Annotated in this window: 55 protein-coding genes and 3 pseudogenes (2 of these 58 cut by a window edge); 31 read left to right on the top strand and 27 right to left on the bottom strand. The window is 46.0% G+C overall.

The genetic code is table 11. The features are described from left to right. The 4 genes from MVI27_RS08290 to MVI27_RS08275 form a co-directional block, all read left to right on the top strand. Positions 1-361 carry the 3' portion of a nucleoid-associated protein gene (locus MVI27_RS08290; protein WP_246960668.1) on the top strand. 653 nt of this gene lie to the left of the window's left edge, so the window shows 361 of its 1,014 coding nt (coding positions 654-1,014); its start codon lies off the left edge, out of view; the stop codon is at positions 359-361. Between the two features lie 85 nt (positions 362-446). Further along, positions 447-2,693 (top strand): ATP-binding protein, encoded by a 2,247-nt coding sequence (locus tag MVI27_RS08285; RefSeq protein ID WP_246960666.1) that lies wholly within the window; start codon positions 447-449, stop codon positions 2,691-2,693. Between the two features lie 2 nt (positions 2,694-2,695). Beyond that, entirely contained in the window at positions 2,696-3,265 is a 570-nt protein-coding gene (locus tag MVI27_RS08280) for a biliverdin-producing heme oxygenase (protein WP_246960664.1), read from the top strand. A 114-nt stretch (positions 3,266-3,379) separates the two neighbouring features. Continuing rightward, on the top strand, positions 3,380-4,306 hold the full coding sequence (locus tag MVI27_RS08275) for a malate dehydrogenase (protein ID WP_246960662.1): 927 nt from the start codon (positions 3,380-3,382) through the stop codon (positions 4,304-4,306). Between the two features lie 69 nt (positions 4,307-4,375). On the opposite strand, the gene MVI27_RS08270 is transcribed toward MVI27_RS08275, so the two are convergent. The 3 genes and pseudogenes from MVI27_RS08270 to MVI27_RS08260 all read right to left on the bottom strand — a co-directional run. Further along, a complete protein-coding gene (locus MVI27_RS08270) occupies positions 4,376-4,918 on the bottom strand; it encodes a hypothetical protein (protein ID WP_246960660.1) in 543 nt (180 codons plus the stop codon). A gap of 172 nt (positions 4,919-5,090) precedes the next feature. Next, complete coding sequence (locus tag MVI27_RS08265) at positions 5,091-5,363, bottom strand: hypothetical protein (RefSeq protein WP_246960658.1); 273 nt, start codon at positions 5,361-5,363, stop codon at positions 5,091-5,093. A gap of 139 nt (positions 5,364-5,502) precedes the next feature. Beyond that, positions 5,503-5,709, bottom strand: a pseudogene (locus tag MVI27_RS08260) (YetF domain-containing protein); the annotation flags it as partial. Between the two features lie 160 nt (positions 5,710-5,869). On the opposite strand from MVI27_RS08260, the pseudogene MVI27_RS08255 reads away from it, so the two are divergent. Then, a pseudogene (locus tag MVI27_RS08255) lies at positions 5,870-6,942 on the top strand (DUF2891 domain-containing protein). A gap of 81 nt (positions 6,943-7,023) precedes the next feature. On the opposite strand, the gene MVI27_RS08245 reads toward MVI27_RS08255, so the two are convergent. The 6 genes from MVI27_RS08245 to MVI27_RS08220 form a co-directional block, all read right to left on the bottom strand. After that, positions 7,024-7,737: a hypothetical protein gene (locus MVI27_RS08245; protein WP_246960647.1), complete on the bottom strand. Its 714-nt coding sequence runs from the start codon at positions 7,735-7,737 to the stop codon at positions 7,024-7,026. 39 nt (positions 7,738-7,776) lie between these two features. Then, on the bottom strand, positions 7,777-8,598 hold the full coding sequence (locus MVI27_RS08240) for a hypothetical protein (RefSeq protein WP_246960644.1): 822 nt from the start codon (positions 8,596-8,598) through the stop codon (positions 7,777-7,779). Between the two features lie 22 nt (positions 8,599-8,620). Next, the gene (locus tag MVI27_RS08235; RefSeq protein ID WP_246960640.1) at positions 8,621-9,649 is read right to left on the bottom strand and encodes a hypothetical protein; all 1,029 of its coding nucleotides are present in this window, start codon (positions 9,647-9,649) and stop codon (positions 8,621-8,623) included. A gap of 69 nt (positions 9,650-9,718) precedes the next feature. Then, entirely contained in the window at positions 9,719-10,417 is a 699-nt protein-coding gene (locus MVI27_RS08230) for a Dph6-related ATP pyrophosphatase (RefSeq protein ID WP_246960637.1), read from the bottom strand. 367 nt (positions 10,418-10,784) lie between these two features. Next, positions 10,785-12,239: a sigma 54-interacting transcriptional regulator gene (locus MVI27_RS08225; protein WP_246960634.1), complete on the bottom strand. Its 1,455-nt coding sequence runs from the start codon at positions 12,237-12,239 to the stop codon at positions 10,785-10,787. Between the two features lie 38 nt (positions 12,240-12,277). After that, complete coding sequence (locus tag MVI27_RS08220) at positions 12,278-13,420, bottom strand: vWA domain-containing protein (protein ID WP_246960631.1); 1,143 nt, start codon at positions 13,418-13,420, stop codon at positions 12,278-12,280. A 253-nt stretch (positions 13,421-13,673) separates the two neighbouring features. Between MVI27_RS08220 and pafA the strand changes: the two genes are divergently transcribed. Next, positions 13,674-15,317: an alkaline phosphatase PafA gene (gene pafA / locus MVI27_RS08215; RefSeq protein ID WP_246960629.1), complete on the top strand. Its 1,644-nt coding sequence runs from the start codon at positions 13,674-13,676 to the stop codon at positions 15,315-15,317. Between the two features lie 145 nt (positions 15,318-15,462). Here the strand turns inward: pafA and MVI27_RS08210 are convergent, their stop codons facing one another. Further along, on the bottom strand, positions 15,463-15,996 hold the full coding sequence (locus MVI27_RS08210; RefSeq protein WP_246960626.1) for a DUF4136 domain-containing protein: 534 nt from the start codon (positions 15,994-15,996) through the stop codon (positions 15,463-15,465). Positions 15,997-16,041: 45 nt separating this feature from the next. Beyond that, complete coding sequence (locus MVI27_RS08205) at positions 16,042-16,236, bottom strand: C1orf53 family protein (protein ID WP_246960623.1); 195 nt, start codon at positions 16,234-16,236, stop codon at positions 16,042-16,044. Between the two features lie 31 nt (positions 16,237-16,267). Here MVI27_RS08205 and MVI27_RS08200 point away from each other — a divergent pair, with 31 nt between their 5' ends. Then, positions 16,268-16,594, top strand: coding sequence for a hypothetical protein (locus MVI27_RS08200; protein WP_246960621.1), 327 nt, complete (start codon positions 16,268-16,270; stop codon positions 16,592-16,594). A gap of 83 nt (positions 16,595-16,677) precedes the next feature. On the opposite strand, the gene MVI27_RS08195 is transcribed toward MVI27_RS08200, so the two are convergent. From MVI27_RS08195 to MVI27_RS08155, 9 genes are all read right to left on the bottom strand, one after another. Next, positions 16,678-16,875, bottom strand: coding sequence for a hypothetical protein (locus MVI27_RS08195; RefSeq protein ID WP_246960619.1), 198 nt, complete (start codon positions 16,873-16,875; stop codon positions 16,678-16,680). A 10-nt stretch (positions 16,876-16,885) separates the two neighbouring features. Next, positions 16,886-17,482: a MarC family protein gene (locus tag MVI27_RS08190; protein ID WP_246960617.1), complete on the bottom strand. Its 597-nt coding sequence runs from the start codon at positions 17,480-17,482 to the stop codon at positions 16,886-16,888. Positions 17,483-17,524: 42 nt separating this feature from the next. After that, positions 17,525-19,264, bottom strand: a complete 1,740-nt coding sequence (locus tag MVI27_RS08185) for a BatD family protein (RefSeq protein WP_246960616.1) — start codon at positions 19,262-19,264, stop codon at positions 17,525-17,527. Beyond that, positions 19,264-19,995 (bottom strand): tetratricopeptide repeat protein, encoded by a 732-nt coding sequence (locus MVI27_RS08180; protein WP_246960921.1) that lies wholly within the window; start codon positions 19,993-19,995, stop codon positions 19,264-19,266. Before MVI27_RS08180 ends, MVI27_RS08185 begins: the two co-directional genes overlap by 1 nt. A gap of 88 nt (positions 19,996-20,083) precedes the next feature. Continuing rightward, a complete protein-coding gene (locus MVI27_RS08175) occupies positions 20,084-21,091 on the bottom strand; it encodes a vWA domain-containing protein (RefSeq protein ID WP_246960614.1) in 1,008 nt (335 codons plus the stop codon). A gap of 175 nt (positions 21,092-21,266) precedes the next feature. After that, complete coding sequence (locus tag MVI27_RS08170; protein WP_246960613.1) at positions 21,267-22,271, bottom strand: VWA domain-containing protein; 1,005 nt, start codon at positions 22,269-22,271, stop codon at positions 21,267-21,269. 9 nt (positions 22,272-22,280) lie between these two features. Continuing rightward, positions 22,281-23,177, bottom strand: coding sequence for a BatD family protein (locus MVI27_RS08165; RefSeq protein ID WP_246960918.1), 897 nt, complete (start codon positions 23,175-23,177; stop codon positions 22,281-22,283). 1 nt (position 23,178) lies between these two features. Then, entirely contained in the window at positions 23,179-24,042 is an 864-nt protein-coding gene (locus MVI27_RS08160) for a DUF58 domain-containing protein (RefSeq protein ID WP_246960612.1), read from the bottom strand. Between the two features lie 18 nt (positions 24,043-24,060). After that, the gene (locus MVI27_RS08155) at positions 24,061-25,065 is read right to left on the bottom strand and encodes an AAA family ATPase (RefSeq protein ID WP_246960611.1); all 1,005 of its coding nucleotides are present in this window, start codon (positions 25,063-25,065) and stop codon (positions 24,061-24,063) included. 223 nt (positions 25,066-25,288) lie between these two features. Here MVI27_RS08155 and MVI27_RS08150 point away from each other — a divergent pair, with 223 nt between their 5' ends. The 4 genes from MVI27_RS08150 (at position 25,289) to MVI27_RS08135 (ending at position 27,594) form a co-directional block, all read left to right on the top strand. Beyond that, the gene (locus MVI27_RS08150; RefSeq protein ID WP_246960610.1) at positions 25,289-25,759 is read left to right on the top strand and encodes a DinB family protein; all 471 of its coding nucleotides are present in this window, start codon (positions 25,289-25,291) and stop codon (positions 25,757-25,759) included. Between the two features lie 53 nt (positions 25,760-25,812). Then, entirely contained in the window at positions 25,813-26,550 is a 738-nt protein-coding gene (rlmB, locus tag MVI27_RS08145) for a 23S rRNA (guanosine(2251)-2'-O)-methyltransferase RlmB (protein ID WP_246960608.1), read from the top strand. A 61-nt stretch (positions 26,551-26,611) separates the two neighbouring features. After that, the gene (locus MVI27_RS08140) at positions 26,612-27,061 is read left to right on the top strand and encodes a hypothetical protein (protein WP_246960607.1); all 450 of its coding nucleotides are present in this window, start codon (positions 26,612-26,614) and stop codon (positions 27,059-27,061) included. 20 nt (positions 27,062-27,081) lie between these two features. After that, positions 27,082-27,594: a nitroreductase family protein gene (locus MVI27_RS08135; RefSeq protein ID WP_246960605.1), complete on the top strand. Its 513-nt coding sequence runs from the start codon at positions 27,082-27,084 to the stop codon at positions 27,592-27,594. Between the two features lie 54 nt (positions 27,595-27,648). Here the strand turns inward: MVI27_RS08135 and hemB are convergent, their stop codons facing one another. Next, complete coding sequence (gene hemB / locus MVI27_RS08130; RefSeq protein ID WP_246960603.1) at positions 27,649-28,641, bottom strand: porphobilinogen synthase; 993 nt, start codon at positions 28,639-28,641, stop codon at positions 27,649-27,651. Positions 28,642-28,766: 125 nt separating this feature from the next. Between hemB and MVI27_RS08125 the strand changes: the two genes are divergently transcribed. From MVI27_RS08125 to MVI27_RS08090, 8 genes are all read left to right on the top strand, one after another. Further along, positions 28,767-29,114: a T9SS type A sorting domain-containing protein gene (locus tag MVI27_RS08125; RefSeq protein ID WP_246960601.1), complete on the top strand. Its 348-nt coding sequence runs from the start codon at positions 28,767-28,769 to the stop codon at positions 29,112-29,114. A gap of 81 nt (positions 29,115-29,195) precedes the next feature. Continuing rightward, positions 29,196-30,458: an NAD(P)/FAD-dependent oxidoreductase gene (locus MVI27_RS08120; RefSeq protein ID WP_246960599.1), complete on the top strand. Its 1,263-nt coding sequence runs from the start codon at positions 29,196-29,198 to the stop codon at positions 30,456-30,458. After that, the gene (trmD, locus tag MVI27_RS08115) at positions 30,455-31,132 is read left to right on the top strand and encodes a tRNA (guanosine(37)-N1)-methyltransferase TrmD (RefSeq protein ID WP_246960590.1); all 678 of its coding nucleotides are present in this window, start codon (positions 30,455-30,457) and stop codon (positions 31,130-31,132) included. Before MVI27_RS08120 ends, trmD begins: the two co-directional genes overlap by 4 nt. 12 nt (positions 31,133-31,144) lie before the next feature. Then, a complete protein-coding gene (locus MVI27_RS08110) occupies positions 31,145-32,050 on the top strand; it encodes an endonuclease/exonuclease/phosphatase family protein (protein WP_246960587.1) in 906 nt (301 codons plus the stop codon). Positions 32,051-32,066: 16 nt separating this feature from the next. Further along, on the top strand, positions 32,067-32,537 hold the full coding sequence (locus tag MVI27_RS08105; RefSeq protein WP_246960585.1) for an Lrp/AsnC ligand binding domain-containing protein: 471 nt from the start codon (positions 32,067-32,069) through the stop codon (positions 32,535-32,537). A 99-nt stretch (positions 32,538-32,636) separates the two neighbouring features. Beyond that, positions 32,637-33,635, top strand: coding sequence for a deoxyribose-phosphate aldolase (deoC, locus tag MVI27_RS08100; protein ID WP_246960583.1), 999 nt, complete (start codon positions 32,637-32,639; stop codon positions 33,633-33,635). Positions 33,636-33,828: 193 nt separating this feature from the next. Then, positions 33,829-36,222: an aldehyde dehydrogenase family protein gene (locus MVI27_RS08095; protein WP_246960582.1), complete on the top strand. Its 2,394-nt coding sequence runs from the start codon at positions 33,829-33,831 to the stop codon at positions 36,220-36,222. An 80-nt stretch (positions 36,223-36,302) separates the two neighbouring features. After that, on the top strand, positions 36,303-37,166 hold the full coding sequence (locus MVI27_RS08090; protein ID WP_246960580.1) for a glycoside hydrolase family 25 protein: 864 nt from the start codon (positions 36,303-36,305) through the stop codon (positions 37,164-37,166). Positions 37,167-37,221: 55 nt separating this feature from the next. Here the strand turns inward: MVI27_RS08090 and MVI27_RS08085 are convergent, their stop codons facing one another. Then, a complete protein-coding gene (locus tag MVI27_RS08085; protein WP_246960578.1) occupies positions 37,222-37,668 on the bottom strand; it encodes a ferritin-like domain-containing protein in 447 nt (148 codons plus the stop codon). Positions 37,669-37,936: 268 nt separating this feature from the next. On the opposite strand from MVI27_RS08085, the gene MVI27_RS08080 reads away from it, so the two are divergent. The 8 genes from MVI27_RS08080 to rpoN all read left to right on the top strand — a co-directional run bounded on the left by MVI27_RS08080 (position 37,937) and on the right by rpoN (position 48,925). Next, positions 37,937-39,811 (top strand): ABC-F family ATP-binding cassette domain-containing protein, encoded by a 1,875-nt coding sequence (locus tag MVI27_RS08080; protein ID WP_246960576.1) that lies wholly within the window; start codon positions 37,937-37,939, stop codon positions 39,809-39,811. 3 nt (positions 39,812-39,814) lie between these two features. Then, positions 39,815-41,185, top strand: coding sequence for an APC family permease (locus tag MVI27_RS08075; RefSeq protein ID WP_246960574.1), 1,371 nt, complete (start codon positions 39,815-39,817; stop codon positions 41,183-41,185). A 145-nt stretch (positions 41,186-41,330) separates the two neighbouring features. Further along, positions 41,331-43,553 (top strand): TonB-dependent siderophore receptor, encoded by a 2,223-nt coding sequence (locus MVI27_RS08070; RefSeq protein WP_246960572.1) that lies wholly within the window; start codon positions 41,331-41,333, stop codon positions 43,551-43,553. A 110-nt stretch (positions 43,554-43,663) separates the two neighbouring features. Beyond that, on the top strand, positions 43,664-44,182 hold the full coding sequence (locus tag MVI27_RS08065; protein ID WP_246960569.1) for a hypothetical protein: 519 nt from the start codon (positions 43,664-43,666) through the stop codon (positions 44,180-44,182). 139 nt (positions 44,183-44,321) lie between these two features. Beyond that, the gene (locus MVI27_RS08060) at positions 44,322-44,984 is read left to right on the top strand and encodes a 30S ribosomal protein S16 (protein WP_246960566.1); all 663 of its coding nucleotides are present in this window, start codon (positions 44,322-44,324) and stop codon (positions 44,982-44,984) included. Positions 44,985-45,001: 17 nt separating this feature from the next. Continuing rightward, complete coding sequence (rimM, locus tag MVI27_RS08055) at positions 45,002-45,544, top strand: ribosome maturation factor RimM (protein ID WP_246960563.1); 543 nt, start codon at positions 45,002-45,004, stop codon at positions 45,542-45,544. Between the two features lie 381 nt (positions 45,545-45,925). Beyond that, the gene (gene asnS / locus MVI27_RS08050) at positions 45,926-47,371 is read left to right on the top strand and encodes an asparagine--tRNA ligase (RefSeq protein ID WP_246960560.1); all 1,446 of its coding nucleotides are present in this window, start codon (positions 45,926-45,928) and stop codon (positions 47,369-47,371) included. Between the two features lie 78 nt (positions 47,372-47,449). Continuing rightward, positions 47,450-48,925, top strand: coding sequence for an RNA polymerase factor sigma-54 (gene rpoN / locus MVI27_RS08045; protein WP_246960557.1), 1,476 nt, complete (start codon positions 47,450-47,452; stop codon positions 48,923-48,925). 38 nt (positions 48,926-48,963) lie between these two features. On the opposite strand, the gene MVI27_RS08040 is transcribed toward rpoN, so the two are convergent. After that, entirely contained in the window at positions 48,964-49,635 is a 672-nt protein-coding gene (locus MVI27_RS08040; protein ID WP_246960554.1) for a beta-carotene 15,15'-monooxygenase, read from the bottom strand. Then, complete coding sequence (locus MVI27_RS08035) at positions 49,628-50,122, bottom strand: RNA polymerase sigma factor (RefSeq protein ID WP_246960551.1); 495 nt, start codon at positions 50,120-50,122, stop codon at positions 49,628-49,630. Before MVI27_RS08035 ends, MVI27_RS08040 begins: the two co-directional genes overlap by 8 nt. Before the next feature lie 138 nt (positions 50,123-50,260). On the opposite strand from MVI27_RS08035, the pseudogene lptB reads away from it, so the two are divergent. The 4 genes and pseudogenes from lptB to MVI27_RS08015 all read left to right on the top strand — a co-directional run. After that, a pseudogene (lptB, locus tag MVI27_RS08030) lies at positions 50,261-50,986 on the top strand (LPS export ABC transporter ATP-binding protein); the annotation flags it as partial. Between the two features lie 486 nt (positions 50,987-51,472). Continuing rightward, on the top strand, positions 51,473-53,200 hold the full coding sequence (locus MVI27_RS08025; RefSeq protein WP_416346220.1) for an ABC transporter ATP-binding protein: 1,728 nt from the start codon (positions 51,473-51,475) through the stop codon (positions 53,198-53,200). A gap of 122 nt (positions 53,201-53,322) precedes the next feature. Continuing rightward, positions 53,323-54,000, top strand: coding sequence for an HD domain-containing protein (locus tag MVI27_RS08020; RefSeq protein ID WP_246960543.1), 678 nt, complete (start codon positions 53,323-53,325; stop codon positions 53,998-54,000). An 18-nt stretch (positions 54,001-54,018) separates the two neighbouring features. Then, positions 54,019-54,621, top strand: a complete 603-nt coding sequence (locus MVI27_RS08015; protein WP_246960540.1) for a hypothetical protein — start codon at positions 54,019-54,021, stop codon at positions 54,619-54,621. 41 nt (positions 54,622-54,662) lie between these two features. Here the strand turns inward: MVI27_RS08015 and MVI27_RS08010 are convergent, their stop codons facing one another. The 3 genes from MVI27_RS08010 to MVI27_RS08000 form a co-directional block, all read right to left on the bottom strand. After that, entirely contained in the window at positions 54,663-55,856 is a 1,194-nt protein-coding gene (locus MVI27_RS08010) for an efflux RND transporter periplasmic adaptor subunit (protein ID WP_246960537.1), read from the bottom strand. Positions 55,857-56,005: 149 nt separating this feature from the next. Beyond that, a complete protein-coding gene (locus tag MVI27_RS08005; protein ID WP_246960534.1) occupies positions 56,006-57,274 on the bottom strand; it encodes an ABC transporter permease in 1,269 nt (422 codons plus the stop codon). Between the two features lie 21 nt (positions 57,275-57,295). Beyond that, positions 57,296-57,671 carry the final stretch of an ABC transporter permease gene (locus MVI27_RS08000; protein WP_246960531.1) on the bottom strand. Its footprint extends 854 nt past the window's final position, so the window shows 376 of its 1,230 coding nt (coding positions 855-1,230); its start codon lies off the right edge, out of view — the gene reads right to left on this strand; the stop codon is at positions 57,296-57,298.

Here is a 57,671-nt window from a genome sequence, read left to right as displayed (position 1 = left end):
GCAGGAATTTGAGGTAACAAAAGCTGATCAGGCAGATTTTCTGAATAAATCCATCAACTTCTTCAAGGAAAAAGAGCAGTTTGATTATGACAGTTTTACCAAAGAAGTGCTGCAGGATGAAGAGGTGATCGAAAGCTTTGGCAATTTTAAATCCGATTATGAACAGGATATGCAGGTTTCCATTTCCGAAGATTTTGCCATTTCCGAAGCTGCCGTTAAGAAACAAAGCCGCGGTTTCAAGAGCGTTATTAAGCTGGATAAAAACTTTCATATCTACGTCCACGGTGACCGCAAAATGCTCGAGCAGGGCGCCGACGAGAAAGGCAAATATTACAGGTTATACTTTGATGAAGAAAATTAACCGTATTTTAAAATTATATTAAAATATTTAATTTCTTTTTGATTATGTTAATTAAAAAACTACCTTTGAGTTAATAAGTCTTTTTATGAAGGAATATATAGAGTGTCACGAAGAAGAAATTCATATTCCCGGACACATCCAGGATTATGGATACTTAATCGGACTGAATGAGCGCACCAAAACCATCCGCTTTTACAGCCAGAATGTTCCCGAATTATTTCAGGTGCAACAGCCTCTTTTGGGTAAATCCGTGGCAGAGCTTCCGGGCCTGTTCAATCGTCTTCTTCACAGCGAACTGTATAGTAACCTTGATAATTTCGTTGAAAAAGAAAGCGAATATTTTGTTGATAAAATTCGCCTCAGTGGCAACTTGTATCATTTTCTGCTTTATCGCTATGATGGCCACATCTTTCTGGAGTTTGAGAAGATGGTGAAATCCAATTCTCAGAAAGTATATATTTCAAATAAATACGCCACACCCAATACGTTGCAAACGACCGCCGAAATCTGGGATAACCTGGTCTCTTCTATTTCCAATATGATCGGATATGACCGCGTGATGGTCTACCGTTTCCTGGATGATGGGACCGGTAAAGTCATTGCAGAATCTAACCATTCCGGCCTCGAAAACTTTTTGGGACTGCACTATCCCGAGAGCGATATTCCGCGTCAGGCCAGAGCCCTGTATCTAAAAAAAAGAGAACGTATATTCAGCAATGCACACGCCGAACCGGTACCGATTCTCAGTCAGACAGCGGATGCCATTGACCTTACCTACAGCTCCGTGCGCGCCATGTCGCCGGTTCATGCGCAGTACATCAGAAACTCGGGTGCTTCTTCCAGTTTCAGCACCTCTATTATCGTGGAGAACCGCCTGTGGGGCCTGCTTACCTGCCAGAACGCTGAACCAAAACATATTGATTTGGCCAACCGGATCCGTGCGGAAGTGTTTACTACTTTGGCGGCGAACGCTTATATGTCTTTAAAGGCACAGCAAAAGCTGGATGATTTAACCGAGTTTAACGAAAAAACACGATACCTTCGGAATCGCTTCCAAGAGCAAAGTACGCTGACCGATGCACTTTTCAATAATATTTCTGTGCTGAAAAGTATTGTGGACTGCGACGGCATGGCCATCATCGTTCAGGATAAAATTAAAACGGTGGGCGCTGTACCCAATGCTGATTCTCTGCGGCAGATTGCCGCCTGGCATCAGGGAAATCAGGAGAAAATTTATTACAGTGACTCGTTTCTGCGCGATCATGGCGAACAATTTAACCTCGACACCAGCGGCGCCGGTGTTTTCATTGCTGACCTCGAGGGTACGAAGCAGCAGATTCTGATGTGGTTCCGCCGCGAATACCGTGATTATATTAAATGGGCCGGTTATGCCAAAAAAACACCCGGAAATATTAATCATTACGGCGTCGAAAAAATGATGGTTTCGCCGCGAAAGTCATTTGCTATCTACCTGGAAGATATCCAGGGAAAATCCCGCCATTGGCAAAATAAAAATATCATCGCCGTAGAGAAACTGATTCCACTGATTCTGGAAACTTCTGTTTCGCACAGCAAGAAAATCCTGCATCTGAATGAAGAGTTAAAATCACTTAACGAAGAACTGGACAGTTTCTCCTATACCATTTCTCACGATTTGGGAACGCCGCTGACGGTGATGAAACTAAATGCACAACTGCTTCAAAATTCACAGCGCAGCAATCCGGAAGTGCAACGGAAGTTGCAGAGCATCCTCCATGAAATCGAAGGAATGGAACAAATGATGCGCAATGTGCTGCAGCTCAGCCGTGCAAAATCATCGGAATTGAAAACAGAAGTAATTTCCACACGGCCTTTAATTGAAAAAGTGGTAGCCGATGTGCGCCTGACTTTCGGCAGCGATCACACGATTATTCATATCGACAATTGCCCGGATGTGCTGGCTGACCATACCATGCTGACGCAGATTTTCCAAAACGTTATTGGCAATGCTGTTAAATACAGCTCCAAAGCAGATATTCCGACCATCTACATCAGCGGCCAGCAGGATGGCGACCGGATTTTGTACCGAATTCGCGACAATGGCATTGGAATTCCTCCACATGAATACGCGAACCTGTTCAAAATCTTCACCCGTCTGGATAATGCGCGCGGTTTCCAGGGGAACGGTGTCGGGCTGTCTATTGTACACCGCCTGATGGAAAGGCTCGGAGGTTCCATTATCTGCAATGCCGAAGTGGAACAGGGTACGGAATTTGTGCTGGCTTTCCCATCTCCGGATAAAGCAGTGTTACCTGTTCCTGCTACCCAGTCCGCAGATGCTGATACCGAATAAATATGCAAACACAAATGCAGGCACTTTCTACCTTTCTGAAAGAAAAAACACAAGATTCACACGATGCTGCCGAACAGCTGATGCAGGCAGAGAAAATTTTCAAAGGAACTTTTACCTTCACTGATTATCTGGCGATGCTTCAGATTAATGCGAAACTGCTTCAACAATTTGAACCCGCAGTCATGGCCGCGATTCCCGACGAATTATCAAAGGAATTGCACCTATCCGCAAGAGAGAAACTGCCGCTGCTGCGCCAGGATTTTGCAGAGCTCGATCTTCCTTTTCCGGGTCCGGTCCTCAATGCGGGCATTCCGGATGTGCACGAAGCGCTGGGAATACTCTACGTGATGGAAGGCGCGACACTGGGCGGGCAGGTTATTGCTAAACATTTGTCAAAGCTCCCTGAGTTTGCGGATCATCATTTTTATTTCCTTAAAAGTTACGGGAAGGATACCGGCCCCATGTGGCTTCAGTTTAAAAAAGTGCTGGACGAAAAAGTGCAGCCTGCTGATTTCGATAAGGTAATCGCCGGTGCGGAAAAAGCCTATTCTTTTATGCTTTTGCATTCTTAAAGCCGTCCTTTTTCAGCGTAAAACTATTGCTGCCGGTATGTTGCTCCTGCAGCCGATATTTTGTAAATTTACAGCGCATACGCAGAAAATATTTTTTAATAAAAATTACTTTATATGAAAGTTACGGTAGTAGGAGCGGGCGCAGTAGGTGCCAGCTGTGCTGAATACATCGCGATGAAAAACTTCGCGTCAGAAGTGGTGTTGGTAGACATCAAGGAAGGTTTTGCCGAAGGGAAAGCCATGGACCTGATGCAAACTGCTTCGCTGAACGGTTTTGATACCCGCATTTCCGGAACCACCGGTGATTACACCAAAACAGCCGGGTCACAGGTTGCGGTAATTACCTCCGGAATCCCAAGAAAGCCGGGCATGACCCGCGAAGAACTCATCGGCATCAACGCCGGGATCGTGAAAGAAGTAACTGAAAATCTGGTAAAGCACTCACCGGACGTCATTATCATCGTAGTTTCTAATCCAATGGATACGATGACGTATCTGGTGCACAAAACATCAGGTCTGCCAAAAGAAAGAATAATCGGTATGGGCGGCGCGCTGGATTCGGCTCGTTTCAAATATCGTTTGGCCGAAGCGTTGGAATGTCCGATTTCAGATGTGGATGGTATGGTGATCGCGGCACACAGCGATACCGGAATGGTTCCCTTACTCAGCAAAGCAACGCGCAACGGCGTTCCTGTAACTGAATTTTTATCTGAAGACAAGCAAAACTACGTGACTGAAGAAACAAAAGTTGGCGGTGCTACCTTAACCAAGCTGTTGGGAACTTCTGCCTGGTATGCACCGGGTGCTGCGGTATCCGTTTTGGTGCAGTCCATCGTATGTGACCAGAAAAAAATGATTCCTTGTTCGCTGATGCTCGACGGCGAATACGGCGAGTCTGATATCTGCCTGGGCGTTCCGGCGATCATCGGCGCGAAAGGTGTAGAAAAGATTGTGGAAATCGAACTGACAGACAAGGAGAAAGAAAAATTTGCAACCGCTGCCAAAGCAGTTCGCGAAGTAAACGGTGATTTGAAATTTTAATTTCACCTTTTTTCAATAACAAATCCGGCTTGTGCACACAAGCCGGATTTTTTATGAATACCAATTTTCTTAATGCTGAGCCGAAATTTCATCAAACTCGCGTTGTAATGCGGAAACAAGCTTTTTTCGGGCTTGATAGGTCATATATTCCAGCGGATGATTATGAACCCGCACGTGTGCAAAAACCCCTGAGGCAGCAAAGTAAAATTCCACCACAGATACAATGCCAAAGACACCCGGCTTTTCATAGCGGATCACCGGCCCAAAGCCCTGAAAAGATTGCCTGCGCAAACCGGCTTTGTAAGCTGCCTGTTCAATCATTCTTTTCGATCCGGATTCCGCAGTATAAGATCCTATCTTATAAATTTGCGTCAGCACCGGAATATAAGCGAATCCGCGTGCGCCTGTGACGATCAGATAAATAGCCACCGTTGCGCTAAATACAAACAGCCCGAGGCCCATTCCGTAGGTAAAGTTATTGATGAAAATAATTTCGTAGAGAATCAGGTTGCCTATCAAAAGAAATAATGCAGCCGTCCCATAGGCCAGGAATTTATTTTTGGCGTAATCACGCTCAATTCGTGCCTCAAATTCTTGCAGGCTTATCACCATTACTTTTGATTATCTAAACGCCAAGGTACGTATAAATGATAAAGATTGTCAGTTTATTTTCTTAGTTCCAAAATCTGAATATGATTGGTGCCGTCGGTGGATTTCCATTTCGGGTGGTTACGTTTATTTTCAATAATAATCCACGTTTTGGAAAATACAGAATCATCGCCCGTTATCGAAACATATTTACCATCGTTCCATGTCCATTTAAAGGTACGTGCTCCGCTCTGGTGATGTCCAGTACGGTATAATCCAGATCTTTTTCGCCGGTGCCGTTGTTTTTAAATTTCATGGTTCCAATGTTTTGCAGAGGCACACCCGGCTGTCCGGGTGTCACCGTCTCGTAGAGCTGAACAGTCCAGGTGCCGGTAAGCCGCTGCGCGCAGGAGGTGACTAAGGTAGAAACAAGGGCAACAGCCGTTATTTTAAGAGTAGTGAATTTCATTAAGTCCTGTTATTTAGGTAATATTAAGAAGTTTTACGGTAGTTAATATGCAAGAAGCAAACCTTTGCAAATAAAAGTAAAATAAATAGTATTAAAATATTCCAATCAGCCGAAAGTGGTATTTTATCGTAAAGTAAAATTACTTTTTAACCTCTTTTAAAATCACACTGATCTCACCGCTGCGTTCCAGCGTGGCCGTTTTTACTTTACTGATGTCTTCCGTTTGGGCGTTCTGCCTTAAAGACTGCATCACTTCCTGACAGCTCAGGCTGCTCTTCTTCATGGCTTCGCGCAGCAGTTCGCCGTCCTTCAGCAGAACGCGTTCGTGGCCTTTAATCCGGTCTCCAACACGATCGGAGTAGGCTGCAACAAAGGAAAAAGCCGGTGCAGCAAAATAAAAATGAAAGTAGCGCCCAGGATTTCGAGAAAGTAATGGGTATTAGTTGACAACTTTCCGATATTAAATTGTTCTTCATTCCTAATACTAGTTTACGTACTTTTAAAAAATGAAAAAACTTTGTCTGGCCGTCCTTATTTTGCCATCCTTTGTCCTGGCTCAAAATTCCCTAGCATTTACTGATAACATGGCAGCCCAGTTGGCTGAAAAACCGCTTCACTGCATTAACGAGGAGTATCCTAATAAAACGGCGCACACCATTAATAAGGCCGGCGAAGTTACGCTAAGCCCGAAAGATTTGCATCCTTCTTTTTATGGCTGTTTCGACTGGCATAGTTCTGTACACGGTCACTGGATGCTCGTGCGCCTGCTGAAGACCAAACCCCATCTGTCTTCCGCGAAAGAGATTGAGGCATTATTGGAGAATTCCTTTGCCAAAGAAAAACTGCAGGCCGAAGCTGATTACTTCACAAAATATCAGCTCACCGGCACCTTCGAGCGCACCTACGGCTGGGCCTGGATTATGAAACTGGATGAAGAGCTAATCACCTGGGACGACCCGCGTTCGAGATGCTGGCACCAACATCTGAAACCGCTTACCGACAAAATCCTGACAAAATGGAAAGATTATTTGCCGAAGCAAACCTATCCAAACCGAACCGGAGTTCACGGGAATACTGCCTTCGCATTGGTTTTTGCACTTGATTGGGCGCGGGCTGCCGGCGATGCTTCTTTTGAAAAGCAACTGACCGAAAAGGCGAAAACCTTTTATCTTGACAATACCAAAACACCTGCTTACCTGGAACCGGATGGTGCAGATTTCTTTTCACCCAGCCTGGAAATTGCAGACCTGATGCGTCGTGTGTTGCCTCAGCGGGAATTTGTAAAATGGCTGAATAAATTTTATGAACGCCGCAGTATTCATCGAATTGAGCAAATGCCGGTTGTCAGTGATCTGAACGATTCCAGACGGTGCATCTGGTCGGGCTGTCTTTTTCGCGCGCCTGGACGATGAAAGGAATTGCCAAATCACTGCCGCACAATCACCGGCTGAAAAAACAGTTTGAAACAACAGCAGACCGCTTTCTGCAAAACGCACTGCCGCTTTTGTTTAAAGGAAATTATGGCGGCGACCATTGGCTGGCCAGCTTTGCTGTGTACGCGCTGGAGGAACCGAAGTAGCAATTTATAAGCTTTCCGGGTTTATTGATACATTACCGGAAAGGTGCTTTTCAACTAAAAAGGTGATTAAAACAATATAGCTTATTCACTGCTCTTTAAAAGTTCCTTCATCTCTTTAACCAGATTGGTGAGGTACTGAAAGGTGCGCAGGTTATCCAGGAAAATATTTTCATTCAGGGTAATGTATCTCAGCTTTTTACCGGACCGTACGCGAAGCAGCGGTTCCAGCGAGGGATATGTAAAAAAGAGAATACCGTGCGTGTAGCGGTCGCGGTCCGTAATGTAGTTTTGGTACACCTTGGTGAAATTACTTCTGTGCTCCGGCATTTGCAGGCCGGCAAGGTCATGAAAGCGTTCATCGGTTTTCACAATGCAGCTCAGAATATTCCGCAGGTTGGCAAAAGTAAGCTGCAGTGTTCCTTCCTTCATTTTGTTGGGGTTTAATTTGCGGCAGTCTGCATTTCGGTCCGCTACTTCGCAGGGATCGTGCTGCTGAAAATACCGGTGAATAAATCTGCCCAAATGGTCCCGGTTCAGCTCCGCTAGCCGCACCATTTTGCCCACGCTGTAAGTCATCTGATTGAATGCCTGATAGCAGTGGTGTGCGGTTTCCTCATCAAAACCTGTAATCTGTGAAGCATCTGCATTTTCTCCCGTCAGCAAAAACGGCGAGATAAGCAAATCAATCAGCGCGTCATCTTCGGTCTGTCTGGCTTCCAGATACGGCGCTTCTATTTCGGTAAATTGTTCTTTGGTACTTAGCTTAAGGGGTCGCTGGATTTCCTCATGTTTCATAAAGCGACTCTATGCGAAATCCGAGCCGTGTCGTCAGTTTTAATTAATAATCACCTGCCCGTTACTGTCATAATTAAAGGTCCAGCTTTGCGTTTTGCTGCTTTGCAATTCATTAAACCAAAATTCTTCTTCTGAATAGTTTCGGTAATTGTTGGCCGAAAGTGAACGGTACATCAGGTCTTCCAGTAGAAATAATGATTTGCATACATTCTTTGCGGTATCATAATTTCCAAAAGTGCGCACGATCCGTATTCCCGCCGGCTTGCTATTGTGGAGCTGCACGTTCTCGGTTTTGATCAGGTTATTTCCGTCGTCATAAGTGAATTTCTCCAGCCATGTTTCGATATAATCATCCGGGTCATTGGGGTCATAAGGCATATTGGGATAAGTCGTCTTTATTTCGATCAATCTATCACCATCGTACACAAAAGTTTGCTTTGCAACGAGATAAGAATTGGTATGCGGAATTTCCTTTTCGACGATGCGATTGTTTTGATCGAGCAGGTACATCCGTTTTTCGGGTTGAACTGTAAAATCAGCAGAAGAACTTTTATTTTCTGCAGTAATCTGAATGCCGTTGTAACTAAAGGAGGTATATATTTTATCTGAAAAGTACCTGAGACCGCCGGTTGAACCAGAGGCCGGAAGAAATCCTCCCGCTTTGCGTGTTAACTGTTGCTTCGAATTATATTCAAACTTAAAAAACAGTGCAGAATTATCATAGGGCACCGCACCCGGATAAAACACATCAGCTTTCATCTGTGAAAGGGTTTGTTCATCAGTAACAACGGGATCATCTTCGGCGCGGCAGGAAAGTACAAGCATAAAAGTGGACAGAAGCAGAAGGTAAAAATTTTTCATAAAATAATATTAGGTATTTATATTAATGTCGGTTATCACAATTAGTGCTGATGTCACTTTTCTTTTTAGTTAAAAAAATAATCGGTTCACAACCGAAGCTGTAATCCTGCAGTCCGAAGATGACCTCGGGCTGATTCGGAAAAAGCTTTCCCGTAAATTGATTTCGGGCGCCGTCGTAGTTTTGTTCGCCTTTTTTCATGCTGAGCGGTGCCATATAAATCCCGTCCTGCTGTTCGAAAAGTCTCTCGAAGACTACTTTTCCTTGTTTGTCAGAAACTATTAAAATACGAAAGTCGGCTTCCTGCGGGAATTCTTTATTTGCATAATCACGCAAAAAATATTCATGGGCCGAAGTACTGAATGTATAATTTTTATAGGTAGTGTGATTATTAACCTTTTCCTGATAAGGTTTACTGATCTGCGGAAACGCCTCATCGTTCAACGCTGTCCACTGGATCGCCTGTATCTGAGCCTTGTCAAATGGATTCTCATCCGCAATGGCGATGAAAGTATTATAATATTCTTTTACAGCGCTGAGTTTACGGTCGGGGATTTCGAAACCAATTTGGTAATCGTATTGGGATACATCCTCATACTCAGGTGAACTGTAAGCACTTAAGTAAGCAACGGTGGTCAGGTTTTCAACCGGAAAAGAGGTCGTAGTATTCGAGGTGTAATCATAAACGAAAAGCGTTTGATTTTCCGTAATGCCTACATTTTTTAATAATCTTTGGCGGTACGTGTTGTCCAGAACGATTCGTTGCGGTACGGGTGTTCCTTTGCTGTGATTCAGTTTGGGGATGGCAAGCGAGTCCGGATGTTCACTCAGGCGGTAAGAATCCGACAGCGAAATAAAGCCTACATTATAATTGTCATACCCATACATTTTATAGACAGCCGGTAGGGAGGTCTTGACTTGAGCGCTATCACTTGCTGTAGATACAGAATCAACAGTCGCTGTTTTTCCCTCTTTTACTTCCACTGAATTTTTGGAGCAGCTGGAAGTAATCAGAAACAAGCCGATCAACACAACTATATAAAGTCCTTTCATTAATTATCTTTAATTTAAAATTAAAAATATTAAAAGTTTCGAGATAAAGGTTATGATTTAATTAAAATATTATAAAAGCACGGCCTGCCAATATTCAAATTTTTTAGTTTCGCCCGTGTTCAGTTTAAATTCGTGTGTAATTAATTTTACTTCCTCTGTTTGAAAAGGAACTTCCTTACTGAACGGGCCACCGGCGAAAGCGAAAGTGTGATATTCTCCATTTTCACCGCAGCAATCTATATCTGAAGGAAAATCTGCTGTCAGTTCCCCGTCCAGGATCCGGCCGATATATTCACGCCCCAATATATCTGCCTGGGTGACCATAAGTGTTGCCTGAATATCTGACTGCAGGAACTGCTCCATTACCTCGGCTGACGTTTTACCCCACAGCGGTGCGTGCACAGCCAAACCCAAAGGCGCAAGTAAGTTTTCGCGGTATTGCCGGACTTCTTCCAGGAAAATATCACCGAAAATAAAATGAGTTACCTTCTCTTGTTTGAAATGGGTGGCTGCCTTGCGCATAGCTTCGTCGTACAGCAGTTCCTTAGATAAAAACAGCGGATAGAGCGGAATTCCAAGGGAAGCTGCCTGCTTTTCGAGCAGAGGCAATGGAATGTTATGAATGGAAGAAGTTTCTGTGCCGGCATCCAGCGTGGTGAGCAGTGCAATGACTTCGAAGGTATCATCCTGTACTATCTGATGCAGCGCCAACGCTGAGTCCTTGCCGCCGCTCCAGCTGAAGACGGCTTTTTGTTTTTCCTTTTTCATTTGATAATTTCCGGACGATTTAATGTATTGCAAAGATATCCCTGACAATCATAACTAAAAATATGCGCATTTATAGAAAAAGTGAAAGTTGGTTTGCCTCACATGACTTTTTCGACCGCTTTGTTATCCTCACATCTATTGTCTAAAAATCTAACATCTAACAATCTAATATCTAACTTTCCAATTTCCACCTCTCGCGTGAGGGATGTGAAGGGCGGCGCGGCAGCGCCGGTCATGTTTGAAAAACAGGACGGAACCCCGCAGCAGCCCGACCCTTTGCCGAAGCGCCGGGTCGGGAAGGGCCGGCATTGGGGCACGCCCAAATAATCATCGGCCAAGTATGGATTTTTATATGCAGTTACGGATGCTAATTGCGGAAGTAGGGACTGATTCCTGCCGCATCGAAGGTAAAATCCGACTGACTTTCTGAGCGGTCCAGCTTTTCGCTGATGGTCAGCGCCCAGAGAACAACTTCCTTCAGGAACAACTGGTCATCCGCAGGCAGTTCCGGTGCGTTTTGCTGAATAACGTTTTCCAACGGCTGCACGCGGTTCAGTTTGTCACGGAATTCCTGATCACTGTCGCTGTGGTTAAGTGTCAGTTGATGATCATTAAAATACTGGATCACATCGGTATAGGCGGTTTTCAATCCTTCCTTTTCCAGCTTGGAAATTCTGGGAAAATATGTCTCGAACAGTCGCATCACGGCGCGGTCAATCAGAATTCGGGCGACGTGGTCAGCGCCTTCCTGTTCGCCTTCGTACACCAGTTCCACTTTTCCGGTGATCGACGGAATCACCGACAGGAAATCCAGCAGCCTGATGGTGGTGGTTTCCTCGCCGCTTTCCAGAAGCCGCAGCCGGGCCGCTGCTACCAGGTTTTCCATACCGCTGATGGTGAGCCGCGCGCTCACGCCGCTTTTGGCATCCACATATTCGCTTTCGCGGGCTGCAAATGCAATTTCCTCCAGTAAATCACGGGCAGTATCGGGAATGGTGATCGCTGCACGGTCTTCGTCGGAAACGCGGGCTTCCTGCGCCGTAATGGCCTTGGCCAGGTCCACCGTTTTAGGATAGTGGGTGAAAATCTGGGAACCGATACGGTCTTTCAGCGGCGTGACGATGCTGCCGCGGTTGGTGTAATCTTCGGGGTTGGCCGTGAACACAAACTGAATATCGAGCGGCATCCGCAGCTGGAAGCCACGAATCTGGATATCGCCTTCCTGCAAAATATTGAACAGTGAAACCTGAATCCGCGCCTGCAGATCCGGGAGTTCGTTCAGCACAAAGATGCAGCGGTTGGCGCGGGGAATCATGCCGTAATGCAGCACGCGCTCATCGGAATACGGAAGCTTGAGTGTAGCAGCTTTGATGGGATCCAGATCGCCAATGAGGTCGGCTACGTTTACATCCGGTGTGGCGAGCTTTTCATAAAAACGGTCGTTGCGGTGTACCCACGAGATCGGAGTTTCGTCACCGTGTTCAGCTACCAGTTCACGCGCATATTGCGAAATAGGATGGTAAGGACTGTCGTTTATTTCAGAACCTTTCACAATCGGCATATACTCATCCAGCAAATTCACCATGCTGCGTGCAATGCGTGTTTTAGCCTGGCCGCGCAATCCCAGGAGATTAATGTGGTGGCCGGCCAGCAGCGCCTTTTTAAGTTGCGGGATCACGGTATCTTCATAGCCCCATAATCCTTCGAAGATGGGCTGTTTATTCTTGATTCGTTCTGTCAGGTTCTGTCGGATTTCCTCGCTGATGGTGCGGTCGCGGTAACCGGACTCTTTTAATTCTTTAAAGGTGATATCGTTTTTCATTGGTATTGTATAATGGTCTTTTTTACTAAAATTAAATTTTAAATGCGGCGGATGCGGTTTCGTTCGTAGTCCTCGAAAATCATCTCGCCGAGATCGCCCAGGCCGGTCAGGAAAGCTTTCCCCTGATTTTGCTGGGTAAATATTTCAACAAACTTCCGAAGGTACGGATCCTGTGCAATCATAAAGGTGGTTATCGGAATCTTGAGTTTGCGTGCCTGCGCCGCGCGTTGCAGACATTTGGTCACGATTCGCTCGTCCAGACCGACACTGTTCATGTAATATTCGCCGTTGGGCAATTTCAGGCAGCTGGGTTTTCCGTCGGTAATCATGAAAATCTGCTTGTTGGTATTTCGTTTCCGCCGCAGGATGTCCATGGCCAGTTCCAGACCGGCAACGGTGTTGGTGTGGAAAGGGCCGACTTTCAGGTAGGGCAAATCTTTAATTTTAATAGGCCAGGCCTCGTTTCCGAATACAATAATATCGATGGAATCTTTTGGATATTTTCTTTTGATGAGTTCCACGAGTGCCATGGCCACTTTCTTTGCCGGTGTGATCCGGTCTTCGCCATACAAAATCATCGAGTGGCTGATGTCAATCATCAGAACGGTGCTCATCTGCGCTTTGTGGCGCGTTTCTTCCACCACCAGATCGTCTTCCGTCATCCGGAAATCACCGATGCCGCTGGCTACCTGCGCATTTTTGAGACTTTCCGTCATGTTCACATCTGAATATTCATCGCCGTACTGGTATTGTCTGGTGGCACCATCGTGTTCGTCACCGGTACCGCTTTTGGTGGTGCGGTGATTCCCCAAACCGCTTTTCTTCAGTTTTCCAAAAATCTGATCGAGCGCATGCTCGCGCAGAGCGGCTTCCAGCTTGGCAGTCAGAATATTTTTTCCCTGACCGGGACCGGTATTGCCTTCGTCATTTTCAGAATCTCTTTTAATATAGCCTCGCTTGCGCAGGTCTTCTTCGAAATCCTCAAGCGTATAGTTTTCATTAAAGATATTGTATTCCTGATCCAACATGTTCAACCAGTCAAAAGCTTCTTCGACATCACCCGATGTGTGGGTCAGCAGTTCTTTAAAAATACCAAAAACGCGATCAAAATCTGAAATTTCTTCCGGGGTATATTGGCTGAAAGTGAGGCCCTTCAAACCGGACACATCTTTTTCTTTCATTGTTTAAATTTTAGGAAGACACAATTTACGGATTTGTAAATGCATTGAAAAATTAAATAGTATTAAAGTTTTCTAAAATAAAATAAAGAGAATAGAAGTGGCCGAACTATTCAGTGAAAATGTCTTTTATTTTAATATAAGATTACCTGGCTACTGTTTTCAGCCAACATCATTATGTACGAAGGCAACCAGATGAATTATAATCTCTAAATTTGTGAAACAGCAAATAATCTGTATAACAATAAAAAATAATATGCTGAAGAAACTCACTCTTGTCGCGCTGGTCATCGCGTCCGGCAGCTTTACGGCGCAAACAAAAAAAACAAATACGCTGGAGCGGCCGAAACTGGTCGTAGGTCTGGTGGTAGACCAGATGCGCTGGGATTACCTGTATCGTTTTTATGACAAATATGAAGAAGGCGGATTTAAGCGCTTGCTGAACGAGGGTTATTCCCTGAACAATGTTCACATCAACTATCTGCCGACCTACACAGCCATTGGGCATACTACCATTTACACCGGTTCGGTGCCGGCCATCCACGGGATCTCCGGAAATAACTGGTATGATAAAGCAACCGGTAAAGATGTGTACTGCACCGGCGACGATACAGTGAAGCCGGTCGGAACTTCGAATGTGGAGAATGGCAGCCATTCGCCGCGCAATATGTGGTCTACCACCATTGGGGATGAACTGAGGCTGGCGACCAATTTCCAGGCTAAAGTAGTCGGAGTTTCACTGAAGGACCGTGCCTCTATCCTGCCGGCGGGCCATAATCCTACCGGTGCCTACTGGTATGATGACAGCACCGGGAACTTTGTTACCAGTACCTATTACCGAAACGAGTTACCGGCTTGGGTTGATAATTTTAACAAAGCCAAAGTAGGTGATCAGCTTGTCAAAAACGGCTGGAATACCCTGCTCCCAGTCGCGCAGTATACCGAAAGTTCACCGGATAATTCCCCGTGGGAGGGATTATTGGGAAGTGCTAAAGCACCAACCTTTCCTTATAAAAACTTAGCAGCAGATTATCATAAGAAAAAAGGAATTATCCGCACGACACCCTTTGGAAATACCCTCACACTGAAGCTGGCGGAAGCTGCCGTGCAGGGTGAGCAGTTGGGTGCGGATGCCATTACCGATTTGCTGGCGGTTAACCTGGCTTCCACTGATTATGCCGGCCATGAGTTCGGCCCGAACGCCATTGAAGTACAGGATGTTTATTTGCGCCTGGACCGTGATTTAGCGGAATTTTTTAACTATCTGGATTCCAAGGTTGGCAAAGATCAGTACACCGTATTTTTGTCGGCAGACCATGGCGGCGCGCATTCACAAGGATTTTTGGCAGAGCATAAAATGCCCACCGGATTTTACGGAGAAGGTTCCATCAAACAGTTTAATGGCTGGCTGAAAGATAAATTTGGCGCGGATCAGCTTGTGTCGAAGGTGACCAATAATCAGATTTATATGGATGAAAAAGCGCATACCGGCAGCAAACTGAATATGGAAGAAACAAAACAATATCTGATTGATATGCTGAATAAAGACCAGTCGGTGCTGTTCGCCGTTGATATGAAGAAAGCCGGTGCTGCTTCCATTCCCGAGCCAATTCGCGCCCGTATTGTCAATGGGTATAACTGGCAGCGCAGCGGCGATATTCAGCTCGTTTATCATGATTCCTGGTTGCCGAGCTATTCCAAAACCGGTACTACCCACGGTTCCTGGAATTCGTACGATTCCCATATTCCGCTTATTTTTATGGGCTGGGGCGTGAAACCCGGCGAGAGCCATCAGGCCTACCACATGACGGATATTGCACCGACACTGGCGGCTTTACTGCGTGTTCAGTTCCCAAGCGGCACCATCGGAAATCCGATTTCGGAAGCGATTGCGAAATAAGCAATACTTAATTAATTGATGAGAATACTCGCGCGCCGCAGGCGCGCGGATATTCGTTTGTAAGGAAACGTTAACCTTATTCTTTATGATAATAGCATAAAAAAAGACTGTTTTACCACAGTCTTTTTCGTTATTAATCAGGGGATTACCGTCCACTTTGTGGCGGATAATTGGCCATAATTTCTGCAACGATATCCGGAATCTGTTTTTGTTTCGCGCGCGGTGAATCCACAGAAATTCCACTGCCGATTCCCTGCCATACCAATTTTTGGGTGCGGGCATCAATCAGGTCCAGGATCAGCGCACCCTGGTTGTAATTGGAAGTCCAGGTACGGCTCATCCCAACGCCCCAGCCAAACGGACCGCCCCAACCATACATTCCGTACGGACGGTAGCCTTGCACATCCTGTACTTTTTTATGATTGGCTTTCACGTTCACAATCAAGTCCGGATTTTCAGCCACGACCAACCCTTTGCTTTGAAGCTGCCGGGAAACTTCATTCAACACGCGGTCCTTATCAATGTCATTGAGTTTTAAATCATCGATGCGCAGCCGGTACGTCTTGTATGTGCTAAAATTAGCTGTCTCGGCATAGTCCGACCGCACCTGAAAAGGGCTGCAGGAAGCCAGCGCCAGCGAAGCTGAAGCCAGCAAAGTCATAATATAAGTTTTGCTCATGATGTCTGTAATTTGTTGTATTTATTTTGATCAGGGGCAGCATTTCTATTTTGAAATGTTTCCTGTTTCTTTCTTTGCTTTTACGAAAGTGTCCGTTTTTTTATCATAACCGTAGGGACAGTGCCGGCAGCCACTTTTGCAGCAGTAACCGCGTTTTAAATGGAAATTCTCGGTAAACACCTTATATCCCTGCTCATTATAATAAAAGTCTTCGCCCTCTTTGATGCTTTTTCCGCTCATTTGTTAAATGGATATCCTTTATATTTGCTGTATGGTTATTGCAGCGCCTTCTTTACTCAAAAATACAAAAATTTCGGCGATCACTTTATTCCCTTTTATTCTGCTGCAGAACCCAGCGGACCGTGCCAATATTATCCTGCTGAACCACGAAAAAATCCATCTTCGTCAGCAGGCTGAACTGCTCGTTATTTTCTTTTATATCTGGTATGTCACGGAATACGGAATCCGGCTGCTGAAAACCCGAAACCGTTATCTGGCCTATAAATCAATTTCCTTCGAGCGGGAAGCGTATGCGAATGAGCACAATCTGTCTTATCGTACCGACCGTTCTTTTTGGGCTTTTTTACAATATGTGTAAAATAAAAACCATCCGCCCTGGCGAATGGTTTACTTTATAAAACAGTAAGTTATGTATAAAAACAGACTGTTCTGTATTTATGATTAATGTTTTCTTTCCTGCAGCTTACTCATGGTGTGCATGATGAAAAGAACCAAAATACCTACCAAAGCCGCAGAAGTTGACAGAATGAACTTGCTGTTTTCTTCATGCCAGAAACCCAGATCCCATTCAATAGAATAAATATTAAATCCCAGAAATACGATGAACAGAACCAGGAATATTTTATAAAAGCGCTGCATTTATTTTATTTTAAAATTTAACGTACGTGGTAAAAAGCTGTGCGAAATTCGCGGTAAATAATTTAATTGAAATCGCCAGCAGGATGATCCCGAAAACCTTCTGCAAAACCTGCAGCGTTCCGTCACCCAGTTTTTGCTCCAGCCAATTCGCTGATTTCAGCACCAAATATACGAAAATTGTATTCACCAAAATACCGCAGATAATGTTGATATCATGATATTCGGCACGAAGCGATAGAGTAGTCGTCAGTGTTCCGGCGCCGGCTATCAACGGGAAAGCGATCGGTACAATCGAGGCAGATTTTGATTCTGCATTTTTCTGAATTTCAATCCCCAAAATCATTTCGATGGCAATAATGAAGATGACAAAAGCACCGGCAATGGCGAAAGAGTTCACATCCACTCCGATCAGTTTCAGGATGTTATTTCCGATAAATAGAAAGGCAATCATCAGTACACCGGCTACAATCGAGGCCCGCTCCGCTTCGATGCGGCCGAACTTCTTTTTAAGGCCAACAATAATCGGTACAGAACCCATGATGTCGATAACGGCAAATAAAATCATGGTGGCGGTAAGGGTTTCTTTTACCGAAAAGTGTTCGAACATAGTAGTGATTATTGATTTCGCAAAAATATGAAAAATAAATGATTATTTTTTAACAATCGGATATAATTCATTCATCGTTGCCTTGATTTTTTGCAAAGCTTCCAGTGAGGCTTCGGGTGCGTATTTTTCAATCTGGATGGCATACAGCATCTGGCCGTATTTTTCAGCAAGGCTGCTGCCAAAGTTTTTCCGAAGTGACTGCATCAGCTCTTCCTGCGAATGAATGCCTAATCTATCGCACATTGCCTGATGCAATTCCTGCTGTACAGAGAAAAAACCGGCGATGTCCTGGCGATCCAACAAAACGCCGGCATACGCCAGGTTTTCTTTCACGGGATCACCCAATTGATCACGCAGCTGAACTTCAGTCTCGGCAATGGTCGTAACGGTGGGTTGTGGCACCACGGAAGCAGCCATCACCTTGCGACGTCCGCGTCTGCGGAAACCGAGGAAAAGCAAAGCCGCGAAGCCGGTTACCAAGGTCATATTCCCCAAAATAACGGACCAGTTAATGCCTGCTTTATCAGCGACTTTCAGATGTCTGGTTTGCAGGACAGGGGTATTGACGGTTTCCAGGACCGTATTGGTGTAATCGTTTACCTTTTCAATGGCGGTTTTCTCTTCAGCAATTTGTTCCTGTGTTTTTACACTCAGCAAAACTTCCTGGATTCCCAGGTCTGCATATTTCGCCGTTGCCGGGTCAAAATAAGAAAACGGTTCAAACTGAACGGCGAAGTTTCCGGGCTTCTTGGGAACAACCACATATTCTGCCGTAATGGTTCCGCTCATGGTTTTATGGCCGGTCGTAATATTGGTAATGATTTTCGGAGGATAAGATGTATAATTTTCTGATGCGGCAATTTTTGGCAAGGAAACTTCGTCCATGTTTCCCGAGCCCGAAAGAGAAAGCGCCACGGTGAGTGGTTTTTCTGTTTCGGCATGTTCTGTTTCGCCTTTGCTTTTTGCGGAAATTTTAAATTTTCCCACGGCATTCTTAAAACCGGCTGGCATTCCCGCCGGCAATTTCTTCACCGCCAGTTTGGCAGGTGCAGATAGTACCTTTTCTGCGGCACCGCCCATATCGACTGCGGCAGAAAGCGGTTTTATTTCGATGGTGCCAGCTTCCGAAGGAAATACCACAAACACGCCGATCACCTGTGAACCCATCCCGGAGTTTACATCAATTTCGGACTTTTCCAGCGTAACCGGTTTCATCCGTACCGATTTCTGGCTGCCGACATGAACAGATCCAACTTTCCGGAAGTTATTGTAATTCCGGCTGTAGGCACGCAAAACGGCGACCGCCGGCTGGTTTTTGTAAACTTCTTTCGGTGTTACTTCCAGATCGAGGAAGACATCATTTTTATCTGCAAACTCCGATCCTGTGCTTCTTTCAGCATCCCGTACCACAATATCAAACGGTTCGGTTTTGTAAATTTTGTTGTTAACGGTTACCAGCACGGAGCCGAATTTAATTTTTCCGGCTTGCTTCGGCACCAGCACGACCTGATACAACAGCTGGTTAATCACGTTATTACGGCTGGCATCAATCACCACAGTATTCTGCTCGGAAGCACTGCCCACGTAATCAAATTTGGAGATGTCCGGTAAGCGGAGCCGCGATTGTTGCTCCATATTTTCCCCGGCGATTTCCAGCATCACCGTCAGCGTAAATCGCTGATTGACCCGCTGCTCCTTCACCTCAGAAACGGCCAGGGTCACCTGTCCGTATGAGTAAATCGTCGAAATTAAAAATAATATGTAACCGAGTTGCTTCTTCATCACCAATCCTTCTCATTGCTTTCCGGCATCGAGTAGGAGTTTTTATTCAGGATCCGCCGTGCGGTTTCCCGTTCTTTGTTTTCCACGCGGTTCAGGATGGCATCTTCCAGTTCCTTCGGCATTTTATTCGCGTCGCTTTTTCCCTGGTTTTTGTCATTGCCTTCTCCTTCGCCTTTATTCTGATTTCCTTTTCCTTCCTGCTGCTGCGGATTGTCGCCGGGTTCGCTGCCCTGTTTCTGATCTTTGTTCTGGTCCTTTCCGCCTTCACCGGACTGATCTTGCTGCTGTTGTTGTTTTTCCTTTTCTTTCAGCATCGCGATCTCATAGTTCCGGCGGATGTTTTCGTTGTAAGGATCCTGTTTCAGCGCCTGCTTGTAGAGTTCTGCCGCTTTTTTTGAATCTTCGCGCTGCATGTAGGTATTTCCGAGATTATAAAGCGCAGCGCTTTTGTCGCTCAACGTGCCGGCAAGTTGTTCTGCCTTTTCGTACTCAGCCTGCGCTTCCTCGTACATTTTTCGTTTGTACAAAGCGTTGCCCAAGTTATAATGCGCCGTAAAATCTTTCTGATTGTGTTCAAGAGCCGCAATGTATTGTGAGGAGGCAGACTCGTAATTTTTTCGGTCGAACTCCTTATTTCCTTTGTGCACAAGGGTATTGTACCGTTCCTGACCGGAAACGGACAACAGTCCGCAGAATATGCAGAGAAAGGAAAAAAGTAAATTCTGTTTCATCATTGCAAAAATATTCCTTTATATGTTAAGGCACAGCACAGCAATTGTTAAAGTTCGGTTAAAATAGCGCAAATCAGTGACTTTCGTTTTAAAGATTAAAATCGCGACGCGGATTTAAAAGCAAAATAATCAGGAAGAAAAATAGTGAAACGGCCAGGAAATACTGATAATAATGAATTGCGTTATTGGATTTTATGACACTGGACGATGAGGTAGCAATTTTCTGCAGATCAGTGGTGATCCCGGTAACGGCATTGTCCATATTATTTCCGTCGATATAGCTACCGCCGGTTTCCTGGGCGATATGTTGCAGTGCCTTTGCTTCGCGGCGGGAAATGACGGTTTGTCCGCTGCGGTCTGATTTGTACCCCATCAGCTGGCCGAAGACATATTCCGGAATCGGCGCGCCCTCATCTGTTCCCACGCCTACGGTGATGACAGATAATCCATTCTTTTTCGCAAGACTCAGTGCGGCCCGTTCATTTTTTTCGTTGTCTTCGCCATCGCTGATCATGACGACTTTTCGGGCGCCCATCGGGATGTTTTTAAACTTATCGGCAGCAGTCGCCATTGCTTTGAGGAAGTCGGTTCCCTGTGTTTTTACGATGTTGGTTTCGATTCCGGAAAGGTAGGTATCTGCAGCTGTGTAATCAGACGTCAGCGGCATGATGGAAGAAGCTTCTCCGGCAAAGACGACTATGCCCACTTTGTCATTACGCAACTGCGCCATTGTATTGACGATGATGTTTTTCGCCTGATCCAGCCGGTTGGGTTCGATATCCTGTGCGTTCATGGAATTGGAAACATCGAGCAGGAAAATAATGTTGTTCATCTTCTGATTGGTCTTGATTTCCTCGGAGCCGCTGAGCAGGTCAACAATTGATAAAATCAAAAATAAGGTAGCGAGCAGATACAGCAGCGGAAAATATCGGGAGAAGGCTGTTTTAGGTGAAAACAATTCCTCCTGAAACCTGGCAGAAGCAAAACGTTCCCGCCGTTCGTTCTTCCAGCGCAGGAAACGCACCAGCAACACACCCAGCAGCGGCAGCAGCAACAGCAATAAAAGATACCAGTAATTCCCTAAAGACCAGTTCATTGTTTTAATTATTCATTTATATATTTTCCGCGTGGCGGTTTTCTCTTCCAGAAAAGAACCAACCTGCCTGTGTAGCCCGGATTGAAGCGGCATCCTGCGGACCAGCGGGACGCAGATACAGCGGAAAGCCGGACGGTTATTCCATGGGATTTCAACCTTTCCTGCTCCTGAAAAATCAGCTCAGAAACCGGAAAAACACCCAGCGCAGCAGTGCATCCAGCACCAGAACCACGAGCGCGATCCACAGGAATACGCGGAAATATTCCTGATAGTTATACAGTTTCTTTATCTTCAGTTCAGACTTTTCCAGTTGGTTAATTTCATCATAAATATGCTGCAGACTCTCATTGGAGGTCGCACGGAAATAGCGGCCGCCGGTAGTTTGGGCAATATCCCGCAGTAACGGTTCATCAATTTGTACTTCGGTTTCAGTAAAGACCAGATCACCAAAAATATCGGTTTGGGTTGGCATGAGTGCATAACCGTTAGTTCCGATGCCGATACAATATACCCTGATTCCGCTGCTGCGGGCAAGTTCGGCGCCGGTTTGCGTGGGCATGGCGTTCTCGATGGTGTTAACGCCGTCTGTCATCAGAATAATAATTTTTGACTTTGCAGGGCTGTTTCGCAGATGGGTAACGGCTACCGAAAGACCTTCGCCGATGGCGGTTCCGGGCAGCAGTTCCAGCGGATTAAGTTCATCCAGTTCATCCTGCACCACTTGATGGTCTGAAGTCACGGGAACTTTTGTGAAGGCCTCGCCCGAATACGTGACGAGCCCGATGCGGTCGCCAGGCCGCTGACGGACAAAATTTTTGGCAATTTTCCGAAGCGCGGTAAGGCGGTCGGGTTCCAGATCCCGGGCGAGCATCGAAAGCGAAACGTCTACCGAGAGCATGATGTCAATCCCTTTGCTGTCATCCTGATTCTGCGAAATGGTAAAAGTGCGCGGCCGCGCCAGCGCGATAATCAGCGCTGCCAGAATAATATATTTTGAGATGCGCAGCAGAAGCAGGACGGCATTGATGCCGCGGCTGGGTTCCATCGCCGCAGTGGTCGGTACGGTAATGCCGGTGGCTTTCTTCCGGCGCAGATCGCGGACGATCAGCGGAATAAAAACCAGCAGCAATACCAAATACCACGGGCTGTACAGTTCAAAATTCAGGTAATCCAGCATCATTACTCTTTTTTACACACCATTTCTAAGTTGTTCCGCCTCCAGTTCCTGCGCAGAACCTTTCACAAAAGACACCAGATCATCGAGGTCGCGCTGCATCAGTTTCCGGTTCGGGATGACTTTGGCGAATTTCACCTGGTCGCCGCGCAGGAAAAGTTCCTCCAGCATTTGCTCATTTTCGGGTGAGATCGTATTACTGGTTTTCATTTTATCAATGAGGTCATCGGTCAGCAGCACATCTGCCGGAATCCGGTATTGCCTTGCGATGAAATTTCGGGTAATATCCAGCAATTCCACATAGAACAATCTGTATTTTTCTGTTTTTATGTAATCTTTTTTGCGCAGTGATTCCAGCTGTTTCAGCGTTTGGTTTGTCATCACTACCGGTGAATCCTTGCGCCGCTTTCCATATTTAAGAAGCTGATAAATCACGATAATTAAAGCAATGAGCGCCAGCACTGCCAGCAGATACCATTTGTAGAGTTCCCAATAATCAGCGATATCCAGGGAAATCTCCTTGTTCTTCATAATGTCATTAATCACATCACCGCGCTGTGCTGTGTTAATCACTTCCACTTCGTAGGGTACCGTACGCATAACTTCGCCACCCACTTTAAACTCCAGTGCCGGAATGGTAAACTTGCCTTCTTCAAAAATGGCAAACTCAATAATGCGCTCGTAGAGCTGTGGTTCCGTGTGAATACTGTCTTTTATTTCCTCAAAATGAAAAGGGAGGAGCTCGTTTTTGGGTGCAGACTGCACATCTTTTGCCTGCAGATTTTCAATTCGGAGACGAAATGTTCCCGCTTCACCCAGGGCCAGAGTCTGCTTATCCAGCTGCGAAGTCAGGGTCTGCGCGGATAGGAGAAAACCGCTTAAAAAGAAAAATAAAATGTGGAGCTGTTTCAACTTATCTTTTTCTAAAATATTGGTACAGGTGTTTGCTGTAATCTTCACCCGTCTGAATGTTTATAAAACCTGCAGAGGCATTTTCGAAATCATTGGTAATCTGCCTTACTTTTTGTTTTTGATTTTCCGCAAACTGATAGCGCCATCGCGCCAGCGAGGTGTTGGCCCAGACTTGCCGGCCGGTTTCGGCATCGCGGAACAGTGCATAGCCTACATCCGGGATTTCATTGTCCTTATCATCCGTGATCCGCAACCCCAGCAACTGATGTTTTCGGGCAGCGACGCGCAGCATTTTGTTATCATAGATGTCTTCGAAATCTGAAAACATAAAAATAAGCGATTTCTTTTTAAAGACGGTCATCATGTATTCCAGCGCGGCTTCCATGCTGGCCTGTGCAGCTACATATTCTGTGGAAAGCAAGGTGCTGATAATCGCCAGAATGTGCTTGCGGCCTTTGCGCGGCGGGATTACTTTATAGACTTTATCAGCGTACAGAATTAAGCCCACCTTGTCATTATTACCTGTGGCAGAAAAGCCGATACTGGCTGCAATTTCCGCCACGAATTCGCGTTTGAGCTGGGCCCGGGTGCCATAATCCATCGAGGCCGAGATATCGACCAGCAGCATCAGCGTGAGTTCGCGTTCCTCTTCCATTACCTTCACAAAAGGTTCGCGGAAGCGTGCAGTTTTGTTCCAGTCAATGCGGCGGATTTCGTCACCAAACTGGTAGGGTCGTACTTCAGAAAACGTCATTCCCTGGCCTTTGAAAGCAGAGTGGTATTGTCCCATAAGCGTAGCCTCCGATTTCTTCTTGGTTCGGATTTCTATCTGCTTAACCTTTCTGATGATTTCTTTGATATCCACGGCGCTGATAAACTATAATTAAGGTGCCTGGATTTTGCTTAGGATGGTATCTACGATGGAGTCGGCGGTTACTTCCTCGGCTTCGGCTTCGAAACTTAAACCGATACGGTGTCTGAGCACATCTTTCGCGATTTCCTTCACATCTTCCGGGATCACGAAGGCGCGGTTTCGCAGGAAGGCCATGGCGCGTGCGGCAATTGAAAGGTTGATGGACGCCCGCGGGGAGGCACCGAAACCGATGTAGGATTTTAAATCCGACAATCCGTATTTCTCCGGATATCGGGTCGCAAACACCATATCGAGAATGTACTTTTCAATTTTTTCGTCGAGGTAAATTTTGTTGATCAGTTCTTTTGCTTCGGAGACATCCTGAAGGCTGATCACCGGCCGTATTTCCGGCTGGTGCGAAGTGGCTACCATTTTCATAATCTGCCGTTCATCCTCGAGCGTAGGATAAGTAATGGTACACTTCAGCATGAAGCGGTCGCTCTGCGCTTCCGGCAATAAATAAGTTCCTTCCTGATCGATTGGGTTCTGTGTGGCAAGTACCAGAAACGGGCGCGGCAAAGCCATGGTTTCATCTCCGATGGTTACCTGCTTTTCCTGCATCGCTTCCAGCAGGGCAGACTGCACTTTAGATGGCGCCCGGTTGATCTCATCTGCCAGCACGAAGTTGGCGAAAATGGGCCCGCGTTTTACCGAGAAGTCATTGTCTCTAATACTATAAATCATAGTTCCTACCACATCGGCCGGCAGCAGATCAGGTGTAAACTGAATTCTGGAAAATTCGCCCTGTACTGCTTCCGCCAGAGTTTTGATGGCGAGTGTTTTTGCCAGACCCGGTACTCCTTCCAGCAGAACGTGGCCGTTGCCGAGCAGGCCAATCAGCAGCCGGTCGATCATGTAGTTCTGTCCGATAATCGCTTTATTGACTTCCTGGCGCAGCAGGGTAAAAAGATAGTTCTGCTCTTTCACACGTTCCGTGAGCAACCGGATATCTTCAGCCTGATGGAGTTCTGACATATAAAATTGTATTTAACTTGTAAATTTCTATTAAAAACTCACACCAATCAACACAATTAATGCCAATTGAGCGTTAAAGTTTTGTTAAACCCTTCCTGTTTATGGGCTTTTACGTTTAATGCTCACTTGAGCGGAGGACGCTGCACAAAGAACAACTTACAGTGCAATTTTGAAGTTATCGCTTTAATCGTGTACTTTTACACAGCTGAAAACTAAAGGCCTTATGAATTACCATTTTCAGGCACACCGCCAGGTTCGGGAGAATCTGCTGCAGCTGTTAAAAGAAACTTCATCGGAAGACTTGCTGTACATTCCGGATGGTTTTAATAATAATATCTACTGGAACATCGCCCACACCGTCGCGACGCAGCAGTTGCTATGTTATTATTTGAGCGGCAATGATCTGCGGATTGATCAGTACTGGATCGAAACCTATAAGAAAGGCACGCTGCCCAATCTTTCTGTGCAACCTTCAGAAATGGAAGACCTCGCTTTTTTGCTCACGGAAACCTCTAAAATACTGGTAAAAGATTACGATGCAGATTTTTTCTCGGATTATACGCCGTACACTACCAGTTTCGGCCTGGACCTGAAGAATATTCAGGATGCCATTATTTTTAACAATATGCACGAGGCACAGCATCTGGGATATATTCTCGCACAGAAACGTGCTTTACTCGGAGAGCAGTCCTGAGCCGTACCTTGCGACCGGGAGCAATCCGTTTTTTATTAAATTTAAAATAATACATGAAAGAAGACTTTATATTTGGAATACGCCCGGTGATGGAAGCGCTGGAAGCAGGAAAAACAATTGACAAGATTTTTCTGCAGAATGCGTTGCAGGGTCCGCTTTATGCGGAACTTAAAAAATTGCTCAGCACCCACGGCATCCGCGCGAATTACGTACCGGTGGAAAAACTGAACCGCTTCACGCGAAAAAATCATCAGGGTGTGGTGGCTTTTATTTCAGATATTCCTTTTTATAGTATTGAAGAAGTACTGCCCGGTATTTTCGAAGCAGGAAAAACGCCGTTTTTGCTCATTCTGGACCGTTTAACGGATGTGCGGAACTTCGGCGCCATTTGCCGAACCGCTGAATGTGTGGGTGTGGATGCTATTATTATTCCGGAGAAAGGTGCTGCGCCTGTGAATTCGGATGCCATAAAAACATCCGCCGGCGCTTTGTATAATGTTAAAATATGTAAAGAAAAACATCTGGCACATACAGTAGATTTTCTGCAGCAGTCCGGTGTACAGGTCTATGCGGCCACCGAAAAAGCGCAAAAGCTGGTGTACGATGTTGATTTCACGCAGCCCTGCGCCTTGGTCATGGGGAATGAAGAGACCGGAATTTCCAAAGAAGTGCTGCACCACGCCGATGAAAAAATCAAGCTGCCGATTACCGGTAAAACACAGTCGCTGAATGTATCAGTTGCCTGCGGGGCACTGCTCTATGAAGCGGTACGTCAGCAATTGCAACCTTAATAATAAGCGGTTGGCGCTGTTTTGCATACAGTTTGATTTTATATTAATAAATGGAGAGGGTATGCGAAATATAACCGTTCATAAAAGTGAACTGCGACAACATATAAAAGACGTCATCAGCCAGAAGATTGAAAAGCTGTCGAACTTCATGCAGTTTACGCTGGAAGCAAGCCGCGAGGTTAAAAAGTCATCGAAGTATGACACGATTCGCGAGGAGATGCAAGAGGAAATTTATCAGATGCAAAAACAGCTGGCGGCCCTGCAGCATATGCGCGGTAAACTGGTGCGGGTAACCGACAGTGCCACGCAACGGGTTCAGCATGGCTCACTGGTCTTTACAAATAAAGCGCGGTTTTATATCTCTGTTTCTCTGGGTGAATTCTTTTATGAAGGCGACCGGTTCTATGCGATCTCCGAGGAAAGCCCCATGGCGAAAACAATGTTCGGCCGCCAGCCCGGCGATGCTTTTGTGCTCAACAACATCAGCCAGGTGATTGAGCAGGTGCTTTGAAATAGCGTATCTTTAGGGCTATGAACGCAACTGAACAATTAAAGGCAATTCTGCAGCAAAGAAAAAGTACTTTCCCGAAATCCTATACCCAACAACCGGTTTCTGCCCAGGTGATTGAAGACATCGTGCAGGCAGCGCATCTAACTCCTAATCATAAACGTACCAGGCCCTGGCGTTTTAAAGTTTTCAGAAATGAGGAGAAGGAGCAGCTGGCGCTTGAAATGGCACGAATCTATAAAGCTTCCACACCGCCGGAGCGTTTCCTGCAGAAAAAATACGATGACATTATTTTAAAAATAAATGCCTCTGCCGCCATTATTACGGTATCGACCGCTTTCAGTGTTTTGGTGCCGGAATGGGAAGAGATTGCAGCGACTTCCATGGGCGTGCAGAATATGTATTTAATGGCAACTACGTATGGCCTGGGCTGTTATTGGAGTACACCGGCATACGCAGCGCAGTTGCATTCGTATTTAGAATTGGGAGAAGACGAGCGCTGTCTTGGTCTTTTCTATATCGGCAGCATCGAATAAAAAAAGCTGTCTGTGAAAAAACAGACAGCTTCATTTGCTTCCTACAACTCTTCTTTATTTATTTAATAAGATGGCAGCATCTTTTGCAGCATAGGTGAAAATCATGTCCGCACCGGCACGCTTAATACAGGTAAGAGCTTCCATCATGGCTTTATCATAATCCAGCCAGCCGTTTTGTGCGGCGGCTTTGAGCATGGCGTATTCACCGCTCACGTTGAAAACTGCGATGGGCTGATCGATCTGTTCGCGCACTTTCGCCACAATATCGAGATAAGGAAGGCCCGGTTTAATCATGATGATATCGGCTCCTTCGGCAATGTCTTTCTGTACTTCATCCAGGGCTTCGCGGGAATTGTGGAAATCCATCTGGTACGTTTTTTTATCGGATGGAATGTTTTCATCTTCTCTTGGCGCGCTGTCCAGCGCAGTACGGAAAGGACCATAGAAAGAACTGGCATATTTGGCAGCATAACTCAGGATGGCTACATCAGTATGGCCGTTTTCTTCCAGCGCCAGGCGAATGGCGGCCACGCGGGCATCCATCATATCACTCGGAGCAATCACATCTGCACCGGCATCTGCCAGTGACACAGACATTCTGGCAAGCGCGTCATTGGTCGCGTCATTGTCAACTTTTCCGTTGGTGATAATGCCATCATGGCCGTAAATAGAGTAGGGATCCAGCGCAACATCAGGCATTACGACCATGCCTGGCACAGCGTCTTTAATCGCCTTAATGGTCGTTTGCATCAGGCCGTTTTCATTCCAGGATTCTTGTCCGGTATTATCTTTCAGCTCATCTGGAACTTTCATGTATAAATTGATTCCGCGGATTCCAAGGTTGTACAGTTCCTTACATTCTTTTACCGTCAGATCTACCGTACGCCGAAAAACACCCGGCATGGCCGCAACCGGTTCCTGCATATTGGTTCCCGGCATAACGAACATGGGAATTACAAAATCATTCGGGGTAAGAACTGTTTGCTGTACCAAAGCGCGGATTCCGGCGGAAGCGCGGAGGCGTCGGTTTCTTGAATATATAATCATGGGGTTGGAATAGTATTTGATTTATCGTCTGCAAATTTACTTATAGTTTAGCAAAAAAGCTATGGCATTCTCAATTGGATTCCGTACTTTTGTTAGCTAAGATTATTAAAATATCCTGTTTATACGTGAAAAAACTATTCTTTATATTACTGTTTGCCGGAGTATCTCTATGGAGTTTGCCGCTGAACGCACAGACGTCAGACCGGACCCAAGTTCCGGGTAAAACCGAAGACGCGGTGCTGGTGGTGTATCCTAATCCTGCTCGTGATCAGATTATGGTGAAGGCAAGAGATCCGCAACTGCAGGTTCGGATGGTGACCTTTTATTCCATCCTGGGAATGCAGGTAGCGGAATATCAAATCAACAAAAATACAGCAGAAATCAGGCTGGACCGGTTGCGGCCTGGCAAATATCTGATGCGGTACGTACTAAGTGACAATACCCAGAAAGTAACTCAGATTGTAAAACAATAAAGATATTTCAAATCCCTGAACTTTCGGGGATTTCTTATGTTTGGCGGGCAGGGTCCGTTATTAATTCTTAATTTTGCACATATGGAAGCACGGGAGAAAATTGTAATTATCGGTGGCGGTTTTGCCGGACTTCAGCTGGCCAGAAAACTCAATAACCGCCGGAAAAAAGTAATGGTGATTGACAAAGTGAACCACCATATGTTTCAGCCTTTGTTCTATCAGGTGGCTTGTGGCCGTATTGAGCCCAGCAATATCTCTTTTCCTTTCCGCAAGATATTTCAGCGCTCGCACAATGTGCAGTTCCGCCTGGCAGAAGTGCAGCGAATCGTGCCGGAACAAAATAAAATTATCATCGAGGATGCGGAATACACATATGATAAACTGGTAATTGCTACCGGATGCCGCACCAATTTCTTCGGAAATGAAAAGATGGAAGCGCTGACTTTCGGGATGAAAAATACCCAGGAAGCCATCGCCATCCGGAATCACGTATTGCTGACGTTTGAAAAACTTATTATAGAACGCCGCCGCAGCGACGACGGAAACTGGAACATTGTCATCGTGGGCAGCGGACCGACGGGCGTGGAACTGGCCGGTGCTTTCGCCGAGATGAAAAAAGATATTCTGCCGCGCGATTATCCGCACATGAATTTTGATGATCTGCGCATTATTTTAATTAGTTCTACCGATACACCGCTGGGCACGATGAGTGAACAGGCACAGAAAAAATCAGATGAATATCTGGCCGAACTGGGCGTGGAATTTTTGCGTGGTGAGATGGTAAGCGATTACGACGGCGATAAGGTGTACATGAAAAGCGGCAAAACCATTCCGAGTAATAATGTGATCTGGGCAGCAGGCGTTACCGGTAATATCATCGAAGGTATCGCTTCAGAAAGCGTTCTGCGCAATCGCTATATTACCGACCGCTTTAACCGTGTGGCAGGTTATGATAATATTTTCGCAATCGGAGACATTGCCTATATGGAGACGCCGCTGTACCCGGCCGGCCATCCCCAGGTAGCCAACGTCGCCATTAATCAGGGCAAAAACCTGGGCCGCAATATCCTTAGAAAATCAGAAGCTGACTGGACGCCTTATGAATACGATGATCTGGGCAGCATGGCAACGATTGGAAAATACCGCGCTGTGGTAGATTTGCCGAATCTTAAATTCCAGGGAATCCTGGCCTGGTTTGTCTGGATGTTCCTGCATTTAATGCTCATTCTGAGTGTGCGGAATAAAATCGCCATCTTCTTTAACTGGATGTGGAGTTACTTTAATAAAGATTCCTCTTTGCGCCTCATCATTATACCCAACAATAAGAACAATACTGAACAATGAGGATTGATATCGTGAGTGTCCTGCCGGAATTAATGCAGAGTCCCTTTGAAACATCTATTTTAAAAAGAGCTGTGCAGAAAGGGCTGGCAGAAGTTCACTTTCACCACCTGCGCGACTGGAGCATCGGGAAGCATCGCCAGCTGGATGATGAGCCGTACGGTGGCGGCGCCGGCATGGTGATGATGGTTGAACCGCTGGACAACTGCCTGAGCGAACTGAAAGCGCAGCGAACCTATGATGAGGTAATTTATCTTACGCCCGACGGTGAAACATTAACCCAAAGAATTGCCAATACCCTTTCTACCACAGAAAATCTTCTCTTCCTGTGCGGACATTACAAAGGAATTGACCAGCGCGTTCGCGAACTTCATATTACACGCGAGATTTCCATCGGCGATTATGTACTTACCGGCGGTGAACTGGCAGCCTGCGTTCTTGCTGATTCTGTGATACGCCTGCTGCCCGGTGTCTTAAATGATGAACAGTCTGCACTTACGGATAGCTTTCAGGATGACCTCTTATCTCCGCCTATTTACACGCGGCCGGCTGAGTATAAAGGTTTGCGCGTACCGGACATTTTGCTGAGCGGCAATGCAGCCAAAATCGAAGACTGGCGCCATGATGAAGCCGTGCGCATCACCCGTGAACGCCGGCCCGATTTACTCGGCGAATAACTGCAAAGCTTCATGCAGCAATTTCAGGCAGTTTTTTATAATGTAGAAAATTTATTTCCGCCGGATGTTCCCGGCCGCCATCGTACAGATCCCGGTGTCTCAGGTCTTCGCGGCTGGAACGACTACCGCTATAAAAGAAAAATCAGGCAGCTGGGTGATGTATTTGGGGAGTTGTTTTCAATGGCGGATCCGCTCCTCATTGGTTTGTGTGAAGTACACAGGATAAGTCCTTTGCAAGATCTGTTGAACACAGAAGCCTTCGGTGAAGAGTGGTCCTATCTGTATTTTGACTCTGCCGATCCGCGGGGAATTGCCGTTGCACTTTTATATAATTCTGATCTTCTGCAGTTGCAGCATACTGAGACAATAGGCATTGAATACCCAGAGCCTGTGCGCGATATTTTACACGCTGCGTTTATTTTTGATGACCATCCTTTGCATGTATTTGTGCTTCATCTTTCGTCGCAACGGCAGCAAAACCGCAAACGCCACCAGCGGATCGCTACGCTGGAAGCACTGGCAAACAGAATTAAAAGCCTGAACAGCACTCCGGTTTTGGTTTTGGGCGACTTCAATGTAAATCCCGATTCGGATGAATTGCAGAAATTCAGGATCAGCGCGGGGCCCGCGCATTCGCTGTGTAATCCGTTTGAATCCCTCTTTCAGGAAAAGCGATTTTCCACCTGGCATTACGGCGAAGGTTTGCTGTTTGATCAGTTTGTTTTTTCATCTCATTTTATTAATTCCCAATTTCCTTTACAATTTCACAAGGCTGGCATATTTAATGCTGCGACTTTGCAGCAGCGCCACGGCGCGTTTTCGGTACGTCCGCTTCGGACCTATGCCGGTACGCGTTACCTCGGCGGATGCAGCGATCATTTTCCGGTAACGGTTACTTTTAAGTCAAGTACAGAATAATTTTAATAATTTCACGATGAAACAAGCAGCGAATGCCGAGTATCATTTAGACAGTATAGATAAAGAGATAATTTACCTGCTGATGGATAATGCCAAAACATCGCTCGCCCAGATTTCCCGACACGTAGGAATTTCTACCACTGCGGTCCATCAACGCATCAAAAAGCTGGAGTCAGCCGGCGTGATTGAAAGTTCTGTCTCCTATCTTAATCCCCGAAAAGTCGGTTATAAAGTAGTTTGCTATATCGGCGTTTTTCTCGATAAACCCAGCCATTATCCCGAAGCTATTAAAGCCTTAAAGCAGGTAAATGAAGTGGTGGAAGCGCATTACACCACCGGAAATTATACCATATTTCTGAAAGTTTTGTGCCGCGACAATGACCACCTGATGGAAATTCTGAATAAACTGCAGAAACTCAATGGCGTGACCCGCACGGAAACCATCATTTCTCTTGAGCAAAGCATTAACCGCCAGCTGCGTGTCTGACGCTATTCTCTGCGCTTTTGCTGTGACGCTTCCGTTTAAATTGATTATTTTTACATCTTAATATCAGGCGGGCCCGGTCCGCCGGTAAAAGCGTACGCTATGGAAAAAACCCTGCAGGAGCAAAAAGAAAAAACACATACACCGTCACACGAAGTGCGAAACGAGGGCATCCCGTATGATACCCGTTATTTTGACCATATTACCTTAAACCGAAGCGCCATCGAAAGACGCGTGGCAACGCTTACCGGCCGGCGCTCCGTGAAAAAGGAATACCAGGCTGCCTGGTTGCTGAAAGCAGTCTCCATGATAGACCTGACCACCCTTGCGGGCGATGATACCCGCGGAAATGTTCTGCGCCTCTGCGAAAAAGCGAAAAATCCCATCCGCCGCGATTTGTTGCAGGCCATGGGTATGGAAGATATTAATCTCACCACCGGGGCCGTGTGCGTGTATCATAATCTGATTCGGTACGCAAAAGAAGTGCTGCACGGCACAGAGATTCCGATTGCCGCAGTTTCAACCGGTTTTCCGGCCGGCAAAATTTCGCTGGAAGATAAACTCTCGGAAATCCGGAAATCAGTTGCCGCAGGTGCCACCGAAATTGATATTGTGATTTCCCGTGATCTGGTACTGGAATCCAAATGGAAAGAACTCTACGATGAAATCAAACTTTGCCGCGAAGCCTGCGGCGAAGCACACATGAAAACCATCCTGGCAACCGGCGAAATTCCTACCTGTTCCAAAGTAGCGAAAGCGTCCTGGGTTGCGATGATGGCAGGCTCCGATTTCATTAAAACCTCTACCGGAAAAGAATCCGTGAACGCCACGCTGGCCGTCAGTCTGGTAATGATTCGCTGTATCCGCGACTATTACGAACTTACCGGTGTACGCGTGGGCTACAAACCGGCCGGCGGAATCCAGAAAGCCAAGCAGGCACTGGATTATCTGATTTTAATCAAAGAAGAATTAGGAAATGACTGGCTGACTCCCGAACTGTTCCGCTTTGGCGCGAGTTCCCTCCTGGGCGATATCGAGCGGCAATTGGAACATTTTGTAACCGGTCGCTACAGTGCCTCTTACCGTCATCCTATGGCCTGATGATAATTTGGGCGCCTTTTTCCGCCCTCCATTCCCGCTTTTTTGCGGCCTTAGCCGGCCACAGAAAGAGCTCCATTCAGGTCGGGGCGCAGTGCCGGCACCTCTTGCCGGGAGAAGCATAGCCGCAAAGAGCTCAACCTAATGAAAGGAATATGGCAACTAGCTTAATCCACTTTAACTCACATTGAATAACATGAATATCAAAGAAATATACCAAACCATGGAATACGGACCCGCACCCGAGAGCGCTGCCGCAGCGCAGGAATTTCTGGAGCAGCACAACCGCAGCTTCGATTTATTTATCGGCGGCGAATGGTCCGCGCCTCACAGCGGTTCCTACGCGGAAACACATAATCCTGCAACGCGGGAATTTCTCGCCAACGTTGCCGAAGCAGACGAGAAGGATATCGACCGGGCCGTGAAAGCAGCAAACGATGCCCTGCCGCAGTGGCAGGCGCTGGGTGGGTTCGGCCGCGCAAAATATCTGTATGCGCTGGCACGGCAGATTCAGAAGCATGCCCGTCTTTTTGCCGTCCTCGAGACGTTGGATAACGGGAAGCCCATCCGCGAAACACGCGATATTGATATCCCGCTGGCCGCGCGCCATTTTTACCACCATGCCGGTTGGGCCCGTCTGATGGAAACCGAGTTTCCGGCGTATGAAGCCGTGGGTGTGATCGGCCAGATTATTCCCTGGAACTTCCCGCTGATGATGCTTTCCTGGAAAATTGCACCGGCGCTCGCCATGGGTAATACGGTCGTGCTGAAACCGGCAGAATATACGTCTCTGACCGCCTTGCTGTTTGCCGAGGTCTGTGCCAAGATTAAGCTGCCGCCAGGTGTGGTGAATATCGTAACCGGCGTGGGAAGCGTGGCAGGTTCTGCGCTGGTCAATCATCCGGATGTGCAAAAGATTGCTTTTACCGGGTCCACCCGCGTTGGCAAGATGATTCGTACCGAAACGGCGGGCAGCGGCAAAAAGATTTCCCTGGAACTGGGCGGTAAATCACCGTTCATCGTTTTCGAAGATGCAGATTTGGATTCCGCCGTGGAAGGAGTGGTGGATGCTATTTGGTTCAATCAGGGGCAGGTATGCTGTGCCGGCTCGCGCTTACTGGTGCAGGAATCTGTGTCGGAGAAATTCTACCAGAAACTTCGGGACCGTATGCAAATGCTGCGCATCGGCAACCCCATGGATAAAACGGTAGACATGGGTGCGATTGTGGATGAAAACCAAATTAAAACCATTCAGCGGCTGGTACAAATCGGTGCTGATGAAGGTTGCACTTTATATCAGTGCACCGATAGTCTGCCTGAAAATGGTTGGTTCTACCCCCCAACTTTGTTTACCGACGTACCGACCAGTGCTACCATTGCACAGGAAGAGATTTTCGGACCGGTGCTTGTCGCCATGACATTCCGCACCCATAACGAAGCAGTAGCGCTGGCCAATAACACCCGATATGGGTTGGCAGCCAGTATCTGGACAGAAAATATCGATCTGGCGCTGGACATTGCACCCAAAGTAAAAGCCGGCAGTGTCTGGATAAACTGCACCAACCAGTTTGATGCGGCTGCGGGTTTCGGTGGTTTTCGTGAATCCGGTTTTGGCCGGGAAGGCGGACGCGAAGGTTTGTATGAATACCTGAAACCAACGGTGGAAGCCTCCTTTACAACAGAACCGCAACGGATTAAAACCGAAAAGCCAAATAAAAAGAAGAAAACAGGAGGATTGCTTTCTGAAATTGACCGGACGACCAAAATGTACATTGGCGGCAAACAGGCGCGCCCCGACAGTGGTTACAGTACCGAAATTACCGACACCTTTGGCAATTATATCGGTGAAGTTTCAGAAGGTAATCGCAAAGACATCCGAAACGCGGTGGAAGCAGCCCATGCCGATAAAAGCTGGGTGGCCATGACCGGACATGCACGGGCACAGGTTTTATATTATCTGGCAGAAAATCTTGCCATTCGTGCAGAAGAGTTTGCGGCGCGGATCGCAGAGATGACGAATCAAAGTCTGGAGTCTGCGCAGGAAGAAGTTGAGTTGTCTATCAGCCGAATTTATTATTACGCAGCTTTCGCGGATAAATATGATGGTGCGGCGCATTCCACCTTACAGCGCATGGTAACCCTTGCGATGCCGGAAGCGATCGGCGTATTGGGGATTGTGTGTCCGGAGGAACATCCCTTGCTGGGGTTCGTATCTACTGTGATTCCGGCTTTGGCCATGGGGAACCGCACAGTGGTGATTCCGTCAGAGAAACATCCGTTCTCGGCAACTGATTTTTATCAGTTACTGGAAACATCGGATGTACCGGCAGGAGCCGTTAATATTGTAACAGGACCGTCGGAAGAACTGGCCGCAGAACTGGCGAAGCATTATAATGTGGAAGGCATCTGGTATTTTGGTTCGGCTGAAGGAAGTAAAAAGGTGGAGGAACTGTCCGCCGAAGGCATGAAGCGTACGTGGGTCAACTACGGAAAATACCGGAACTGGCTCGTGTCTGCTCAGGGAGAAGGGCAGGAGTTCCTGCGCCACGCGACCGAAATCAAAAATATATGGATTCCTTATGGGGCCTAAACGTAAAATAATCTAAATAATAAAAACCACGCAGCAATGTGTGGTTTTTTTATAACCTGAAAAAGCTACTTTTGCACCCGATGGCCAGGAAGAAAATTACCCGAAAAACACGCAGGAAAATTCATCGTAAGCGGAAGCAGCATTTTCTGTTGCGCCGTTGGGTATTGCTGTTTTTTCTGTTTCTGGGCCTGTTGGGCACCGGCTGGTATCTGAAAGATAAAGTCGCGTTTTACTATGCTTTATATTTCAATAGATTCGAACATAAAAAACTGAGTAACACCGCGCGCGAAGAAGCGAGGATCACGCGTATTCTTGGTGACAATACAGATAAGATTTACGGTTTTGATATTTCCCATTATCAAAGGAAGGAAGATATTGCCTGGGACAGCCTGAGCATCGGCAACCGGACTATTCCGCTGAAATTCGTTATACTTCGGGCGACCATGGGCAACAGATCTGCGGACAAAAACTTTTCGCACTTCTGGAAAGAAGCTAAAAAACATGAGCTCATTCGAGGTGCGTATCATTTTTACCGTGCAGATGAAGACCCTGTATTACAGGCCAACAATTTCCTGGCGGCGGTCCAGCTGGAATCCGGTGATTTGCCGCCCGTGCTGGATATCGAAAAAATACCGAAGCGAAAGTCCAAGAAAAAATTAATCGAAGATTTGAAAATCTGGTGCCGCATCGTGGAAGAAGCGTATGGTGTGAAACCGATTATCTATTCTTATTACTATTATCATAAGGATGTGCTGCAACAGGAATTCGACGGTTATCCGCTCTGGCTTGCGAATTATAATGACGTGCCCGCACCGACGCCGTCCGATTCTTGGGATATGTGGCAGTTTACCGAGAACGGAATTGTGTACGGCATCAATACCAAAGTAGATTTAAACATGTACAATGGTGGCTGGTGGTCTTTGCGGCAGCTTACACTGGATTAAATAAAGAAAGCATCTGCTACCGGGCAGATGCTTTCTTCTTTGGATTAACAACTCATTATTTAGCGGAAAAACCTTCCATGGTTCTCAGCGTAGCCAAAGCCTGGTCTACGGAGTTTTTTTGCTTGCGTACCACCTCTTTCACATCTTCCGGCAAAATTTCGTTGCGCAGGGTTTCGCCATATTCTTCGGAGAAGGCTTCTTCACCACGGATGCACTCTTCATAAATATCCTGGTCGCCGCGGGAGAAGGCGTCGCGGATGGCAATCCACATTCTGTGCAGGTCTCCGGTCACCGAAGTTCCTTTGTCCGGCTCGCCTCCGTATTTTGCAATCAGTGCTTTAATTTCATGGCCAAAATCATAGCGATTCTGAGATTGCTTCAGGAAATAATCTTTCAGTGAGGTATGTTCAATCTTTTCTGCAGCTTCTTTGTATCCTTTTTCTGCATCGTAGTTTTTGGTAAGTAAGTCGTTTAGTGCACTTACAATTTTGTCATTGTCCATTGTTTTGTGATTTTATGTTTGGGTCTTATTTTTAAAGTTCGGTTTAGTGCAGAAAACATTCCATTTAAAAAGGTTTGGTAAGAATTAACACAGTTTAACGTCGCGGTGCATTTTACCGCGGATCTTTCTCTTTTTATATAAAAACTTTTTGCCTTTCTTTTTTGGGGATTAAAATAAGCTGCACACTTACCTCCCGACACAGCGGAATCATAGTCACCCGCACTGCTTAATTGTGTATTTTTGCAGCGTTTCCCTTTATACTATTTCAATGAATTACGTTTCTGCCGAAAACCTGTCGAAATCTTACGGTGTCAAAACCCTTTTTGAGGATATTACCTTTCATATTAATGAAGGTGATAAAATTGCCATCGTCGCGAAAAACGGGTCCGGAAAATCCACTTTACTTAAGATCCTGACCGGTGCTGAAATTGCCGACAGTGGTGCGGTTATCATAAATAAAGATATTCAGGTCGTCCTGTTTGATCAGGAGATTGACTTCGATGGCCGGCTGACGATTGAGGAGTTCATGATGACGCTGGAATCGGCACCGATTATGGCGCTGAAAAACTATCATAAAGCTCTGCTCAGCGATGATGCAGATGAAATGGAAACTGCACTGGCAGGGATGGAACAGCACAAAGCCTGGGACCTGGAAAATGAAATGCGCCAGATTCTGAGTCAGCTGAAAATCACGGATCTTTCCGCAAAAATGAATACGCTCTCCGGCGGACAGGTTAAAAGGGTGGCACTGGCCAAACTGCTCGTGGAAACGCGGGCAGAACATCGGCATACGTTACTGATCATGGATGAACCGACCAACCACTTGGATATTAATATGGTGGAATGGCTCGAAAATTATCTGCAGAAAGCCAGGGTTACCTTACTGCTCGTGACGCACGACCGTTATTTCCTGGATGCGGTGTGCACCACCATTTGGGAAATGGAGGATTATAAACTCTATGTGCATCAGGGAAGTTATGCTACTTATCTGGAGAACAGAATGATTCGCGAGGAAAACCTCAATGCTTCCATCGATAAAGCCAATAACCTGTATCGGAAGGAACTGGAATGGATGCGCCGCCAGCCCAAAGCGCGCACCACTAAATCCAAGTCGCGTATTGATTCATTCTATGAAACAGAAAAAATAGCGAAAACCGACACCCGAAAACAGACTCTGGAGCTCGAGTTTGATATGAAAAGGCTGGGCAAAAAGATTCTGGAACTCAAACACATCAGTAAAAGATTTGGTGAGAAGGTTATTCTGAATGACTTCTCTTATCAGTTTCAGCGTGGTGAGAAAGTAGGAATTGTGGGGAAAAATGGTGCCGGGAAATCCACTTTACTCAATGTCATCCAGGGGTTGGAACCGTATGATGCCGGTGAAATAGAAACCGGTGAGACCATCAAATTCGGCTATTTTTCTCAAAAAGGGTTGCAATATCAGGAAGACCAGCGCGTGATTGATTTTATTAAAGATATTTCTGAAAACTTTCCGCTGGCCAACGGCAGAACCATTTCGGCGTCCCAGTTTTTGCGGCTGTTTTTATTTGATGACCAAACGCAGTATTCACCCATTGCGAAACTTTCCGGTGGCGAAAAGCGGCGTTTGCATTTGATGTACGTACTCTATCAAAACCCGAACTTCCTGATATTTGATGAACCAACAAACGATCTGGATTTGCCCACGCTGACGGTGCTGGAAAATTTCCTGCTGCAGTTTCAGGGCACGTTGATCATTGTTTCCCACGACCGTTATTTTATGGATCGTATTGTGGATCATGTCCTCGCTTTTGAGGGCGAGGGGAGAATAAAAGATTTTACCGGCAATTTCAGCGAGTATCGCGAATATGAGGCCCAACAGGAAGCAAAGAAATCGATTGTTCCGGAACCTGCCGCCAAAAAAGAATCCCCCGCCGCTACACCGGCCGCAGCGCCCGTTCGAAAACTGAGTTTCAAGGAACAGCAGGACTTAAAAGAAATTGAAAAGAAAATGCCGATCCTGGAAAGCAGAAAAGAGGAAATTGTGGCGGCTTTGCATAATGAAACCGATTACGAAAAAATCGCGGAATCATCCGCCGAGCTGGAACGGATTACCGCAGAACTGGAAGAAATAGAAATGCGCTGGCTGGAACTCCAGGAGTAAGAGATGGAAAAAAGATTGGAAGCCAGATATGGGTTAGTCACCGCCATATCCATGGTAATCGGGCAGGTGATCGGCTCGGGAATTTTTTTTAAGGTGGACGATGTATTGCAGGTCACCGGCGGAAATGTTTTTGCCGGCCTGCTGGGCTTTATCATTGTAGGTGTCAGCGTTGTATTTGCCGGGATGTCCATGGCAAACTATGCGGAACTGCTGCCGCGTGAAGGCGGTATTTTAGCGTATGTTCAGTACCGTTTTGGAGATGTGGCCGCATATCTGGTCGGGTGGATGTACCTCACGTTGTTTTACCCGATTCTGACCGCCGTTCTATTTACTGTTTCCGGGATTTATATTGCTCATCTCATTGGTGAGTTTATCGACTTTGAACCGCAGTTCATTCATTATTCACTGATCGGTTTTGCCAATCTGCTTTTATTTTTTGGACTGAATATATTTCGGCCGAAAGCCAGTGGTATCTTTCAGCAACTCACCACGGTGCTGAAAGTGTTACCGTTGATTTTTATTGCGGCCTTTGGCATCCTCGCCTGGGTACAGCCGGAAAGCAGCGAAGTACAACAGCAGGTTTTCTCCACCGCCATTCCGGCCGGGAAAGAAAGTTTTCTTTTACTCATTGCAGCCAGTTTTATTCCGATCTCTTTCGCATTTGACGGTTGGTACATCGCTACTCAGATTTCCGGTGAGATTAAAGACTCGAAACGGAACCTTCCGCGTGCGCTTATTGTGGGTACAATGGCAGTTGTGGTCATTTATATTTTGTACTATCTCGGTATTGTATCGCGGATGAGCAGTGCTGATATTCTGAACTTAAAAGATACCTACATTACCGAATTTGCACGGAGAATTGCTTCCAACGCCGGGGCGATCGTGATGCAACTCTTTATCATTATTTCCGTGCTGGGAACAAGCAATGGATTGCTGCTGGCGACGATCCGGGTGCCGTTTCAGTTTTCTCATTTGGAGCGGTCACCGCAATTTCTGCGCCTCGGCGATGTGAACAGGAAAAGGGGCATGCCGCTGAACAGTGCTTTTCTAGGGCTGGGCATCGTCGCTTTTTATATGATAGCGTATGGTTTCACCAACATGCATCCGTTTTTCACCAGAAATAACTTTGATCTCTCAGCCGTGCCGATTATCTTTATTTATATGGTGAACGGCGCATTGTTTATTGGCTTGTTCCGTTTGTTTAAAAACAGCGTTTTTGCGGGAAATATGATGATGCGTAAAGCAATGGCTGTTGTGGCTATTCTGGGAATTCTGGTGGTATTAGTTGGATCCGCTTCGGCGCAAAACGGGCTTGTTTATTTCCTTATCAGCGGAATATTTCTGCTGATCGGTCGCACTTTAATAAGGAAATGATAAAAATCAGGCATTGGTCTGAGGTATTAATTTTGAGCAAGTTAAGGTGTAGAACGCTAACTTTATTTAGAACTAATTAAAATAACCTTGCGGGTTTGGACTTTCTTCTGTACTTTTGCCGCGTTATTTTAACTTATTCTAAATAATGAAAAAACAGATATTGACCGTAGCGCTTCTGATGGCAGCGCTTCCCGTGGCAGCTCAAATGCAGTTTAAACCCGAGAATGATACCGTTCGTATTCAGCAGATTGAGGACATTAACCTTCATAAGACCGGTAACCCAAACAAGGCACGCCCGCTGTCCTCCAAATCGAACCTGACGATTATGGAGAATCCACAGCCGGTTGCGATTGTTACGCACGAGATTATCGAACAGCAGCAGGCACGCCAGTTGAGCGAGGTGTTGCAAAATGTCAACGGTCTGTATGTAACATCTTCCCGCGGAAATTCACAGGATTCTTTTGGTGGAAGAGGATTTGTTTTTGGTAACGACAATATCTTCAAAAACGGGGCCCGCGTTAACAGTGGCGTCTTCCCGGAAGTATCCGGACTGGAGCGCGTCGAAGTGTTAAAAGGCGGTTCAGCCATGTTGTACGGAAACGTTGCTGCCGGTGGTGTCATTAACCTGATTACGAAAAAACCACGATTTGAAAACGGTGGAAGTGTGGGCCTTAACGTAGGAAGCTGGAACAGCTATAAACCAACTGTTGACCTGTATGGACCTCTTTCCAAAAAAGTGGCATTCCGTGTGAATGGTACGTATGAAAATGCAGAAAGTTTCCGCGATGTGGTAAGTTCTGAAAAATATTATTTCAATCCGTCTTTTGTCTTCAACCTCGGCGAAAAGTCTCAGCTGATTGTGGAAGCGGATTATCTCAAACATGACTTTACACCGGATTTCGGGATTGGTACCATCACTGAATTAGATGATTCTTACAGCCTGAATAATCTTTTAAAACGCAGTGATTTCCTGGGGGCAGACTGGCAGTATCAGCATGTGCAGCAGGCAACCAGCGGTATTACCTTCAACCATCAGTTTTCTGACAACTGGACTTTGAATGCAGTCGCTTCCTACCAGAATTATACTAAAGATTATTTTGGCACAGAAAGAGTGCAATGGAAGCGCGGTGCTGACGGGCGCATTGGCTGGGATAGACCTTTAGGAAGATCTTACACAGAGCAAAACTATGGTGCGTTACAATTTAACGTAAATGGTGAATTCAATACCGGATCGGTAACACATAAAATACTTATTGGTGCTGATGGTGATTATGGTAATAATGATACCTATACTTATTTTGACAAAGCTACCGGTAAAGAAATTACCTCAAAAACACTTTATGGAACTAATGGAAGCAATAATAATGGTACTATCTATTTAGATGATCCTGCTACCTGGGCCTCAGGCATGATGCCGGTAACTGAAAGGCTGACCCGTTCCAGAAACCCACTGCAGCGTTTTGGTGTATATGTACAGGATTTTATTGAATTGTCCGATAAGTTCAAAGTACTGGCTGGCTTGAGATGGTCTTATTTGGAAAACAAAGCCAAAGAAACTACAAACTTTGTAAAAAATAGTTATACGGAAAGTGACGGTTCTATCGATCGCGCATTTTCTCCAAAAGCGGGTCTGGTTTATACACCAAATGAAAATTTAAGCCTTTTTGCGACCTACACAAACTCCTTCTCTGCCAATACCGGTGTTGATGAGAACCTTAGTGCACTGAAGCCATCGATCATCGATCAGTATGAGGTGGGGATGAAAAAGAATTTCTGGAACAACGCGGTAGCACTTAACTTATCCGTTTACCAGATTCTCAATCGTAATTTCTATCAGACACCTGAGAATCCGATCAGACCTGATGTAAAAGAATTCGCCGGAAAAATGCGTAGCCGTGGGGTAGAACTGGATATCACCGGGAACCCGACGCAAAACCTTTCGATCATTGCAGGAGCTTCCTATAACCATGCAGTTTATTTAGACACACCAGCAGACTTTGGTTATGTAGAAAATCAGCGACTGGTGCGAACACCGGCTACAACGGCGAATGCATCCGTATTCTACACTTTCACTGACTACGTGCAGGGACTGAAGCTGGGTGCCACCGTGTACTACATTGGAGATCGCTTGGCAGGTTGGAATGATACCAAGCAGGCATTAGCAAAGATCGGTAGTGCTAGCCGTGTCCTGAAAGTAGATGACTATGCAACGGTTGCCCTAACCGCGGGCTACGACTGGAATAAATTCTCTGTTCTGGCCAAAGTGGGAAACCTGTTCGATACAGTGAACTACACCTACCACGAGAACTATTCGGTCAACCCGATCATGCCCCGCAATTTCTATGTTACTTTAACCTACAAACTGTAAGAAACACATTCTCATATTATATTAACACTTTCTCAGTCAGCAGTGCATTTCTTTGCGCTGCTGTCTGGGTAAAACATAAAAAAATAAAACACTCAAAAAACAGATGAACCATGGCTAAAATTAAAGACACTAAAAGTTTCATGCGGATCACGCACCGGTACCTCGGGTATTTTGCGGCGGGCATTATGGCTGTATATGCCATCAGTGGCGTGCTGCTCATTTATCGTGACACTGATTTTCTGAAACGTGAAAACAAGTTTGAAGTCGTGCTGAAACCAAACCTCACTGATAAAGAATTGGCGAAGGAAATTAAAATGAAGAATGTGGAGTTTAAAGAAGGTACTGATGCGGTTAAAGTATTCGACGCCGGCACTTATAATTCCGAAACCGGTGAGGCTAAATACACCAAAAAGCAGTTGCCTTTTGTTCTGGATAAATTCAGTCAGCTTCACAAATCTACCTCCAAGCACCGGTATGCAACATTAAATGCCATTTTCGGGATTGTCCTTTTTTTCTTCGTGATTTCCTCGTTCTGGATGTTTAATTTTAAATCCAAGGCCTTCCGCCGCGGGATGATCTACGCAGGCGTGGGTTTTATACTGGCCATCATTATGGTTTTTTTCCAGTAAGATCGTTCTGGTTCTTTACAAACAAAAGATTTGAAACACCTTTAGGAAAAATAAATTTATATCAGCTACATCCTGAAAAAACCGTATCTTTGCAGCTTAATATTTCAACCGGGACGAGTTCCCACAAATTTTAAATTATATGTCCGTAAAAATCAGATTACAAAGACATGGTAAAAAAGGGAAGCCTTTTTTCCACATCGTAGTGGCAGATTCCAGAAGAAGCCGCGACGGTAAATTCATCGAAAAACTCGGTACCTACAACCCAATTACCAATCCAGCGGTGATTGAACTGAACGTGGATGCTGCTGTGAAATGGATGGATAACGGTGCTCAGCCAACTGACACTGCCCGTGCAATCCTTTCTTACAAAGGAGTATTGTACAAAAGACACCTTCAGGGAGGTGTAGCCAAAGGTGCTTTCGATCAGGCTGAAGCTGACAAGCGTTTCAACACATGGATGGAAGCTAAAGAACAGCAGGTTCTTGGTAAAAAAGACAACCTGGCTAAATCCAAAGAAGATGCTAAAAAAGCAGCGCACGAAGCGGAAGCTAAAGTAAACCAGGCACGTATCGATGCTGCAGCAAAACTGGAAGCAGACGCAAAAGCAGAAGCAGATGCAAAACTGGCTGAAGAAAAAGCAGCACAGGAAGCAGAAGAAAAAAGCGTAGTTGAAAACGTGGCTGAAACTGTTGGTACAGCTGCAGCGGCGATCAGCGATGCGGTTGATACCGTGAAAGAAACGGTAGCAAACGTTGCTGATAAAATTACCGGTAACGACGAATCTGCTGAAGATAAAGCGTAACACCCATACCACCCGATATGCGTAAGGAAGACTGCTATTTTTTAGGAAGAATTACTCGCAGACACGGGTTACAGGGCAATGTGTTCCTGAAACTGGACACAGATCAGCCCGAAATGTATAACAAACTGGAATCAGTATTCGTTGATATCAACGGATTACTGGTTCCGTTTTTTATTGCAAAACAATCCTGGGGGAAAACCGATACACTGGTGATTTCCTTCAAAAACGCCACCGAGGCGATGGTGGATCAGGTACTTTCCAAAGATGTGTATCTGCCACTTTCTACTTTGCCGGAACTCACCGGTAACAAATTCTATTATCACGAAGTCACTGGCTTTCAGATCCTGGACGAGGACGGAACCCATTGTGGAACCATCTGCTCTGTGAACGACCAGACGGCGCAGCATTATTTTATTTTAGATCTCGACGGAAAGGAAGTTATCATTCCAATTGTCCGCGACTGGATTCTTGAAGTTAATCGCGAGGAGAAAACAATCCGTATGAGCCTGCCGGAAGGCTTGCTGGATGTGTTTTTGAAACCTTCGCGTAAGGACGAGTAATCAGGACGGAGCATGGAAGTAGGAAGTCCGGGTTTGAATTAGTAAGTTATAATCTGCTTTTCTAACTAATCAATCACCACTTTTTTAAACATGGTTTTTCCTGACGTTCAGCACCCTCACTTTATAGTTTGGTTATATCTTGATTGCTGCCGTATATAATTTAAAATCTAAAATTTAAATTTCTCAGCAGTCTATTATCTTTCAGTCTAACATCTTTAGTCCTTACGCTTTCATCTTTTCTCTTTTCTCTTTTCTCTCCCCAATTTAATTCCCGCCCTGCATCAAATATTACGCCAATTTTCGTAAGTTTGCATGTATTGACCGGCAGTTAACAGCCTGTGGATGCTGCGCAGAGCTGCTGCTAAAACGAATGCAAAACGTATGAGAACGACGATTAAGGAATTACTGGGAGACTATAAAAAACTGCTCCATCATGACATTACCGTAAGTGGCTGGGTTCGGGCTTTTCGCTCTAACCGTTTTATCGCCTTAAATGATGGTTCTACGATTAATAACCTGCAGATTGTGGTGGACTTCGAGAAGCTCGATGAAGCGACACTTAACCGCATTACCACGGCGGCATCTTTACGCATTTCCGGCGAAGTGGTGGAAAGCCAGGGTGCCGGCCAGCAGATTGAAATCATCGCAAAGAAAATTCAGATCCTCGGTGAGAACTTCACCGAAGAGCGAGACCGCACGATTTTGCAGCCCAAGAAACACTCGCTGGAAGTGTTGCGTGAGCAGGCGCACCTGCGTTTCCGGACCAACTTATTTTCGGCAGTATTTCGTGTGCGCAGTGCGGTGAGTTTTGCCATTCACCAGTTCTTTAATGAAAACCAGTTCTTCTACATGAACACGCCGATTATCACCGGTGCAGACGCAGAAGGAGCCGGCGAAATGTTTGGTGTAACCAACTTTAATTTAAATGAAATTCCGCGCACTGAAAATGGAGATGTGGATTTTGCGCAGGATTTTTTCGGGCGTAAAACCAACTTAACGGTTTCCGGTCAGCTGAGCGTGGAAACAGCCATGATGGGCTTGGGCCGCGTTTATACCTTTGGTCCCACCTTCCGTGCGGAAAATTCCAACACCACGCGCCACCTTGCTGAATTCTGGATGGTGGAACCGGAAGTGGCTTTCAATAACCTTGAAGATAACATTGATCTGGCGGAAGACTTTCTGAAATATGTCATCCGTTATGTATTGGACAACTGCAAGGATGACCTGGATTTCCTGGATCAGCGCTTTGCGGAAGAACAAAAACAAAAACCGGCCAAAGACCGCGCTGCGGAAGGCCTGATCCAAAAACTGGAAAATGTGGTGGCCAAGCGATTCAAACGTGTTTCTTACACAGAGGCTATTGACATTCTTAAGAACTCAAAGGAAAACAAAAAAGGCAAATTCCAGTTCCCGATTGAGGAGTGGGGTGCTGACCTGCAGAGTGAGCATGAGCGCTATCTCGTAGAAAAACATTTTGAAAGCCCGGTGGTATTATTCGATTATCCGAAAGATATCAAAGCGTTCTACATGAAACTGAACGAAGACGGAAAAACCGTGGCCGCCATGGATGTTTTATTCCCCGGCATCGGTGAAATCATCGGCGGCAGCCAGCGCGAAGATCAGCTGGGCATTTTGCAGCAGAAAATGACTGAAATGAATGTGGATGCCAAAGAACTCTGGTGGTATCTGGACACGCGTAAGTTTGGTTCCGTACCGCATGCAGGCTTTGGACTGGGACTGGAAAGGCTGGTGCTTTTCGTGACGGGTATGACCAACATCCGCGACGTTATTCCGTTCCCGCGTACGCCACACAGCGCCGAATTTTAAAATATTTTCACTAAATTTAGCTTTCTGGTAAATAAATACCGCACAACACACCAAATATAGAAAACAACATTTTATTATATGTTAAAGCAAAACCTTCAGATGAAATTGGGGCAGAAGCTCGCCCCGCAGCAAATACAGCTTATGAAACTCATTCAGCTGCATACGCTGGAATTTGAGGAAGAACTGGAACGGGAACTGGAAGAAAACCCTGCTTTGGAAAAAGTGCAGGAAGAAACCAAAGAAGAGGAATTCTCAGCAGAAGAAGGCTTTGAAGATGAAGGCACGGAAACCATCGATACAGATTTTGATGTGAATGATTATCTGTTCGATGACGAACCTGCCTATAAAACCACGGCCAGCAATTATTCCGCAGATGATGAAGAGTTTGATAATCAGGCGCTGCTTACGGAAGGGCAGTCCCTATATGATTATCTGCTCGAGCAAATCCGCCTGACCAATGTTGAAGATGAAGACCTGAAAATCGCCGAGTATATCATCGGTAACCTGGATAACGATGGCTATCTACGTCGCGAACTGAAAAAGCTCGTGGATGATATGGCCTTCTCTCAGGGGATTTTTACCACGGTAGAACACGTTGAATATATCCTCGAGAATTATGTGCAGAAACTCGATCCGGCCGGCGTTGGTGCACGTGATCTGCAGGAATGCCTCTTGCTTCAGATTGAAAAAAAGGTCAGCAGTGATAAAGCCGTAAGTCTGGCAGCTAATATTCTGCGAAACCAGTTTGACGCGCTCACGAATAAGCATTACAACAAAATTCTGCAGAAATACGATATCGAAGAAGATGACCTGCGTGATGCGCTCGATATTATTTCAAGACTTTCGCCGCGCGTGGGAGGTAATTTTGATACACAAACGATTACCATCAACAACGAAATTATTCCCGACTTTCTGATCACCGTGAAGGATAACGGCAGCAAAGGCGTGGAAGTCATTCCGTCACTGAACAGCAAAAATGCACCTTCCCTGCGTGTCTCAGATGAATACAAAGATATTCTGACAACGTATTCTCATGATAAAAAATCGCCGGAACACAAGCAGGCCGCTTTATTTATCAAGCAGAAACTGGATGCCGCCAAATGGTATATTGATGCGATCAACCAGCGCCAGAATACGCTTTTGCAGACCATTACTGCGATTGTAAAGCTGCAGAAGGACTATTTCATTACGGCTGATGACAAATCTTTAAGACCAATGATTCTGAAGGATGTAGCCGATATCACCGGTTTTGATATTTCGACCATTTCCCGTGTGGTAAAGAGTAAATATGCAGATACGCCCAACGGAATTGTATATCTTAAAAACCTGTTCTCTGATTCACTGGTCAATGATGATGGTGAAGAAGTGTCCACGCGTGAAATTAAAACCCATCTTCAGGATGTCATTAATAATGAAAACAAGCGCAAGCCGTTAACAGATGACGCGTTGGTAGGCCTGCTGAAAGAAAAGGGTTACAACATCGCACGGCGTACCATTGCCAAATACCGCGAGCAGCTTAATATTCCGGTGGCAAGGCTGCGTAAGGAATTATAAATTAAAAAACAGATTTAAAAAAAACAGGGAAACTTATTTTAGTTTCCCTGTTCTATTTTCTTGAGTTGCTCCAGGTTTCGGCCCAATCGCCGCAGCAGCATCCCGTACACGATGCGGTAATAAAGCCACATGAGCAGTACACTCAGCAGGAGCAGAATGCCATACATGATCAGCAAGCTTTGCACGGTTGGGTGTGACCAGGTAATATCCTGCCGTGCCAGTACTGAAAAGGTGAAGTATCCGAGTGCCAGCGTGAAAAGGACTACGAGACCAATATTAGCCAGAATAAAAAAGTTCACAGACTTCCGGAATCGGATAATCTGCAGAATGAATCTTTTCAGGTTTTCTTCCACATTAATTTTACGGTAGTTTCTATAGAAAATAACCGCAAAAACAGCCGACATTACCAGGCTGGTGATTTGCAGCGCCGTGTACAACCTGCGAATGGAGAGCGCAAAAGATTCGGTGTGTCGGATGCCCAGGCGGTGGAACATTTGTTTCAGGCCATCACTGGTTTCGCCGGCAAAGCTGTAGTAAATATTGGCACCGAGAATGATCGCGAATTCCGCAATACAAATCCACAGGATATATTTCACGTAACTCCCCGACGATTTACTCAGCATGATTTCAATATCCTGCTCATTATACCGCTGTGGGGCTGCCTGTTGTTGCCAACTGCTCTTTAAGTCATCCAGATCAAATTCAGGCATACTTGGTCATCAATTCTTTTAAGGTTTTCTTCAGCCGGTTCATTTTTACCCGCGCATTCACTTCCGAGATTCCGAGGTTTTCCGCAATATCGCGGTAGGGCAAATCATCCAGATACATTGTCACAATCGCGCGTTCCACCTGAGGCAGTTTCTTAATTACTTTGTACAGCAGCGCGACCTTTTGTTCCTGATCGTTGTCCTGTTCCGTGTATCCCGCGAAGTGGAAATCATGCAGTTCATCGGTTTGCGGCGAACGAGTTTTCTTTCGGAATAGGGTAATGGCGGTATTGAGGGCCACGCGGTACATCCAGGTAGAGATTTTGGATTGTCCTTTGAATGAGTCGTAGGAACGCCATAATTGTAACACAATTTCCTGAAAAAGATCCTGTTCATCTTCCAGCGTGTTGGTATACAGCCGCGAAACCTTAATGATCAGCCCCTGGTGATCCTTTATTAATTCCGCAAACTCTTTTTCCCTGACACTCAAACCGTGCAATTTTTTCAGGAAACGAAGATAATTTATTTATAACAAAAGGCGAAATAATAAAGATGCTTTACTGTCCTGTTGTTCAGCACTGACTAAATTGCCCTATTCGCGCAAACCGTATTTTCTTATATTTGCCTTATGATTCTACGCGGAGAAAACTTAATTAAAGAATACGGCCCGAAGAAGGTTGTGAAAGGCGTATCCGTGCAGGTAGCGCAGGGCGAGATTGTGGGTTTGCTCGGCCCGAATGGTGCCGGAAAAACCACCAGTTTCTATATGATCGTCGGTCTGGTAAAACCAACGTCCGGGCGGATCTTTTTGGAGAACCGCGATATTACCGGTGACGCCATGTACCGCCGGGCACAGCAGGGGATAGGATACCTGGCGCAGGAAGCTTCGGTTTTCCGTAAACTTTCCGTGGAAGATAATATCATGGGCGTGCTGCAGCTTACCAAATTAACGCGGAAGCAGCAGCAAATGAAATGCGATGAACTGATCGAGGAATTTTCCCTGGAGCATGTCCGGAAAAACCGGGGTGATTTGCTTTCCGGTGGCGAACGCCGCCGTACGGAGATTGCGCGCTGCCTTGCGACAAGTCCCGCCTTCATTTTGCTTGATGAACCTTTTGCCGGCGTGGACCCGATTGCCGTGGAAGACATCCAGAAGATTGTGCGCAGTCTCGTCGATAAAAACATCGGTATCCTGATTACCGATCACAATGTGCAGCAAACCTTGGCGATTACGCATAAAACCTATATTATGTTTGAAGGCCGAATCCTGAAAGAAGGTTTACCCCAGGATCTGGCCAATGATCCGCAGGTCCGCGAGGCGTATCTCGGCGAAAACTTTGTCTATCAGGATATCCTTAATAAACCCGCGAAGAAGGAATTTGTCTATAACATTTGGGGTGGTAATTTTGATTCCCGGCAGTCTTTTGAAAGCACGGTTTCCGGGCAGCTGAAAAACATGGATAATTTAAGGCTGTTGCACGGTTTTGAAGATATCAGCTTCGCGACACTGTCCAGTTCAGAGCTGGAATTTATTTTTTCGGAGCTGGTGGACAAATCCGCACATAATTCCTTCGTTATACAAAAAAAGCCAGTTACGCCCGGTTATAATATCGAAAATGCCGCAACGGAGGCCAGTCAACTTTCATCGGATCAGTTAAGATATTTGTCCGGCTGGGTAACCGGTTCCTGAGCTTCGGTGCTAGATTCCTCCCGGTGGTCGGTTTTTTGTTTCACCTGATTCTTACTGAAACGTCCGCTTATGCCCAAGCCTTTTACCCGTACTATCACATTATATCACATTTATCAGCAATTGCTGCCTTTTATCCGACCATACCGGCGGATGATGCTGTTTACTTTATTTCTGACTTTCATCGGCGCGCTGATGGCGCAGGTGAATCCGCTGGTCCTGAAATATACAGTAGATGAAGTTACAGAACTTACCCGGCAGCCGGATCCTATGTCCGAAGGGTTTCGTGTGCTGCTGATTATTTCCGCCATCTTATTAGGAAAGGAACTGCTGAACATTTTTATACAGTTCGGGCAAAAATTTTATGGCGAAAAAATCAGAATTAATACCAGTTCCACCCTTGCGCAATCAGTTATTGATAAAATACTGACGTACCGCGTTGCTTTTTATACAGATGAAGAACATGAATCGGGAAAACTGCAAATCCGGATAGACCGCGGAATCGAGAGCCTCACCAAACTGGTGCAAAATTTTTTCATTGATATCCTGCCACTCTTTTCCAACGCAATTATTGCCTTGGTAATTATGTATATGCAAAATGTATATGTCGGTTTGGTTTCCACTATAGTCGTACCGATCTATTTTTACGTTAGTTCCCTGCAGGCGCGGAAGCTTTCCGGTGTGCGCCGGCAGTTGCGGTCTCAGCGGGAAAAGAAAACTTCGGGCTTGCTGAATCTCATTAATTCTGTAATGGTAATCAAAAGTTTTGTACGCGAACGCTTTGAGGGTAAAAAACAGTACGATTTGCAGATGCAGCTTATGGAAAGCCAGTTGTTCACCAGGCGCACCAACTTTATTTATGATGGCCTGAAAACATTTATTGAGCAGTTTGGGGTGGTGCTTATTATTCTGCTAACCGTTTATCTGGTGCTAGACCAGCAAATGACCATCGGTGCCATTATGCTGCATATTCTTTTATTTAATAATGTTTCTGCGCCTATTCGCCAGCTGCATCGGATTTATGACGATATGAATGATGCGATGATTTATGCAGAAGGTTACTTTGATATCTTAAATGCTGATGAGGAAACAGAAGCTTCCGGCGATTTTAAAAAAGAAATCAGCGGTGCTTTTACTCTGGAAAACGTCAGTTTCAGCTATCCGAACGGCTCACAGGCGCTCACCGATGTTTCGATGAAAATTAGCCCTGGAAAAACCACTGCGCTGGTCGGGCTGAGCGGCGCCGGCAAATCCACCGTTATCAACCTGCTGTGTAAATTTTATCAACCTGATGCCGGAACTATTTCTTTGGATGGAGTGCACCTCTCTGAGTATGATACCGCCGGCCTTCGGAAAGACATTGGACTTGTGCTCCAGAAAAACCATATTTTCCAGGGCAGCATTGAGGATAACATCAGATACGGAAATATGGACGCCTCCTTTGCTGAAATAGAACTGGCGGCCCGGAAAGCGTATCTCCATGACCAGATTATGGCACTTCCGCAGCAGTATGCCCACGATGCCACCCAGCTTTCCGGTGGTCAGCAGCAGCGGATTGCCATCGCACGGCTGTTTTTAAAAGATCCACCTGTTATTTTTCTGGATGAACCGACCGCCAGCCTCGACGCCATCGCGACTGAACAAATTAAAAACTCGCTTGATGCTATTAAGAAAGGCCGCACTGTGGTCATCATTTCCCATTCGCTGTCTCAGATTCTGGATTCCGATTGTATTTATGTAATGAAGGAGGGAAGGGTAGTAGAGAGCGGTTCGCATGAAGAACTCATCAGCCTGCACGGAACGTATCGTGAAATATTCGACGCTTCTGCACGGAGCCTCAATCTAGATAAACTCATCAGCTCGATGACGGATCAATCGTAGTTCGTACGGATAAAAATTCTGATGGGAAGCGAGGCCGCAGTAGGTGTGTTATCGCACCAAATAATTGATTTAATGTACAGTAGATAATATTTATTAATATAAAAGTAAAAACTAAAGAATATATGAGTAATACAAATCCGGCGGAACTCATCGCTGCGACCTGTACTTTCGTCCAGGATCAGCTGAACGGCGCCGAAGCCGGTCACGACTGGTTTCACATCCAGCGTGTCTGGAAAAATGCAAAACTCATTGCTTCCACGGAAAACTGCGATATGCTCGTGGTCCAGTTGGCAGCGCTGCTTCACGATATTGCCGACCCGAAGTTTCATCAGGGTGATGAAGAGCTGGCACTCAAAGTTTCGCGCGATTTCCTGGAAAGCCAAAACGTTGCGGAAGAAACCATTGCGCAGGTTCTGTTTATCATTAAACATATTTCCTTTAAGAACAGAAACGAGCTGCCCGAAAAATTACCCGCAGAACTTCAGATTGTGCAGGATGCGGACCGCCTTGATGCCATCGGTGCGATTGGTATTGCGCGCACTTTCAACTTCGGTGGTTATAAAAATAACCTGATGTATGATCCGACCGTATTGCCTAACCTCAATCAGAGCAAGGAAACGTACAAGAAATCAGAAGGTACCACCATTAATCATTTCTATGAGAAACTGCTGCTGCTCAAAGACTTAATGAACACCCGAAAAGGAAAAGAGCTGGCTGCCGAACGTCATCAGTTTATGCTGTATTTCCTGGAACAGTTCTACCATGAATGGGAGGCGGCTGACAGCGGAGACGCACACTAATTTTAGTATATTTACCGCATGTTTTACGTTTATCTGCTGCTGGCTTTACTGCTTTCTCTCGGGTTATTCTTCTCCGTACTGAAAACCGGCAGGCTGGCGCTTTGGTCGCGCATCTACCGGATTGTGGTAGTTACCGCCGGCATTATTCTCTTTACTTCCGTCTTTGTCCGAAAGAGTATCGACCATTTCCGGCCGGACGCTTTGGCAATTCAGGTAATCAATAAATTGCCGTTTACGCTGGATTTTTATCTGGTTAAAATTAATAATACCAACCCTGAAGAACATCTGCCCAAATTTGAGACCCTGCATTCCGGTACCATCCGCAGTGATTATTATCGTGTCGAATATCTCGATATGAAACACAGCGATCAATATTGGCTGGTAGGTTATATGGGAAAAAAGAACCTGGTGTACTTTTCCCAGCATGCAGTCCCGAACAAAAATGAAGACCAGATCATCGAGGTTAAGTCTTACATCGTGCAGAGTAGTAAACTGGCCGCCAGCGCACGCAAAGAAATTGAATCTTTAAAGCTGGAAAATATCCGCACCGCCGTTTGGATTACACTGGATCTGCTCCTGCTTTTCCTGAATCTCGCTTTGCTGTTCCGGTGGAAAAAATAAAAAAAAAAGACTGCTCATCATCAATTGGCAGTCTTTTTTATTTAGGATTTCTTGCGCTGTTCTTTCAGCGCTTCTTTGTCTTTATCGCTTGGATTCCAGACTTTTACCTCTGAATCTTTAGCAAGGCCGGAGAGGATTTGCACATTGATTCCGTCACTGGCACCGAGCTTCACATACATCTTTTTAAATTTACCGTCCGGCTGTTTCACCTCCACGAAAGCTTTATCCTGTCCCTTTACCTTTTCGTACTGGATCAGCGATTCGTCCAGTAGCAAGGCATTCTTTTGAGAACTCAGGATAATTTCACCATTGGCAGAAAAGCCGGCCCGAATATATTCGCCGGTTTTGTTAAACACATCGCCTTCAATCGGGAATTTGATGGTGCCGCTTTCTTCTTTGCCTTTAGGCGCAATCATCGTCACGCGTCCCGGGAAAGATTTGTTTTGCAGCGCACCGATCACCACATTCATTTCCATTCCTTCTTTCAGTTTACCGGCCTGCGCTTCGTCAATCGTCCCTTCAAAAATCAGGGAATTCAGATCAGCGATAGAGCAAATAGTAGTTCCTGCATTGAACGAGTTTGCTTCAATCACCTGGCTGCCCACTTTCACCGGTACTTCCAGCACCGTTCCGTTCGCTTTGGAGCGGATCTGAGTGGTAGCCAGGCCAGCCAGTTCGGGCGTAGCTCCGGTTCTGGCGATCTGCAGGCTTTTCTGCGCGGTCTGTAGTTGCTGCCGTGCGTTGCGGAGCGTTTGCTGTGTAGATTGCAATTGCTGTTGTGCGGTAATAAACTCCTGTTTGGAAATCACGCCTTGTTTGTATAACTGCTGCTGCATATCGAATTGTTTTTGCTGCTGCTGCACATTAATGTTGGCATTGCTGATCTGCAGGTTCGCACTGTTAATTTCCTGTTGCGCCGCATTCACGCTCTGAATGCTCGGTACAATGCGGAGGGTCGCTACCAGCTGTCCGGCCGATACCTGATCTCCTTCCGTTACCAGAATTTTATCGATAATGCCCGAAATATTCGGCTTAATTTCAATCTCTTCACGGGGCACAATTTTGCCCGTGGCCATCACTTTATCATCCATGTTTTGCGCCACCGGCTTCTTGGTCAGGAATGCCTCACTTTCGGCCGTGTTGGAACTCACAAGATAGCTGATAACGGCAATAAGCGCAGCCGCAAATCCCAGCCCGAGGATGACATACACTATTTTTTTGGCCTTCTTTTTCATAGTTTTTATTTTTTATAATTTTTTTATTTGGGCGACAATCCGCCTGGGATTCCTCCCGAAGTCTGGTTCCGTCCTCCGTTCCCTCCCAGCGTGCGCCGGTATCCACTCAGGTCGGGTCGCAGATTTGGGACGTGGTATTTGTTGGTTTTTTATTCTGTTCGCAAAGCCTCAATCGGCCGTATCTTCACTGCCCGCTGTGCCGGAATCATTCCGATCACCAGACCAAGAATGACCATCACCGCCATGGCACCGAAGACCTGACCGTAATTAACAGTAGGGTTGTAGAATGGGAAACTGTCCTGGTTTTGCGTTGCGATATTCAAAATCATCAGCAGAAATATGCCGATAATAAAACCCAGTAATCCCGAAGAGAGCGTAATCACCACACTTTCCAACAGGATTTGGTTTCGCACTTCGGCCGGTTTCGCGCCCAGCGCACGCCGGATGCCAATTTCCTTGGTTCTTTCCTTCACCGTAATCAGCAGGATATTGGAAATAGCAATTACCCCGGCCAGAATCGTCAGCGTTCCTACGACAATGGTCAGCAACTGCATACCGGTAAGAAAGCCGGTCAGTTTGCCGAATTCCTTGCCCAGGTTGAAACTCCCGAAAGCATTGGTATCCTCCGGCGAGACGTGGTTTTTAAGTTTAAGTTCGGTTTTAACCTGATCTTCCACGTAGGTCAGATCTGCGTCCGGCTTCCCTACAATCGCAAAGAAACCTACTTTGTCGCCTTCATTATACATCTTCGCATACGTCGAGAAAGGAATAAACGCTGATTCATCACTGTCAAATCCGCCCGTTTTTTTCACCCGGAACACACCGATGACATTAAAGAAGATTCCCTTCACATTGACGAGTTTGCCAATGGGATTTTCTTTTTTCTTGGCATCGAAGAAGTTTTTATAAATTTCCTCACCGATCACGATGACGTTCTTGCTGCCGCTGAGGTCAGCGTCATTCAGGTAACGGCCATAAATGAGTTTTTTCTCGCTGATTTTGTTGCCCACCGGGTAGTCACCAGTCAGCGTGTACATGGCGTTTTTGCCGTTTCGTGTGAACTGTTCTGCCGGTGCACCGAAGCGTCCGCGCGAACTTTGGGGCGAAATATAATCGATTTCGGGAATTTTGCGGGGCAGTAATTCCAGGTCGCTCAGGCGCAGGTCCATGGTGCGGCCTTTGGGGAAACCATCATAGGGAATGGTGGTGCTCTGTGCCCACAGAAAAATTGAGTTGGTCGCAAAACCGCTGAACACTTTTTCAAAACCGTTTTCCATACCCTTGGCGGCACCCAATAACGCCACAAAAAGAAACATACCCCAGCCGACACCAATCATCGTCAGAAAGGTGCGCAGTTTATTATTCTTTAACGAGTAATAAATTTCCTGCCAGGTATCTTTTTTAAATAGAATATTCATAAGTATTTGTTCTATTTATAGTTATTCGCTCCTCAGGGCTTCAATCGGCCGGATCCTGCTGGCCCGGTACGCCGGCACAAATCCGGCAACCAGTCCCGAAAAGACCAGACTGAAAAAAGCCGCGATAATTAATCCCCAACCTACGCTCGGGTCCGTAATAAAATATTGTTCCAGGCTGTCACCGATCAAGAATAAAGTAAGTACGCCCAGGCCCACACCAATCAGACCGGAAATAACCGTAATCACAATGCTTTCCTGCATAATCAGGCCTACGATGCTACGCGGCCGCGCTCCGATGGCTTTTCGCACACCAATTTCCTGGGTGCGCTCTTTCACGATATATACCATAATATTACTGATGCCGATAATTCCCGCCAGCAAAGTTCCCAATCCAATA

It is taken from the genome of Chryseobacterium salipaludis, assembly GCF_022968825.1.
GTDB classification, from domain to species: domain Bacteria; phylum Bacteroidota; class Bacteroidia; order Flavobacteriales; family Weeksellaceae; genus Kaistella; species Kaistella salipaludis.
The sequence above is the reverse complement of the archived record's forward strand: the minus strand, read 5'-3'. Positions and strand labels throughout refer to the sequence as shown.

What these genes read in the sequence shown, in the direction of transcription:
- MVI27_RS08110 (WP_246960587.1), top strand. Translation starts at nt 31,145, where the DNA reads ATGCAGCAATTTCAGGCAGTTTTTTATAATGTAGAAAATTTATTTCCG.
- MVI27_RS08240 (WP_246960644.1), bottom strand. Translation starts at nt 8,598, where the DNA reads ATGAAAAATTTTTACCTTCTGCTTCTGTCCACTTTTATGCTTGTACTT.
- MVI27_RS08075 (WP_246960574.1), top strand. Translation starts at nt 39,815, where the DNA reads ATGGAAAAAAGATTGGAAGCCAGATATGGGTTAGTCACCGCCATATCC.
- MVI27_RS08180 (WP_246960921.1), bottom strand. Translation starts at nt 19,995, where the DNA reads ATGAAACAGAATTTACTTTTTTCCTTTCTCTGCATATTCTGCGGACTG.
- MVI27_RS08025 (WP_416346220.1), top strand. Translation starts at nt 51,473, where the DNA reads ATGATGCTGTTTACTTTATTTCTGACTTTCATCGGCGCGCTGATGGCG.
- MVI27_RS08020 (WP_246960543.1), top strand. Translation starts at nt 53,323, where the DNA reads ATGAGTAATACAAATCCGGCGGAACTCATCGCTGCGACCTGTACTTTC.
- MVI27_RS08120 (WP_246960599.1), top strand. Translation starts at nt 29,196, where the DNA reads ATGGAAGCACGGGAGAAAATTGTAATTATCGGTGGCGGTTTTGCCGGA.
- rimM (WP_246960563.1), top strand. Translation starts at nt 45,002, where the DNA reads ATGCGTAAGGAAGACTGCTATTTTTTAGGAAGAATTACTCGCAGACAC.
- MVI27_RS08105 (WP_246960585.1), top strand. Translation starts at nt 32,067, where the DNA reads ATGAAACAAGCAGCGAATGCCGAGTATCATTTAGACAGTATAGATAAA.
- MVI27_RS08085 (WP_246960578.1), bottom strand. Translation starts at nt 37,668, where the DNA reads ATGGACAATGACAAAATTGTAAGTGCACTAAACGACTTACTTACCAAA.
- MVI27_RS08040 (WP_246960554.1), bottom strand. Translation starts at nt 49,635, where the DNA reads ATGCCTGAATTTGATCTGGATGACTTAAAGAGCAGTTGGCAACAACAG.
- MVI27_RS08015 (WP_246960540.1), top strand. Translation starts at nt 54,019, where the DNA reads ATGTTTTACGTTTATCTGCTGCTGGCTTTACTGCTTTCTCTCGGGTTA.
- deoC (WP_246960583.1), top strand. Translation starts at nt 32,637, where the DNA reads ATGGAAAAAACCCTGCAGGAGCAAAAAGAAAAAACACATACACCGTCA.
- MVI27_RS08095 (WP_246960582.1), top strand. Translation starts at nt 33,829, where the DNA reads ATGAATATCAAAGAAATATACCAAACCATGGAATACGGACCCGCACCC.
- MVI27_RS08060 (WP_246960566.1), top strand. Translation starts at nt 44,322, where the DNA reads ATGTCCGTAAAAATCAGATTACAAAGACATGGTAAAAAAGGGAAGCCT.
- MVI27_RS08150 (WP_246960610.1), top strand. Translation starts at nt 25,289, where the DNA reads ATGAATTACCATTTTCAGGCACACCGCCAGGTTCGGGAGAATCTGCTG.
- MVI27_RS08285 (WP_246960666.1), top strand. Translation starts at nt 447, where the DNA reads ATGAAGGAATATATAGAGTGTCACGAAGAAGAAATTCATATTCCCGGA.
- MVI27_RS08225 (WP_246960634.1), bottom strand. Translation starts at nt 12,239, where the DNA reads ATGAAAAACGATATCACCTTTAAAGAATTAAAAGAGTCCGGTTACCGC.
- MVI27_RS08210 (WP_246960626.1), bottom strand. Translation starts at nt 15,996, where the DNA reads ATGAGCAAAACTTATATTATGACTTTGCTGGCTTCAGCTTCGCTGGCG.
- MVI27_RS08140 (WP_246960607.1), top strand. Translation starts at nt 26,612, where the DNA reads ATGCGAAATATAACCGTTCATAAAAGTGAACTGCGACAACATATAAAA.
- MVI27_RS08135 (WP_246960605.1), top strand. Translation starts at nt 27,082, where the DNA reads ATGAACGCAACTGAACAATTAAAGGCAATTCTGCAGCAAAGAAAAAGT.
- MVI27_RS08175 (WP_246960614.1), bottom strand. Translation starts at nt 21,091, where the DNA reads ATGAACTGGTCTTTAGGGAATTACTGGTATCTTTTATTGCTGTTGCTG.
- MVI27_RS08230 (WP_246960637.1), bottom strand. Translation starts at nt 10,417, where the DNA reads ATGAAAAAGGAAAAACAAAAAGCCGTCTTCAGCTGGAGCGGCGGCAAG.
- MVI27_RS08280 (WP_246960664.1), top strand. Translation starts at nt 2,696, where the DNA reads ATGCAAACACAAATGCAGGCACTTTCTACCTTTCTGAAAGAAAAAACA.
- MVI27_RS08010 (WP_246960537.1), bottom strand. Translation starts at nt 55,856, where the DNA reads ATGAAAAAGAAGGCCAAAAAAATAGTGTATGTCATCCTCGGGCTGGGA.
- pafA (WP_246960629.1), top strand. Translation starts at nt 13,674, where the DNA reads ATGCTGAAGAAACTCACTCTTGTCGCGCTGGTCATCGCGTCCGGCAGC.
- MVI27_RS08265 (WP_246960658.1), bottom strand. Translation starts at nt 5,363, where the DNA reads ATGAAATTCACTACTCTTAAAATAACGGCTGTTGCCCTTGTTTCTACC.
- hemB (WP_246960603.1), bottom strand. Translation starts at nt 28,641, where the DNA reads ATGATTATATATTCAAGAAACCGACGCCTCCGCGCTTCCGCCGGAATC.
- MVI27_RS08220 (WP_246960631.1), bottom strand. Translation starts at nt 13,420, where the DNA reads ATGAAAGAAAAAGATGTGTCCGGTTTGAAGGGCCTCACTTTCAGCCAA.
- asnS (WP_246960560.1), top strand. Translation starts at nt 45,926, where the DNA reads ATGAGAACGACGATTAAGGAATTACTGGGAGACTATAAAAAACTGCTC.
- MVI27_RS08090 (WP_246960580.1), top strand. Translation starts at nt 36,303, where the DNA reads ATGGCCAGGAAGAAAATTACCCGAAAAACACGCAGGAAAATTCATCGT.
- MVI27_RS08200 (WP_246960621.1), top strand. Translation starts at nt 16,268, where the DNA reads ATGGTTATTGCAGCGCCTTCTTTACTCAAAAATACAAAAATTTCGGCG.
- MVI27_RS08235 (WP_246960640.1), bottom strand. Translation starts at nt 9,649, where the DNA reads ATGAAAGGACTTTATATAGTTGTGTTGATCGGCTTGTTTCTGATTACT.
- MVI27_RS08080 (WP_246960576.1), top strand. Translation starts at nt 37,937, where the DNA reads ATGAATTACGTTTCTGCCGAAAACCTGTCGAAATCTTACGGTGTCAAA.
- MVI27_RS08195 (WP_246960619.1), bottom strand. Translation starts at nt 16,875, where the DNA reads ATGCAGCGCTTTTATAAAATATTCCTGGTTCTGTTCATCGTATTTCTG.
- MVI27_RS08275 (WP_246960662.1), top strand. Translation starts at nt 3,380, where the DNA reads ATGAAAGTTACGGTAGTAGGAGCGGGCGCAGTAGGTGCCAGCTGTGCT.
- MVI27_RS08190 (WP_246960617.1), bottom strand. Translation starts at nt 17,482, where the DNA reads ATGTTCGAACACTTTTCGGTAAAAGAAACCCTTACCGCCACCATGATT.
- MVI27_RS08065 (WP_246960569.1), top strand. Translation starts at nt 43,664, where the DNA reads ATGGCTAAAATTAAAGACACTAAAAGTTTCATGCGGATCACGCACCGG.
- rlmB (WP_246960608.1), top strand. Translation starts at nt 25,813, where the DNA reads ATGAAAGAAGACTTTATATTTGGAATACGCCCGGTGATGGAAGCGCTG.
- MVI27_RS08205 (WP_246960623.1), bottom strand. Translation starts at nt 16,236, where the DNA reads ATGAGCGGAAAAAGCATCAAAGAGGGCGAAGACTTTTATTATAATGAG.
- MVI27_RS08155 (WP_246960611.1), bottom strand. Translation starts at nt 25,065, where the DNA reads ATGTCAGAACTCCATCAGGCTGAAGATATCCGGTTGCTCACGGAACGT.
- MVI27_RS08070 (WP_246960572.1), top strand. Translation starts at nt 41,331, where the DNA reads ATGAAAAAACAGATATTGACCGTAGCGCTTCTGATGGCAGCGCTTCCC.
- MVI27_RS08270 (WP_246960660.1), bottom strand. Translation starts at nt 4,918, where the DNA reads ATGGTGATAAGCCTGCAAGAATTTGAGGCACGAATTGAGCGTGATTAC.
- MVI27_RS08005 (WP_246960534.1), bottom strand. Translation starts at nt 57,274, where the DNA reads ATGAATATTCTATTTAAAAAAGATACCTGGCAGGAAATTTATTACTCG.
- MVI27_RS08170 (WP_246960613.1), bottom strand. Translation starts at nt 22,271, where the DNA reads ATGATGCTGGATTACCTGAATTTTGAACTGTACAGCCCGTGGTATTTG.
- MVI27_RS08245 (WP_246960647.1), bottom strand. Translation starts at nt 7,737, where the DNA reads ATGAAACATGAGGAAATCCAGCGACCCCTTAAGCTAAGTACCAAAGAA.
- trmD (WP_246960590.1), top strand. Translation starts at nt 30,455, where the DNA reads ATGAGGATTGATATCGTGAGTGTCCTGCCGGAATTAATGCAGAGTCCC.
- rpoN (WP_246960557.1), top strand. Translation starts at nt 47,450, where the DNA reads ATGTTAAAGCAAAACCTTCAGATGAAATTGGGGCAGAAGCTCGCCCCG.
- MVI27_RS08185 (WP_246960616.1), bottom strand. Translation starts at nt 19,264, where the DNA reads ATGAAGAAGCAACTCGGTTACATATTATTTTTAATTTCGACGATTTAC.